Annotated in this window: 50 protein-coding genes, 1 tRNA gene and 1 pseudogene (2 of these 52 cut by a window edge); 6 read left to right on the forward strand and 46 right to left on the reverse strand. The window is 69.2% G+C overall.

The features are described 5' to 3' along the window. Positions 1 to 180 carry the start of a 3-hydroxyacyl-CoA dehydrogenase family protein gene (locus ACWCPW_RS10360; protein ID WP_449761150.1) on the reverse strand. 1,596 nt of this gene lie to the left of the window's left edge, so only the first 180 of its 1,776 coding nucleotides appear in the window; its start codon is at positions 178 to 180; its stop codon lies beyond the left edge, outside the window. A gap of 377 nt (positions 181 to 557) precedes the next feature. Here ACWCPW_RS10360 and ACWCPW_RS10365 point away from each other — a divergent pair, with 377 nt between their 5' ends. Next, positions 558 to 1,565 carry an LLM class flavin-dependent oxidoreductase gene (locus ACWCPW_RS10365; protein WP_449761151.1) on the forward strand — a complete coding sequence of 336 codons (1,008 nt, stop codon included), beginning with the start codon at positions 558 to 560 and terminating at the stop codon, positions 1,563 to 1,565. Between the two features lie 60 nt (positions 1,566 to 1,625). Here ACWCPW_RS10365 and ACWCPW_RS10370 read toward each other — a convergent pair whose 3' ends face one another. Then, complete coding sequence (locus ACWCPW_RS10370) at positions 1,626 to 4,016, reverse strand: hypothetical protein (protein ID WP_449761152.1); 2,391 nt, start codon at positions 4,014 to 4,016, stop codon at positions 1,626 to 1,628. Positions 4,017 to 4,578: 562 nt separating this feature from the next. On the opposite strand from ACWCPW_RS10370, the gene ACWCPW_RS10375 reads away from it, so the two are divergent. Then, positions 4,579 to 7,599, forward strand: a complete 3,021-nt coding sequence (locus ACWCPW_RS10375; protein ID WP_449761153.1) for a LamG-like jellyroll fold domain-containing protein — start codon at positions 4,579 to 4,581, stop codon at positions 7,597 to 7,599. Between the two features lie 309 nt (positions 7,600 to 7,908). Here ACWCPW_RS10375 and ACWCPW_RS10380 read toward each other — a convergent pair whose 3' ends face one another. From ACWCPW_RS10380 to murA, 4 genes are all read right to left on the reverse strand, one after another. Continuing rightward, entirely contained in the window at positions 7,909 to 9,894 is a 1,986-nt protein-coding gene (locus tag ACWCPW_RS10380) for a protein meaA (RefSeq protein ID WP_449761154.1), read from the reverse strand. A 351-nt stretch (positions 9,895 to 10,245) separates the two neighbouring features. After that, positions 10,246 to 10,551 carry an STAS domain-containing protein gene (locus ACWCPW_RS10385; protein WP_449761155.1) on the reverse strand — a complete coding sequence of 102 codons (306 nt, stop codon included), beginning with the start codon at positions 10,549 to 10,551 and terminating at the stop codon, positions 10,246 to 10,248. 342 nt (positions 10,552 to 10,893) lie between these two features. Further along, a complete protein-coding gene (locus tag ACWCPW_RS10390) occupies positions 10,894 to 11,742 on the reverse strand; it encodes a 3-hydroxyacyl-CoA dehydrogenase family protein (protein ID WP_449761156.1) in 849 nt (282 codons plus the stop codon). 112 nt (positions 11,743 to 11,854) lie between these two features. Further along, positions 11,855 to 13,135 carry a UDP-N-acetylglucosamine 1-carboxyvinyltransferase gene (gene murA / locus ACWCPW_RS10395; RefSeq protein WP_395865972.1) on the reverse strand — a complete coding sequence of 427 codons (1,281 nt, stop codon included), beginning with the start codon at positions 13,133 to 13,135 and terminating at the stop codon, positions 11,855 to 11,857. A gap of 114 nt (positions 13,136 to 13,249) precedes the next feature. Between murA and ACWCPW_RS10400 the strand changes: the two genes are divergently transcribed. Then, complete coding sequence (locus tag ACWCPW_RS10400) at positions 13,250 to 13,822, forward strand: cob(I)yrinic acid a,c-diamide adenosyltransferase (RefSeq protein ID WP_449761157.1); 573 nt, start codon at positions 13,250 to 13,252, stop codon at positions 13,820 to 13,822. A 111-nt stretch (positions 13,823 to 13,933) separates the two neighbouring features. Here the strand turns inward: ACWCPW_RS10400 and ACWCPW_RS10405 are convergent, their stop codons facing one another. From ACWCPW_RS10405 to ACWCPW_RS10525, 25 genes are all read right to left on the reverse strand, one after another. Beyond that, the gene (locus ACWCPW_RS10405; protein ID WP_449761158.1) at positions 13,934 to 14,509 is read right to left on the reverse strand and encodes a DUF2550 domain-containing protein; all 576 of its coding nucleotides are present in this window, start codon (positions 14,507 to 14,509) and stop codon (positions 13,934 to 13,936) included. Positions 14,510 to 14,592: 83 nt separating this feature from the next. Continuing rightward, positions 14,593 to 14,967: a F0F1 ATP synthase subunit epsilon gene (locus ACWCPW_RS10410; RefSeq protein ID WP_360318886.1), complete on the reverse strand. Its 375-nt coding sequence runs from the start codon at positions 14,965 to 14,967 to the stop codon at positions 14,593 to 14,595. Between the two features lie 206 nt (positions 14,968 to 15,173). Beyond that, positions 15,174 to 16,622, reverse strand: a complete 1,449-nt coding sequence (gene atpD, locus ACWCPW_RS10415; RefSeq protein WP_449761159.1) for a F0F1 ATP synthase subunit beta — start codon at positions 16,620 to 16,622, stop codon at positions 15,174 to 15,176. A gap of 5 nt (positions 16,623 to 16,627) precedes the next feature. Further along, a complete protein-coding gene (locus ACWCPW_RS10420; RefSeq protein WP_449761160.1) occupies positions 16,628 to 17,536 on the reverse strand; it encodes a F0F1 ATP synthase subunit gamma in 909 nt (302 codons plus the stop codon). Positions 17,537 to 17,556: 20 nt separating this feature from the next. After that, positions 17,557 to 19,200, reverse strand: coding sequence for a F0F1 ATP synthase subunit alpha (gene atpA, locus ACWCPW_RS10425; protein ID WP_449761161.1), 1,644 nt, complete (start codon positions 19,198 to 19,200; stop codon positions 17,557 to 17,559). Between the two features lie 147 nt (positions 19,201 to 19,347). Continuing rightward, positions 19,348 to 20,163: a F0F1 ATP synthase subunit delta gene (locus tag ACWCPW_RS10430; RefSeq protein WP_449761162.1), complete on the reverse strand. Its 816-nt coding sequence runs from the start codon at positions 20,161 to 20,163 to the stop codon at positions 19,348 to 19,350. After that, complete coding sequence (locus ACWCPW_RS10435; RefSeq protein ID WP_449761163.1) at positions 20,163 to 20,720, reverse strand: F0F1 ATP synthase subunit B; 558 nt, start codon at positions 20,718 to 20,720, stop codon at positions 20,163 to 20,165. Before ACWCPW_RS10435 ends, ACWCPW_RS10430 begins: the two co-directional genes overlap by 1 nt. 32 nt (positions 20,721 to 20,752) lie before the next feature. After that, positions 20,753 to 20,980, reverse strand: coding sequence for an ATP synthase F0 subunit C (gene atpE, locus ACWCPW_RS10440; RefSeq protein WP_395865988.1), 228 nt, complete (start codon positions 20,978 to 20,980; stop codon positions 20,753 to 20,755). Between the two features lie 78 nt (positions 20,981 to 21,058). Beyond that, positions 21,059 to 21,874, reverse strand: coding sequence for a F0F1 ATP synthase subunit A (gene atpB, locus ACWCPW_RS10445; protein WP_449761164.1), 816 nt, complete (start codon positions 21,872 to 21,874; stop codon positions 21,059 to 21,061). 87 nt (positions 21,875 to 21,961) lie between these two features. After that, a complete protein-coding gene (locus ACWCPW_RS10450) occupies positions 21,962 to 22,144 on the reverse strand; it encodes an AtpZ/AtpI family protein (RefSeq protein ID WP_449761165.1) in 183 nt (60 codons plus the stop codon). A gap of 133 nt (positions 22,145 to 22,277) precedes the next feature. Further along, a complete protein-coding gene (locus ACWCPW_RS10455; RefSeq protein WP_406298478.1) occupies positions 22,278 to 22,643 on the reverse strand; it encodes a hypothetical protein in 366 nt (121 codons plus the stop codon). 235 nt (positions 22,644 to 22,878) lie between these two features. Next, on the reverse strand, positions 22,879 to 24,234 hold the full coding sequence (locus ACWCPW_RS10460) for an MraY family glycosyltransferase (protein ID WP_449761166.1): 1,356 nt from the start codon (positions 24,232 to 24,234) through the stop codon (positions 22,879 to 22,881). A gap of 209 nt (positions 24,235 to 24,443) precedes the next feature. Continuing rightward, on the reverse strand, positions 24,444 to 25,727 hold the full coding sequence (locus tag ACWCPW_RS10465) for a serine hydroxymethyltransferase (protein ID WP_449761167.1): 1,284 nt from the start codon (positions 25,725 to 25,727) through the stop codon (positions 24,444 to 24,446). A 184-nt stretch (positions 25,728 to 25,911) separates the two neighbouring features. Continuing rightward, the gene (locus ACWCPW_RS10470; RefSeq protein ID WP_395866000.1) at positions 25,912 to 26,562 is read right to left on the reverse strand and encodes an arsenate reductase/protein-tyrosine-phosphatase family protein; all 651 of its coding nucleotides are present in this window, start codon (positions 26,560 to 26,562) and stop codon (positions 25,912 to 25,914) included. After that, positions 26,559 to 27,206 carry an L-threonylcarbamoyladenylate synthase gene (locus ACWCPW_RS10475; protein WP_449761168.1) on the reverse strand — a complete coding sequence of 216 codons (648 nt, stop codon included), beginning with the start codon at positions 27,204 to 27,206 and terminating at the stop codon, positions 26,559 to 26,561. The genes ACWCPW_RS10470 and ACWCPW_RS10475 overlap by 4 nt, the downstream gene beginning before the upstream one ends. Before the next feature lie 250 nt (positions 27,207 to 27,456). Beyond that, positions 27,457 to 28,302, reverse strand: a complete 846-nt coding sequence (gene prmC, locus ACWCPW_RS10480) for a peptide chain release factor N(5)-glutamine methyltransferase (protein ID WP_449761169.1) — start codon at positions 28,300 to 28,302, stop codon at positions 27,457 to 27,459. 10 nt (positions 28,303 to 28,312) lie between these two features. Continuing rightward, positions 28,313 to 29,368, reverse strand: a complete 1,056-nt coding sequence (prfA, locus tag ACWCPW_RS10485) for a peptide chain release factor 1 (protein ID WP_449761337.1) — start codon at positions 29,366 to 29,368, stop codon at positions 28,313 to 28,315. A gap of 168 nt (positions 29,369 to 29,536) precedes the next feature. Further along, positions 29,537 to 29,761 (reverse strand): 50S ribosomal protein L31, encoded by a 225-nt coding sequence (rpmE, locus tag ACWCPW_RS10490; protein WP_020549124.1) that lies wholly within the window; start codon positions 29,759 to 29,761, stop codon positions 29,537 to 29,539. Between the two features lie 219 nt (positions 29,762 to 29,980). Next, the gene (gene rho / locus ACWCPW_RS10495; RefSeq protein ID WP_449761170.1) at positions 29,981 to 32,068 is read right to left on the reverse strand and encodes a transcription termination factor Rho; all 2,088 of its coding nucleotides are present in this window, start codon (positions 32,066 to 32,068) and stop codon (positions 29,981 to 29,983) included. Positions 32,069 to 32,641: 573 nt separating this feature from the next. Beyond that, positions 32,642 to 33,556 carry a homoserine kinase gene (gene thrB / locus ACWCPW_RS10500; RefSeq protein ID WP_406298471.1) on the reverse strand — a complete coding sequence of 305 codons (915 nt, stop codon included), beginning with the start codon at positions 33,554 to 33,556 and terminating at the stop codon, positions 32,642 to 32,644. Between the two features lie 366 nt (positions 33,557 to 33,922). After that, positions 33,923 to 35,005, reverse strand: coding sequence for a threonine synthase (thrC, locus tag ACWCPW_RS10505; RefSeq protein WP_402230599.1), 1,083 nt, complete (start codon positions 35,003 to 35,005; stop codon positions 33,923 to 33,925). A 7-nt stretch (positions 35,006 to 35,012) separates the two neighbouring features. Continuing rightward, on the reverse strand, positions 35,013 to 36,305 hold the full coding sequence (locus ACWCPW_RS10510; RefSeq protein ID WP_449761171.1) for a homoserine dehydrogenase: 1,293 nt from the start codon (positions 36,303 to 36,305) through the stop codon (positions 35,013 to 35,015). 495 nt (positions 36,306 to 36,800) lie between these two features. Beyond that, positions 36,801 to 38,189: a diaminopimelate decarboxylase gene (gene lysA, locus ACWCPW_RS10515; protein WP_449761172.1), complete on the reverse strand. Its 1,389-nt coding sequence runs from the start codon at positions 38,187 to 38,189 to the stop codon at positions 36,801 to 36,803. 152 nt (positions 38,190 to 38,341) lie between these two features. After that, positions 38,342 to 39,994: an arginine--tRNA ligase gene (gene argS, locus ACWCPW_RS10520; protein ID WP_449761173.1), complete on the reverse strand. Its 1,653-nt coding sequence runs from the start codon at positions 39,992 to 39,994 to the stop codon at positions 38,342 to 38,344. A 52-nt stretch (positions 39,995 to 40,046) separates the two neighbouring features. Continuing rightward, a complete protein-coding gene (locus ACWCPW_RS10525) occupies positions 40,047 to 40,691 on the reverse strand; it encodes a response regulator transcription factor (RefSeq protein ID WP_449761174.1) in 645 nt (214 codons plus the stop codon). A gap of 131 nt (positions 40,692 to 40,822) precedes the next feature. Here ACWCPW_RS10525 and ACWCPW_RS10530 point away from each other — a divergent pair. Next, positions 40,823 to 40,894, forward strand: a tRNA-Arg gene (locus ACWCPW_RS10530). 256 nt (positions 40,895 to 41,150) lie between these two features. Here the strand turns inward: ACWCPW_RS10530 and ACWCPW_RS10535 are convergent. From ACWCPW_RS10535 to ACWCPW_RS10580, 10 genes are all read right to left on the reverse strand, one after another. Further along, positions 41,151 to 42,533: a tyrosine-type recombinase/integrase gene (locus tag ACWCPW_RS10535; protein WP_449761175.1), complete on the reverse strand. Its 1,383-nt coding sequence runs from the start codon at positions 42,531 to 42,533 to the stop codon at positions 41,151 to 41,153. Next, entirely contained in the window at positions 42,530 to 42,739 is a 210-nt protein-coding gene (locus ACWCPW_RS10540) for a helix-turn-helix transcriptional regulator (RefSeq protein ID WP_449761176.1), read from the reverse strand. Before ACWCPW_RS10540 ends, ACWCPW_RS10535 begins: the two co-directional genes overlap by 4 nt. Further along, positions 42,736 to 44,331, reverse strand: coding sequence for a replication initiator (locus tag ACWCPW_RS10545; RefSeq protein WP_449761177.1), 1,596 nt, complete (start codon positions 44,329 to 44,331; stop codon positions 42,736 to 42,738). The genes ACWCPW_RS10540 and ACWCPW_RS10545 overlap by 4 nt, the downstream gene beginning before the upstream one ends. Then, positions 44,328 to 44,591 (reverse strand): hypothetical protein, encoded by a 264-nt coding sequence (locus ACWCPW_RS10550; protein WP_449761178.1) that lies wholly within the window; start codon positions 44,589 to 44,591, stop codon positions 44,328 to 44,330. Before ACWCPW_RS10550 ends, ACWCPW_RS10545 begins: the two co-directional genes overlap by 4 nt. Before the next feature lie 7 nt (positions 44,592 to 44,598). Further along, positions 44,599 to 44,928, reverse strand: coding sequence for a hypothetical protein (locus tag ACWCPW_RS10555; RefSeq protein WP_449761179.1), 330 nt, complete (start codon positions 44,926 to 44,928; stop codon positions 44,599 to 44,601). A gap of 32 nt (positions 44,929 to 44,960) precedes the next feature. Beyond that, positions 44,961 to 46,328, reverse strand: coding sequence for an FtsK/SpoIIIE domain-containing protein (locus ACWCPW_RS10560; RefSeq protein WP_449761180.1), 1,368 nt, complete (start codon positions 46,326 to 46,328; stop codon positions 44,961 to 44,963). 119 nt (positions 46,329 to 46,447) lie between these two features. After that, a complete protein-coding gene (locus tag ACWCPW_RS10565; protein ID WP_449761181.1) occupies positions 46,448 to 46,849 on the reverse strand; it encodes a plasmid replication, integration and excision activator in 402 nt (133 codons plus the stop codon). A gap of 109 nt (positions 46,850 to 46,958) precedes the next feature. Next, entirely contained in the window at positions 46,959 to 47,690 is a 732-nt protein-coding gene (locus tag ACWCPW_RS10570; protein WP_449761338.1) for a GntR family transcriptional regulator, read from the reverse strand. A 133-nt stretch (positions 47,691 to 47,823) separates the two neighbouring features. After that, positions 47,824 to 48,252: an ATP-binding protein gene (locus tag ACWCPW_RS10575; protein ID WP_449761339.1), complete on the reverse strand. Its 429-nt coding sequence runs from the start codon at positions 48,250 to 48,252 to the stop codon at positions 47,824 to 47,826. Positions 48,253 to 48,541: 289 nt separating this feature from the next. After that, the gene (locus ACWCPW_RS10580; protein WP_449761182.1) at positions 48,542 to 49,285 is read right to left on the reverse strand and encodes a GntR family transcriptional regulator; all 744 of its coding nucleotides are present in this window, start codon (positions 49,283 to 49,285) and stop codon (positions 48,542 to 48,544) included. 89 nt (positions 49,286 to 49,374) lie between these two features. Between ACWCPW_RS10580 and ACWCPW_RS10585 the strand changes: the two genes are divergently transcribed. Next, complete coding sequence (locus ACWCPW_RS10585) at positions 49,375 to 50,451, forward strand: DUF1152 domain-containing protein (protein WP_449761340.1); 1,077 nt, start codon at positions 49,375 to 49,377, stop codon at positions 50,449 to 50,451. A gap of 48 nt (positions 50,452 to 50,499) precedes the next feature. Here the strand turns inward: ACWCPW_RS10585 and ACWCPW_RS10590 are convergent, their stop codons facing one another. Next, entirely contained in the window at positions 50,500 to 51,066 is a 567-nt protein-coding gene (locus ACWCPW_RS10590) for an NUDIX hydrolase (protein WP_449761183.1), read from the reverse strand. Between the two features lie 294 nt (positions 51,067 to 51,360). Here ACWCPW_RS10590 and ACWCPW_RS10595 point away from each other — a divergent pair, with 294 nt between their 5' ends. Then, entirely contained in the window at positions 51,361 to 53,112 is a 1,752-nt protein-coding gene (locus ACWCPW_RS10595; protein WP_449761184.1) for an AIPR family protein, read from the forward strand. A gap of 985 nt (positions 53,113 to 54,097) precedes the next feature. On the opposite strand, the gene ACWCPW_RS10600 is transcribed toward ACWCPW_RS10595, so the two are convergent. From ACWCPW_RS10600 to ACWCPW_RS10615, 4 genes and pseudogenes are all read right to left on the reverse strand, one after another. Next, positions 54,098 to 55,750 (reverse strand): SWIM zinc finger family protein, encoded by a 1,653-nt coding sequence (locus ACWCPW_RS10600; protein WP_449761185.1) that lies wholly within the window; start codon positions 55,748 to 55,750, stop codon positions 54,098 to 54,100. A gap of 296 nt (positions 55,751 to 56,046) precedes the next feature. Continuing rightward, positions 56,047 to 56,184, reverse strand: a pseudogene (locus ACWCPW_RS10605) (MarR family transcriptional regulator); the annotation flags it as partial. A 196-nt stretch (positions 56,185 to 56,380) separates the two neighbouring features. Then, on the reverse strand, positions 56,381 to 57,640 hold the full coding sequence (locus ACWCPW_RS10610) for a flavin monoamine oxidase family protein (RefSeq protein WP_449761186.1): 1,260 nt from the start codon (positions 57,638 to 57,640) through the stop codon (positions 56,381 to 56,383). Positions 57,641 to 57,656: 16 nt separating this feature from the next. Continuing rightward, positions 57,657 to 57,671, reverse strand: the 3' end of a protein-coding gene (locus tag ACWCPW_RS10615) for an amidohydrolase (protein WP_449761187.1). 1,644 nt of this gene lie beyond the right edge of the window; the window shows 15 of its 1,659 coding nt (coding positions 1,645-1,659); its start codon lies off the right edge, out of view; it ends in the stop codon at positions 57,657 to 57,659.

The following is a 57,671-nucleotide window of genomic DNA, read 5'->3' on the forward strand; positions in this document are numbered from 1 at the left end:
CTTCCCGCGCGCCGCGGCGCGGGCGGTCGACTCGGCGATCCGGGCCCGGCCACGCGCGATGGCCTCGTCGGAGACGTCCACGGCCACGACGGTGAGTCCCGCCCGGGCCAGGACCTCGACGATGCCGGCGCCCATGGTGCCCAGGCCGACCACGCCGACCGTGCTGATGTCACGGGTCATCTGCTGTGCTCCTCGCTGCTGAAATGGCGTCTCCCTACCGGGAGTACGCCTTGGTTACTGCGAAGTAGTACCGCGGGGTTTCAGGAGTATGGCAGCCCCTGTCGGACAGGCACAGACCGGTGGGATGTGCCGTTCGCCTCGATCCGTCCCGAATATCTGTTCGGGCGCGCGCCCGAGCGTCCCCGTCGACGGCCGCACGATGGCGCCGCTGGTCCCGATAACCGCCCGGTCGGGTGGAAAACCATCACAGGTGAAGGATTACCTCGGAAGGCCTTCGAGCGTTGTCTTGTCTGTGGGCGCCCTGTCCCCACGTCCCGCTCCGCCCCTCACCGGTCCCGCCCGGCTCGGGCCGACGGGGTCACGACGAGGAGGACGCGATGAAGTTGGGCATCTTCCTGCTGGCGGCACAGTTCGACGCGGGCGATCACGGTGGCGTGCTCACCGCTGCCATGGACGCGGGAATCGCCGCGGAGGAGGCCGGGTTCGACGAGGCGTGGATCGCCGAACACCATTTCGTGCCGTACGGGTTGTGCCCGTCGGCGGTCACGTTCGCCTCCATGCTACTGGGGCGTACACATCGAATCGGGGTGGGTACGGCGATCAGTGTGCTTTCCGACCAGCACCCGGTCGCCCTCGGCGAGCAGGCCGCCCTGCTGGACCAGCTCTCCGGGGGGCGCTTCACCCTCGGTGTCGGGCGCGGCGGCCCGTGGGTGGACCTGGAGGTCTTCGGCACCGGCCTGCGGCGGTACGACGAGGCCTTCCCGGAGTCGCTGGACCTGCTGATGCGCTGGCTCACCCACCCGAGGGTGGGCGCGGAGGGCGAACACTTCACGTTCCGCAAGGTGCCGGTGGTACCGCGTCCGCGCACCTACCCGCACCCGCCGGTGATCGTCGCCTGCACCTCGCCCGCGAGCGCCTCGCTCGCGGCCCGCCACGGCCTGCCGATGCTCCTGGGCATGCACGCCGACGACGAGGAGAAGGCCGCGATGGTCCGCGCCTACGAATGCGCCGCGTCCGCGTGCGGCCGCGACCCCAAGGCGGTCGAGCACGCCGCCGCGAGCGTCGCCTACGTCGCGGACACCCGCCGCGAGGCCACCGAGACCCTGCGCGGCGCGATGCCGAGGTGGCTGCGCCGGGGCCTGTCGGCGCACATGACGGTGGACGACCGCCAACGCCGCATGCGTGACCCGGCGGAGTACACCGACTTCCTGTGCCGCATCCACCCGGTCGGCTCCCCGACCGACTGCGTCCGCCGCCTCTCCCGCACCGCGGAGCGCACGGGCATCACCCGTTTCCTGCTGTTCACCGAGGGCGGGGGCGCGGCGTCGACGACGTTGGAGAACGTGAAGCGACTGGGGAAGGAAGTGCTGCCGGCGCTGCGGTGATGCCCCCGGGCACCGGGCCCCGATTCCCGGGACCCGGCGCCCGAGCCGCGTTCGTCGACCTCACGTGCCTTCCCCGGCCGCCGGGGGCAGGGCCGGGGCGGATGTGCTCGGCTGGGGTGGCGCGGTGGAGGCCGGCGGGGGTGCCGACGTTGTGGTCGGGGGCGAACTGTTGCCCTGGGACGGCGAGTTGGCCGGACTGGACGAGCGCGCCGTGGTGGCCGGGGCGGTGGTCGCCGGCGGCGACTCGCGGGTCGTCGTGGTGGTCGTCGAGGTCGCGCTGCCGGGACCCGGCTTGCGGCTGCCGGTCGGGGGCGGCGGCTTGTCCCGGTCGGCCTTGGGGTCCGCCTCCGGGCCCCGGGGCGTGTTCGGATCGAAGGCCGCCGAGCCGGTCGAGCCGACCGGGTTGCGGTGGTCGATCCTGTCCGGCGAATCCGAGCCCATCGCGACCACGGCGGCCAGGGTCAGCACCAGGACCGCCGCAGCGCCCGCCGTCATCAGCACGCCGCGCCGGCCGATCCCGCCGCGTGCCGCGCCGCCCGTTTCGTCCCCGCCCGCCGCCGCGACCGCGACCCGGTCGCCACCCGCCAGCGCCAGCACCCGGCGGTCCGCCGCGAGTCCGCGCTTGTCCGAGCCGACGTCGCGCATCCGGGTGGCCGCGACCGCCTCCTCGCGCGCGCCCCGGGTGTCGCCGGTGCACAGCGCCAGGACGGCCAGCTCGTGCCGGAACCACGCGTGGTCGGACGCCGCCGAGGCGCCCGCCTCGCGCGCCGAGGCCAGGCCCAGGTCGAGCAGCTCGCCCCACGTGTCCCAGCGCGCCGAGGCGCCGAACGCGGGCGCCGCGGCCCGGGCCAGCGCGCGTGCCGAGCCGGCCTTGCCGAGCCGCTCCGACTCGCGCAGGCAGGCCAGGATCGTGTCCGCCTCGCGCGCGATCTCCACGGGAGTGACCGAGGGGTGCGAGACCCACCAGGTGAAGTGCTGTATCGCCGCGACCGCCCACGAGGACGGCCCGCGCACGATCGTGGCGATCGCCTCGGCGGTGCCGCCGGTGAGCCGGTACCGGCCGAACTCGCGCACCGCGAGCCCGGCCGCGACCAGTTCGTCGGCCGCGCCCACCGCGTCCACCGCGCCGGTCAGGGCCGGCAGGTGTACCGGGTCCGGCAGTTCCCCGTCCAAGGCGGAGGCCAGCCGCAGCACCTGTTGCGCCGACGCGGACACCAGCGGCACCAGGCGCGGCACGAACTGCCTCGGCTCGCCGGGCGAGGGCAACTCGCCCGAGCTGTCCGCCGTGCCGTCGTCGAGCAGCCCGTAGCCGGACCGCCCGTGCTCGCGCCGCCCCAGCAGCGCGCCGGCCTGCACGAACCGACCCGGATGGCCGCCCACCTGGAACCACAGCGCGGAGGCCCAGGCGAGTTCCTCGTCGTCGAGCTCGCGCCCGGCGATCCGCCGCAGCAGGTCGAAGCACGCGTCCTGGGGGAGCCCGCCCAGGGTGATCTCGTGCAGCGGCGAGTCCCGGCGCACGATCGGATCCGCCACCTCCGGACCGGCCACCAGGAAAGCGCATTCCGGGGCGATCCGCAGGAGCTCGAGCACGTCCTCCCGGCCCAGCTCCAGATCGTCCACGACCACGAGCGCGGCCACACCGGCCAGGATGATGCCCAACTGCCGCCGGGTCGGCCGCTGCGCGGGACCGGTGAAGCACGCGTCGTGCAACTGCTGCAGCAGGTCGTCCAGACCGCGGCGCCGCCCGTCGAGCAGGACCACCCCGTCCGGCGCCTCCGCCGGGTCGAGCGCGGCCAGGTGCCGCAGCACGGTGGTGCGACCGCTCGACGAGGACCCGCCGATCCGCACCGACGTCCCGCGCTGCAACAGGCCGGTGAGCTCGGCGATCTCCGCGTCCCGGCCCAGCGGCGGCGGGTCGTTCGTGGGCACCGAACCGGGCAGCCTGGAGGTGAGCGGCGGCCGGGCTCCCGCGGGCATCGCACTCGCGTCGGTGCCGTCCGGTCCGCCGAAGGTCAACAGCAGGTCGCCCGCGATCAGTTGCAGCGCGCCCGAACCGGGTTCGTCGGCGCCGCCCCGGTCCACCCCCGGGACCGGGCCCGGCCGGTCGTCGTCGAGCCGGATCGGCTCGGCCCCACCGATGCGCGGCCCGGACGCGCGCTCGGGGCCGGACGCGCGCTCGGGCTCGGACGCGCGCTCGGACCCGGGCGTGCGCGCGGGCCCGGACGCGGACCCGGACGACTCGGCCGCCCGCGCCTCACGCTCCTCGGCCGCGCCCGGACGCGGCCCGAACAGCTCGTCCAGATAGGCGTCGTCGCCCCAGGAGTCGCTCGCCGACCCGCTTGCCGAATCGGCCGCGGAGCGCACCGAGGCGTCGGCGGGAAATTCGAGCGGGTCGTCCTCGAAGCGCTTTTCCCCGTCCTCTTCCGGCCGTTCCCTGCCGCCGCCGTTCATGCCACTCCCTGTGCTCCCCGTCGTGGTTTCTCGACGCACCGGTGCGGCCGGGGACAAGTCCGGGCCCCGGGGGGCGGAAACCGGTGATCAGTGTGCCGGGCGCGGCCGGCACACCGATACCCGGTGCCGGGTTCGTGACAAGATCGTTGAGCACCGACGCGTCGAGCGGCGGGGCGACCGGGCACGGGCTGCGCGTGTCCCCTCCGTACCGCATCCCACCTTGCCACCTCCCGCCGTCGAGTGGACCGGGTCCGGGCCGACCTTCGCTCCCTCTTCACAACAACGCGCGCGCCCCCCGAGTGGTCACGGGGACGATCGCGCCGAGCTGCGTCCCCGACCCCCCGGACCTGCCGAACGACCGGTACGAGCACGCCGAATCGCCGGCGCGCACCCCCACCGGGCGGCCGACGCGCGCCCACCGTGGCGGGCTTGGCGAAAAGTCGGTGCATGCCCGTCGAGTCGCCCTATGGTGCACAAGGGGCGCCACATCGGTCCGGCGCACAGGGGGAACAGGGGGACTCGCATGTCCGGTTCCATACGTACGCGACGCGTGGGACGGCGGGTGAGTCGGCGCGGGACCCGGCTCGCGTGCGCCGCCGCACTGCTCGCCTCGTTAGCACTGTCGATACCCTCGGCCGGCGCGTCGCCGGCCTCGTCCGCGGGTGTCTCGGACACCTCGTCCCGCCCACCCGGTCCAGAGCTGTTCAACTCGGCGCCCACCGCGCGCGCCGCGTCCGCGCAGGCGGCGGCGGTACCGCCGAAGTTCTCCGACGACGCGGTACTGACCGGCCTGACCCAACCCGTCGATGTGGCCTTCGCCCGGGACGGTCGGGTCTTCGTCGCCGAGAAGACCGGCGTCGTCAAGGTGTTCGACTCGATCACCGATCCCACGCCCACGGTGTTCACCGACCTGCGGGCCAAAGTGCACAACTTCTGGGACCGAGGGCTGCTCGGCTTGGCCCTGGCCCCGAACTTCCCGACCGATCCGTCGGTGTACGTGATGTACACGCACGACGCGCGCCCCGGCGGCTCGGCGCCCTACTGGGGCACCGCCGGCGCCCTGGACGACGGTTGCCCGGACCCGCCCGGCGCCCAGGCCAAGGGCTGCCTGGTCACCGGCCGGATCGCCAGGCTGACCGCGACGGGCAATACGGCAGGCCCCGAACAGGTGCTGGTCGAGGGCTGGTGCCAGCAGTTCCCGTCGCACGCCACCGGCAGCCTGGGCTTCGGCCCGGACGGCTACCTGTACGCCTCCGCCGGCGACGGTGCCAGCTTCGACTGGGCTGACTACGGCCAGACCACGGCCAGTGGCCCGATCCCGGGCAAGGACCCGATCCCGGCGAACCCGTGTGCCGACGGCACCAGTCCGGTGGGCACCGTGCTGACCGCGCCCACCGCCGAGGGCGGCGCCCTGCGCGCGCAGGACTTCCGCACGTCGGGCGACCCGTTCGCGCTCAACGGCAGCATCATCCGGATCGACCCGGCCACCGGCGCCGGCGCGCCGGGCAACCCGCTCGCGGGCAACGCCGACGCCAACGCCCGCCGACTGGTGGCGGCCGGCCTGCGCAACCCGTTCCGCTTCGGCTTCCGGCCGGGCACCAACGAGCTGTGGGTGGGCGACGTCGGCTGGAGCACGTGGGAGGAGATCGACCGACTCACCCCGTCGAGCACCGCCGTGGCCAACTTCGGCTGGCCCTGCTATGAGGGCTCGTCCCGCCAGGGCGGCTACGAGTCGATCGGCCTGAACCTGTGCGCCAACCTCTACGCCGAGGGTCCGGCGGCGGTGAAGACGCCCTACTACGCCTACCAGCACGGCGCCGTGGTGGCCCCGGGTGACGGTTGTCCGACCGGCAGCGGCTCGGCGATCTCCGGGGTGACCTTCTACTCCGGGCAGCGCTACCCGGCGGCGTACCGGGGCGCGATGTTCTTCGCCGACCACAGTCGGCGCTGCGTGTGGAGCATGCTGGCCGGCCCCGACGGACTCCCGGACCCGGCCACCCGCCAGGCGTTCGTGACCAACGCGAATCCGGTCCAGCTCACCACCGGCCCCGAGGGCGACGTGTACTACGTCGGCTTCGAGGACGGCGCGATCCACCGGGTCCGCTACACCGGCAGCGCGCCGACCGCGGTCGCCTCGGCGACCCCGACCACCGGCACGACCCCGCTGACCGTGGCGTTCACCGGCTCCGCGTCGACCGACCCGGACCCGGGCGAGACCCTCACGTACGCGTGGGACCTGGACGGCGACGGAGCGTTCGACGACTCGACCGCGGCGAACCCCTCGTACACCTACACCGCGTCCGGCACGTACACCGCCAGACTCCGGGTCACCGACCCGGTGGGCCTGACCGGCGTCTCCGCACCGATCACCATCTCGGCCGGCAACGCGCCGCCGACCCCGGTGATCGACACCCCGGCCGGGTCACTCACCTGGAAGGTGGGCGATCCGATCGCGTTCAGCGGACACGCGACCGACCCCCAGGACGGCACCATCCCCGGCAGCGGTCTGAACTGGCAGATCATCATGCACCACTGCACGACGCCCAGCACCTGCCACGAACACCAGATCACCGGGCAGGGCGGCGCCTCGGGCAGCTTCACGGCGGTCGACCACGAGTATCCGTCCTGGCTCGAACTGCGGCTGACCGCGACCGATTCCGGCGGCCTGACCGGGACCACCAGCGTGCGGCTGGACCCGAAGACCGTGAACATCACGCTCGCGTCCAACCCACCGGGCCTGACCCTGGGCCTGTTCTCCTCGCAACGCCCGGCACCGTTCACCAGCACGGTGATCGTCGGCGGCACGTCCTCGATCGCCGCGCCCTCGACCCAGGTCCTGAACGGCAAGAACTACGAGTTCGTGTCCTGGTCGGACGGCGGCGCCGCGGCACACAACATCACCGCGCCCGCGACGCCGGTCACGTTGACCGCCACCTATCGCGAGATCGACGGGCCGACGCCCGGACTGATGGCCCAGTACGGCTTCAACGCGACCGGCGGCACGATCGTCACGGACGACGCCGGCCAGGGCAACAACGGCACCGTCACGGGCGGCACCTGGGTGCCCGGTCATTCCGGCAACGCGCTCTCCTTCAACGGCACTTCGTCGATGGTGACGGTGCCGCACAGCGCCCGGCTCACGCTCACCACGGGGATGACCCTGGAGGCCTGGGTCAAACCCTCGGCGATCACGAACTGGCGCACCGTCCTGCTCAAGGAACGCGGCGGCGGCCTGTCCTACGCGCTGTACGCGAACGGCACCAACGCGCCCAACACGTCCATCAACACCACCGGCACCAACAACGACACCTACGCCGACGGCACCGCACCCCTGGCCACCGGCGCCTGGGCACACGTCGCGGCCACCTACGACGGCGCCACGCTGCGCCTGTACGTCAACGGCGTCCAGGTCCGGGCCACCGCGCACACCGGCCCGATCGTCGACGCCGGCGGCGCACTCCGCATCGGCGGCAACACCGTCTGGGGCGAATACTTCACCGGCCTCATCGACGACGTCCGCATCTACAACCGCCCCCTCACCCCCACCGAAATAACCACCGACATGACCCGCCCCATCCCCTGACCCCACCCGCCGGACGGGCCACCCACGGCCCGTCCGGCCCCACTCCCAGCCCAACTCCGGCTCGCCCGACACCCAATCCCGGCCCACCCGGCGCAACCCCGGCTCGACCGGCGCAACCCGGCTCGCCCGGCGCAAACCCCGCTCGACCGGCACCAATCCCAGCCCGCCCGGCACCACTCCAGCCCGTCCGGCGTTTGAGGACACCCGAAACCCGAGCACCCACCAACCGCCGCTCCCCCGGAACCGGACCAACCCCACTCCAGCCCGTCCGGCGTTTGAGGACAAGCCACGGCCGCAGGCCGGGCAACCTCACACCGAAACCGAAGGCACCGTCGCAAGGCCGTTCGCCTCGCGGATCACCTCCACGATCCGCCCCATGATGTCCGTGATCCCGAAGTCCTTCGGCGTGAACACCGCCGCCACCCCTTGCGAGCGCAGCGTGACCGCGTCGGCGGAAGGAATGATCCCGCCCACGATCACCGGCACATCCCCGATCCCCGCGGCGCGCATGCGCGAGAGCACATCCGGAATCAGCTCCAGGTGCGACCCGGACAGGATGGACAGCCCCACACAGTGCACGTCCTCCTCCACCGCCGCCGCGACGATCTGCGCCGGAGTCAGCCGAATCCCCTGGTACACCACCTCGAACCCGACATCGCGCGCCCGCACCGCAATCTGCTCGGCCCCGTTCGAGTGCCCGTCCAGCCCCGGCTTGCCGACCAGCAGCCGCAACCTGCCGCCCAGTTCCTCCCCGGCCCGCCGCACGGCGCCCCGCACCTCGGCCAGCCCCGCGCCGTCCTGCACGCCGACCACGCCGGACACCCCGGTCGGCGCCCGGTACTCGCCGAACTCCTCGCGCAGCGCCTGCGACCACTCGCCCGTGGTCACCCCCGCCCGGACACACGCGAGAGTGGCCGGCATCAGGTTGACCGCCGCGGCGGCCTTCCACGACCGCGCGTCCTCGCGCAGCCGCGCCATCGCCGCGTCCACCGCCTCCGGGTCGCGCGCCGTGCGCCACGCCTGGACCTTCTCGATCGCCGAGCGCTCGGCGTCCGGGTCGGCGCTCATGATCGCCGCGTCCAGGTCCGCGGTGAGCGGGTTCTCCTCGGTGGTCTCGAACCGGTTGACCCCGACGACCACCTCCTCGCCCGCCTCGATCCGGGCCCGCCGGGCCGCGTGCGAGCCGACCAGTTGCGACTTCATGTAGCCCGACTCGATCGCCGCGACCGCGCCGCCCATCGCCTGGACCCGGTCGATCTCCGCGCGCGCGCCCGCCACCAGGTCGGCGACCTTGGCCTCGATCACATGCGAGCCGTTGAAGATGTCGCCGTATTCGAGCAGGTCCGACTCGTACGCCAAGACCTGCTGGATCCGCAGCGACCACTGCTGGTCCCACGGCCGAGGCAGCCCCAACGCCTCGTTCCAGGCGGGCAGTTGCACCGCCCTCGCGCGGGCGTCCTTGGACAGCGTCACGGCCAGCATCTCCAGCACGATGCGCTGGACGTTGTTCTCCGGCTGCGCCTCGGTCAGGCCGAGCGAGTTGACCTGCACGCCGTAGCGGAACCGGCGCTGCTTGGCGTCCTGTACGCCGTAGCGCTCCAGGGTCAGCTCGTCCCAGAGCTGGACGAAGGCCCGCATCTTGCACATCTCCTCGACGAACCGCACGCCGGCGTTGACGAAGAAGGAGATCCGCTGGACCACGTCGCCCATCCGGTCCGCCGGCACCTGGCCCGAGTCGCGGACCGCGTCGAGCACGGCGATCGCGGTGCACATCGCGTACGCGATCTCCTGCACCGGCGTCGCGCCCGCCTCCTGGAGGTGGTAGCTGCAGATGTTGGTCGGGTTCCACTTGGGGATGTGCGAGACCGTGTACGCCACGGTGTCGGTGATCAGCTTCAGCGAGGGCCCGGGCGGGAAGACGTAGGTCCCGCGCGACAGGTACTCCTTGATGATGTCGTTCTGCGTGGTGCCGGTGAGCTTGGCGATGTCCGCGCCCTGCTCCTCGGCGACGACCTGGTAGAGCGCGAGCATCCACAGCGCGGTCGCGTTGATCGTCATCGAGGTGTTCATCTCCTCGACGGGGATCCCGGCGAGGAGCTGCCGCATGTCGCCGATGTGCGAGATCGGTACGCCGACCTTGCCCACCTCGCCGCGCGAGAGTTCGTGGTCGGGGTCGTAGCCGGTCTGGGTCGGCAGGTCGAAGGCCACCGACAGACCGGTCTGGCCCTTGGCGAGATTGCGCCGGTACAGCGCGTTGGACGCGGTGGCCGAGGAGTGGCCGGCGTACGTGCGCATCACCCAGGGGCGGTCGCGCGTGATCGGTGCGGTCTGCTCGGCCGAAGCGGCTCGCTCGGCCGAAGAGGAGGGCGGGGCCGCCGAAGAGGGCGCGGCCGGCTGCGAGGGCTGAGCTGAGGGCGTCTGGCTCGCCACGGAATACCTCCGGAGGGTTCCGGACCGACCGGTGTTCGGCGACTACCGGCCTGGGCTATCCCGCTGGTCCGCTGTCACCGCGCCTGGTGCGGCCCTGCTTACCACGGAGTGTACTGACGGGTAACCGTCCCGGACAGGGTGTGTTCGACCACAGCGCGCAAGCCGTTGCCCGCCCGGCCTGACACTGTGTCGGGTCGGACGACCTATCCGCCCAGGTCAGACGGCTGCCGGTTGGCGGAGCGTGAGGATACGGTGCAATCGGGTCAGCACCAGCACCCGGTGCACGTCCGGGTGGACGCCGGTCAGAACCAGCCGCCGCTCGCGCCGACCCGCGCGTCGATGCGCGCCGACGATCAGGCCCAGGCCGGTGGTGTCCAGGGCGGGTACCCGGGTGAGGTTGAGAATCAGGTCGCCTTCACCGTTGTCCAGCGCCTCGTGCAGCGCCAACCGGACATCGGCGGTGGCCCGCACGTCGAGCACGCCTTCCAAGTGCAACTCGCGCGGGTCGCCCCAAACGCGCATCGTCTCCTCCTGGGGTCCGTCCGTTCGATGACGGTTCGACTTCCCAGAAGAACACCCAAAACCCGATAATCCTCACCCATCACATCGGACTTCACTCATACAGGTGACGAATCATCAGATGATGCGCCGATTGCGCACGCGTCACCGAACCAACGGCCGCCCCGGGCCCCGGTGATCGGGCGGAATCGGGCCGAAGGGCCCTGGTGATCGGGCCGGAACCGGGCCCGGCCCGAAGCCCGGAATCGAGCCCGGGACCCGAGCCCCGGAGCGGCCGTCGCGCACCCTTCGACCACGCGTCGGGCACCCGTCGGCCACCCGGATCGACGGCGGCACCGAACCGCCTCAGTAGGCGTAGAAGCCCTTGCCGGTCTTGCGGCCCAGATCGCCCGCCGTGACCATGCGGTTGAGCAGCTCCGGCGGCGCGAACTTCTCGTCCTTGCTCTCGGCGTAGATGTTGCTCGTCGCGTTGCGCATGATGTCCACGCCGGTGAGGTCGGCGGTGGCCAGCGGCCCCATCGCGTGGCCGAAGCCGAGCTTGCAGGCGATGTCGATGTCCTCGGCGGTGGCCACGCCCGCCTCGTACAGCTTCACCGCCTCGACGGTGAGCGCGGTGATCAGCCGGGTGGTCACGAAGCCGGCCACGTCGCGGTTGACCACGATGCAGGTCTTGCCCATCGCCTCGGCCAGTTCGCGGGCGGTGGCCAGCGTCGCGTCCGAGGTCTTGAAGCCGCGAACCAACTCGCACAGGCTCATCAACGGCACCGGCGAGAAGAAGTGCATGCCCACGACCGACTCCGGCCGAGCGGTGACGGCGGCGATCTCGGTGATCGGGATCGCCGAGGTGTTGCTCGCGAGCACCGCGCCGGGCTTGCAGATCCGGTCCAGGTCGCGGAAGACGTCCTGCTTGACCTCGACCTTCTCGAACACCGCCTCCACCACGACGTCCGCGTCGGCGACGGCTTCGAGGTCGGTGGTGGTGGTGATCCGGGCGAGCGCCGCCGCGGCGTCCTCGGCGGTCATCCGCCCCTTGGCGGTGAACTTCTCGTACGAGGCCGCGATCCCGCTCAGCCCACGCTCCACGGCGGCGTCGGTGACATCGCGCAGCACGACGTCGTAGCCGGCCTGGGCGGCGACCTGGGCGATGCCCGACCCCATGAGCCCGGCCCCGATGACGGCGATCTTGTTGGTCACTGCGCTACCTCTCCTCTACACGATCCCGAGCCGACGTCCGCACGAACGTCCTTCGCCCGGGAGCGTAGCCGCAGCGGTCGCCGCCGCCGACGCACCCCTACCTGACGGCCCGTCAGAAACGCGAGGTACTCTCCGGCTCCGGCTCCCGGACGATCTTCGCACCCAGCGACTGGAGCTGTACCTCCAGGCCGGTGTAGCCGCGATCGATGTGGTGCACCCCGCTCACCGTGGTGTCCCCGTCGGCGACCAGACCGGCCAGCACCAGACCCGCCCCGGCCCGGATGTCCGCGGTCAACACCGGTGCGCCGGAGAGCTGTTCGACCCCGCGCACGATCGCGTGGTGCCCGTCGGTGCGAATCGAGGCGCCCAATCGGAGCAGTTCCTGCAGGAAGACGAACCGCGCCTCGAAGAGGTTCTCGGTGATCATCGCCGAGCCCTCCGCGATCGAGTTCATCGCGGCGAAGAACGGCTGCATGTCGGTCGCGAACCCGGGATACGGCAAGGTGACCACGTCCACGGCCTTGGGCCGTCGGTCCATCACCACCCGGAAGCCGTCCCGTACGTGCGACACCTCGGCGCCGGCCAGGGTCAGCTTGTCGAGCGCGATCTCCAGGTGCTCGGGATGCGCGTTGCGCACCGTCACGTCGCCGAGCGTCATCGCCGCGGCGACCGCGAACGTGCACGCCACGATCCGGTCCGGCACGGTGCGGTGGCGAACCGGCTTGAGCCCCTCGACACCCTCGATCTCGATCGTCGAGGAACCCGCTCCCTCGATCCGCGCGCCCATCTCGGTGAGCATCGCGCAGATGTCCACGATCTCCGGCTCGCGCGCCGCGTTGTCGATCACCGTCCGGCCCTGTGCGAGCACCGCGGCCATCAGGATGTTCTCGGTCGCGCCCACGCTCGGGAAGTCCAGCCAGACCGTGGTGCCCTTCAACCCGTTCGGCGCCTTGGCGATCAGCACGCCGTGCGAGTTCTCCACGGTCGCGCCGAGCTTGACCAGCCCCTCGATGTGCATGTCCAGGCCGCGCGAGCCGATCGCGTCCCCGCCCGGATAGGCCACGTGCACCTCGCCGCAGCGCGCGAGCAGCGGCCCGAGCACACAGATCGACGCGCGCATGCTGCGCACCAGGTCGTAGTCCGCCTCGAAGCGCGGCGCGGCCGGTACGTCGATCCGTACCGTCCCGGTGGTCTCCCCCTCGACCTCACAGCCCAGCCGCCTGAGCAGCTCGCTCATGATCTCCACGTCGAGGATCCGGGGCGCCTCCTCGAGCACCGTGGTGCCCTCCGCGAGCAACGCGGCAGCCATCAATTTGAGCGCGCTGTTCTTCGCGCCCGTGATCCGCACCTCGCCGAAGAGTCGCTGACCACCTGTCACCCGGAACCTGTCCATCGGAGAATCGTACTGATTCCCGAGCCCCTCCACGGACCGCGCCAAGCACGGACGAAGCGCGCGCCGGGAAGCCCTTTCGGACGATCCGCGGCGGACCGGCACTAGGGTTCGGTCATGGTCAACCTCACCCGGATCTACACCCGCACCGGCGACGACGGCACCACAGCGCTGGGCGACATGTCGCGCACGTCCAAGACCGACCCTCGGCTCGCGGCGTACGCCGACGTGGACGAGACCAACGCGGTGATCGGCGTCGCGCTGTCCCTCGGCAACCTGGACGCGGATGTCGTCGCGCTGCTGACCCGCGTCCAGAACGACCTGTTCGACCTGGGCGCCGACCTGTCCACCCCGGTCGTCGAGGATCCGAAGTACCCGCCCCTACGCGTGGAGCAGAGCTACATCGACGCGCTGGAGACGGCCTGCGACGAGTACAACGAGAACCTGGAGAAGCTGCGCAGCTTCATCCTCAACGGCGGCACGCCCGGCGCCGCGCTGCTGCACCAGGCCCGTACCGTCGCCCGCCGCGCCGAGCGCACCACGTGGGCCGCCCTTCAGGCGCACGGCGACTCGATGAACCCGCTGACGGTGAAGTACCTCAACCGCCTGTCCGACCTGCTGTTCATCCTGGCCCGGCACGCGAACCGCGAAGTGGGCGACGTGCTGTGGGTACCCGGCGCCAACCGCTGACGCGAACGCACGGCGGCGTGGGGTTCGGGGGCGCCCCGGAACAGGCACGGCCTGTGGGTGCCCGGCTCCACGCGCCGGCGAGCGCCGGACGAGAGCGAAGCTCCGCCGTCGCTAGGCGACGTTGACCCGTTGCCCCGGCGGCGCCGCTTCCAGCCAGGCCAGGAAACCGGTCAACGCGTCCTCGCTCAACGCGAGTTCGATCCGTGCGCCGTCGTGTTCGCAGACCAGGATCACCGCGCCGGCCAGCAGCGCCAGTTCCTCCTGGCCGGCCGGCTCCCGGCGGCCGATCACATTGATCCCGCCGCGCTGCAACACCCGGCGCGGACGGGGCGCGTAGCTGAACACGCGGAACCACTCGATCCGGTCGCCGCTGTACCGGGCGATCCCGAAGACCCAGCCCTTGCCGTGGTCGGGATCGGCCGACGGCGCCGACGGATCCTCCTCGGCACCGCTCCCGGCCGCCTCCGGGGACGACGACGCGGCGCCCCCCGGAGCCTGGTGCCCGGGTGACGCCGCGGAGGTCGAACCGGCCTCGCCGGATCGCGATACCGGTGGCCGCATGCGCAGGGAACAGTCGAAGGTGCCGCCGGGCCGCTGGATCAGCCGGCGACGCAGCGCGAACGCCGCGACGCCGACCACCAATACGACGACAACGCCCAGAATCACGCTCAGCACGACGAGGACCATCCGGATCGACCTCCTCGTTCGCGCGTTGAGCAGTGGTCCCGGCCGTGTGTCGGTCCGGGCTCTGGTGCTGCGACTGGCTGTGGCTAGTCCCGCCGCTGGGCGGCGAGCAGCCGCGTCTCCGCACGCCGCTCGGCGCTGGAGTCCTTCGCCGCGCCGGCGCGCTCGAGCGCCCGCTCCGCGCGGGCGACATCGATCTCGTCGGCCAGCTCGGTGATCTCGGCGAGCAGCGAGAGGTTGTTGTCCGCGAACGAGATGAACCCGCCGTGGACCGCCGCGATGACGACCGAACCGTCGGCCTGACGGATCGTCACCGGACCTGATTCGAGCACTCCGAGGACCGGCTGGTGACCGGCCTGAATGCCGATGTCGCCGTCCGCGGTGCGTGCGATGACGATGGTGGCCTCGCCGGACCACACCTTGCGGTCGGCCGCGACCAGCTCGACGTGCAGCTCAGCCAACGTGGCTCCTCATGTCGGGTCGAAGACACGCGGGTCTTCGCCTCCGTCCTCACGGGACGGGTGGTGTTCAAGGATAGTGGCCCGGACGGGCCTGGCTCCAACCGACTCAGCGCCGGCGGGTTTCCGGACGGGCCGGGCGGCCCGTGCCGGGAACCGACACGAGGGGCGGACCCGTTCGGGACCGCCCCTCGTCGATCAGGCGATCGTCAGCCCTTGTTGAGCTCGGCGATCTTCTTCTCGAGGTCGTCCAGCCCACCGAGCATGAAGAATGCCTGCTCGGGAGCGTGGTCGTACTTGCCGTCGGCGATCGCGTTGAACGCCTCGATGGTCTCGGACAGCGGAACGTCCGAACCGTCGAGCCCGGTGAACTGCTTCGCCACGTGGGTGTTCTGCGACAGGAACCGCTGGATGCGACGCGCGCGGTGCACGGTGAGCTTGTCCTCTTCGGACAGCTCGTCCATACCCAGAATCGCGATGATGTCCTGGAGGTCCTTGTACTTCTGCAGGATGCTCTTGACCCGCATCGCGCAGTCGTAGTGGTCCTGCGCGACGTAGCGCGGGTCCAGGATCCGGGACGTCGAGTCCAGCGGGTCCACGGCCGGGTAGATACCCAGCTCGGAGATCGGACGCGAGAGCACCGTCGTGGCGTCGAGGTGCGCGAACGTCGTGGCCGGAGCCGGGTCGGTCAGGTCGTCCGCGGGGACGTAGATCGCCTGCATCGAGGTGATCGAGTGACCGCGGGTCGAGGTGATGCGCTCCTGGAGGGTGCCCATCTCGTCGGCGAGCGTCGGCTGGTAACCCACCGCGGAGGGCATCCGACCGAGCAGCGTCGACACCTCGGAACCGGCCTGGGTGAACCGGAAGATGTTGTCGATGAACAGGAGCACGTCCTGCTTCTGCACATCGCGGAAGTACTCCGCCATGGTCAGACCGGACAGCGCCACGCGCAGACGGGTGCCCGGGGGCTCGTCCATCTGCCCGAAGACGAGCGCCGTCTGCTCGAAGACGCCCGCTTCCTTCATCTCCTCGATCAGGTCGTTGCCCTCACGAGTGCGCTCGCCGACGCCGGCGAACACCGACACACCCTCGTGCAGGCGGGCGACACGGACGATCATCTCCTGGATGAGCACCGTCTTGCCGACGCCCGCGCCGCCGAACAGGCCGATCTTGCCACCCTTGACGTACGGGGTGAGCAGGTCGATGACCTTGATGCCGGTCTCGAACATCTCGGTCTTCGAGTCGAGCTGGTCGAAGTCCGGCGCCTGCCGGTGGATCGGCCAGCGCTCGGTGACCTCGAAGGTCGCCGCGTCCACGTCGAGGACCTCACCGAGGGCGTTGAACACGTGACCCTTGGTGACGTCGCCCACGGGGACGGAGATCTGAGCACCCGTGTCGGTGACGATTGCGCCGCGGACGAGGCCGTCGGTCGGCTGCATGGAAATCGCGCGCACGATGCCGTCGGCAAGGTGCTGCTCGACCTCGAGGGTGAGCGTGGTCTTGCCCTCCCCCTCGCCCTGGCCCGTGAGGTCCAGGTCGACGTGCAGCGCGTTGTACATCTCCGGCATCGCGTCGACGGGGAACTCCACGTCGACGACCGGGCCGATGACGCGGGCGACGCGGCCCGTGGCAGCGGCCGTCTCAACAGTGGCAGTCATGATGTCTAATCACTCCCCGCGGTCGCGTCGGCCAAGGCGTTGGCGCCACCGACGATCTCGCTGATTTCCTGGGTGATCTCGGACTGGCGGGCGTTGTTCGCCAGACGAGAGAGGGTCCGGATGAGGTCTTCGGCGTTCTCGGTCGCCGACTTCATCGCCCGCCGGCGGGCCGCGTGCTCGGAAGCGGCGGACTGCAGCAGGGCGTTGAAGATACGGCTTTCGACGTACCGCGGCAGCAGCGCGTCGAGAACACCCTCGGCCGAGGGCTCGAAGTCGTAGAGCGGGAAGGGACCGCCGGCCGGCGGCTCGTCCGTCTCCTCGACCGCCAACGGGAGCACCCGTACCGCGACCGGGCTCTGCGTGAGCATGGAGACGAACTCGGTGCTGACGAGGTGAATCTCGTCGACACCGCCCTCGTCGGTGGGCGTCACGAACGCGTCGATCAGCTCACCTGCCACCTTCTTGGCATCGGTGTACTCGGGGCGGTCGGAGAATCCCTTCCACTGCCCGGCCAGGTCCACCTCGCGGAACTGGAAAAACCCGATGCCCTTGGACCCGATCACGTAGCGGCTGACCGTCTTGCCCTCGCCCTCGAGCAGCTTGGTGAGCTGCTCGGCGGCCTTGATGGCATTCGAGTTGTAGCCGCCCGCGAATCCGCGGTCACTGGTCACCAGCAGCACCGCGGCCCGAGTGGGCCGCTCCACCGAGGTGGTCAACGGGTGCTGCGTGCTGGAGAAGGTGGCGACCGCGGAAACGGCGCGCGTCAGCTCGTCGGCGTACGGCTTGGAGGCCGCGACGCGCTGCTGCGCCTTCACGATCCGCGACGCCGCGATGAGCTCCTGGGCGCGCGTGATCTTCTTGGTCGCCGACACGGAACGGATCCGACGCCGGTAGACCCGAAGTTGGGCTCCCATTGGTCAGGGTTCTCCGTTCTTTACTCGGACTTGGCCACGTGACGGGTGATCTTCTCCTGGCCGACGTCTTCCTTCGTCAGCCCGGCAGGCGTCACGTCCTGGATCAACGGCTCGCCGTCGAACTTGGTGAACGTCTGCTTGAAGGCTTCCACCGCGTCGGTGAGCGCCATCACGGTGTCGTCTTCCAGCTTGCCGGTCTCGACGATCCCGGTCAGCAGGGCCGCGTGCTTGTGCTGCACGTACTCGTGCAGCTCCTTCTCGAAGCGGCGGATGTCCTGCACCGGGACGTCGTCCAGCTTGCCGGTGGTGCCGGCCCAGATCGAGACGACCTGGAGCTCGATCGCGAACGGCTCGAACTGACCCTGCTTGAGCAGCTCGACCATCCGCGCACCGCGCTGGAGCGAGGCCTTCGAGGTGGCGTCCAGGTCGGAACCGAAGGACGCGAACGCCTCCAGCTCACGGTACTGGGCCAGGTCGACGCGAAGTCGACCCGCGACACTCTTCATCGCCTTGATCTGCGCGGAGCCACCGACTCGCGAGACCGAGATGCCGACGTTGACCGCGGGGCGCACGCCCTGCAGGAACAGGTCGGACTCCAGGAAGCACTGGCCGTCGGTGATCGAGATGACGTTGGTCGGAATGTACGCCGACACGTCGTTCGCCTTGGTCTCGATGATCGGGAGACCCGTCATCGAGCCGCCGCCGAGCTCGTCCGACAGCTTCGCGCAACGCTCGAGCAGCCGCGAGTGCAAGTAGAAGACGTCACCGGGGTACGCCTCGCGCCCCGGCGGACGACGCAGCAGCAGGGACACGGCGCGGTACGCCTCGGCCTGCTTCGACAGGTCGTCGAACACGATCAGGACGTGCTTGCCCTGGTACATCCAGTGCTGGCCGATGGCCGAGCCGGTGTACGGGGCCAGGTACTTGAAGCCGGCCGGGTCGGACGCCGGGGCGGCGACGATCGTGGTGTACTCCAGCGCGCCGGCCTCTTCGAGCGAGCGGCGCACGGACGCGATGGTCGTGCCCTTCTGGCCGATCGCGACGTAGATGCAGCGAACCTGCTTCTTCGGGTCGCCCGAGCGCCAGTTGTCGCGCTGGTTGATGATCGTGTCCAGGCAGACCGCGGTCTTGCCGGTCTGCCGGTCGCCGATGATCAGCTGACGCTGGCCACGGCCGATCGGGGTCATCGCGTCGATCGCCTTGATGCCGGTCTGCATCGGCTCGTGCACCGACTTGCGCATCATCACGCCGGGAGCCTGAAGCTCCAGCGCGCGACGGCCCTCGGCCGCGATCTCGCCCTGGCCGTCGATCGGCTGGCCCAGCGGGTCGACGACGCGACCCAGGTAGCCGTCACCGATCGGAACCGACAGAACCTCGCCCGTACGACGGACCTTCTGGCCCTCTTCGATACCGCTGAAGTCACCGAGGATGACGACACCGATCTCGCGGACGTCGAGGTTCTGCGCCAGACCGAGGGTGCCGTCCTCGAACTTGAGCAGCTCGTTCGTCATGACCGAGGGCAGGCCCTCGACCTTGGCGATGCCGTCGTACGCCTCGGTGACGGTACCGACCTCTTCGCGCGCGGCCGTCTCCGGCTCGTACGAGGCGACGAAGCGCTCCAGCGCGTCCCGGATCTCCTCCGGCCGGATCGTGAGCTCCGCCATCTGGTGTCCCTGCTCTCCTAGGTGGTGGGGTTAACGGTCCGCTGTCCGTCGCTTGTCGTACGGAACCGCGGTGCTGCTGTGGGAGTCGCTGTGCCGATCCGGGGGTTTTCCCCGGGCGGACGGCGACGCCCCGTCGTCCGGTGTCTCTCAGCCGGCGAGCCGTCGGCCCGCTTCTTCGAGACGTGTGGTCACGGTGCCGTCGATGACGTCGTCACCGATCTCCACGCGGACCCCGCCGATGACGTCGGCATCGATTTCCACGTTCAGGTGGACCTCGCGGCCGTACATCCGGCCCAGCGCCGCGGCCAAGCGGGTGCGCTGCTCCTCGGTGAGAGGCAGTGCGACCGTGACCAACGCGACCATGCGACGCCGGCGATCGGCGGCGAGGCGCGCGTACGACTCGAGCCCGTGTTCAAGGTTACGGCTACGGGGATGTGCGACGAGCCTGGTGATCAGCCGCCGGGTGACGGGCTGGGCCCGTCCGTCCAGCAGACCCGAAACCAGTTCCGCCTTGCGCTCGTTCGCGACGCCCGGGTCGGTCAGGGCGGAGCGCAGATCGCGCTCGCCCACCACGATCCGGCCGAAGCGGAACAATTCGTCCTCGAGCTCGTCGAGCTTCCCGTCGCGCTCGGCGGCGATCAGCTCGGCGGACACCGAGAGTTCGGCGACCGCGTCGACCAGGTCGGTCGGCCGCGACCAGCGCGTGCGGACGAGTCCGCCGAGCAGATCCGCCGTGGTACCGGAGATCTGGCCGGACAGGAGCTGCGTCAGGAAGGCCGCGCGGGCCTCCCCGGAGCGCGACGAGTCGGTGAGGACCCGACGCAGCGACACCGTCCGGTCGAGCAGGATGACCACGGAGTCGAGCTCCTGGGCCAACTGGACCATGTCGGTACCGGTCGCGGTCGCGAGCGCGTCCAGGCGCTCACGAGCCGCGGCGAGGGATTCCCTGCTGGCGCCCTGCATCAGCGCACCTTCTCCGAGGTCGCCGCCGCGGCGGCCTTGGTCTCCAACTCCTCGAGGAAGCGGTCGACGACCCGACGCTGACGCGCCTCGTCCTCGAGCGACTCCCCGACGATGCGCGACGCGAGGTCGACGGCCAGCCGGCCGACGTCCTGACGAAGCGCGTTCTGGGCCTGGTTGCGGTCGGCCTCGATCTGGGTGTGGCCGGCGGTGACGATCTCGTCCTTGATCCGCTGACCCTCGGCACGCATCTCGGCGATGGTGACCGCACCCTGTTCGCGGGCGTCCTCCGTAAGGCGACCGGCCTCACGACGGGCTTCGGCGAGCTGCTCGCGGTAACGCTCCAGCTCGGCCTGGGCCTCGGCCTGCGCCTCTTCGGCGCGCTTGAGGCCGCCCTCGATGGCGTCCGTACGGTCCGCCAGCGTCTTGGCGATCTTGGGAAGGAGCATCTTCCACAGGAAGCCGAAGACGATGAGGAACGCCACGCCACCGATGATGATCTCGTCGAGCGGCGGGAGAAGAGGGTTCATCTTCTCTTCGCTGTTGGCGAGGGAAATCACGGTGTGAGGACCTTCCGTCCGTAGCGGATGAATCAGGTGCCGTAGACGAACGGCATGACGACGCCGATGAGCGCGAGCGCCTCGGCGAGGGCGAAGCCCAGCAGCATGTTCTGGCGGACCAGACCGGCAGCCTCGGGCTGACGGGCCATGGCCTGGACACCGTTACCGAAGATGATGCCGATACCGATACCGGGGCCGATCGCGGCGAGGCCGTAGCCGATGGAACCGAGGCTGCCGGAAACTTCAGCGGCGAGGTTCATGAGAACTGATCCTTTTTTCGAGGCCGATGGACGATCCACCGGACGACGGTCGAGGAGAGGGAAGGTCTGCGGGGTCTCTCAGTGCTCGGATTCGAGCGAGCTGGAGATGTAGGAGGCCGCGAGCAGCGTGATGATGTACGCCTGCAGCGCCTGAATCATCAGCTCGAACGCGGTCAGAATGACGACCACGATGAACGAGGTCGCCGAGAAGAGCGCCCCGACGTGGAAGCCGAGCAGGTACCAGGCGCCGACGCTGAAGGTGACGATCAGCATGTGTCCGGCGAACATGTTCGCGAACAGTCGGACCGCCATGGTGAACGGCCGGGTGATCAGACCCTGGAGCAGTTCGATCGGCGCGAGGAGGAAGTAGATCGCCTTCGGCAGACCGGGCGGGAACATCATGTTCTTGAAGTAACCGACGAAGCCCTGGTGCTTGATGCCCAGGACCAGGTAGGTCACGTACACGACGCCGACGATCGATGCCGGGAAGGCGATGCGGGAGGTCGCGGGGAACTGGGCGAACGGGATGATCGCCATCACGTTCATGACCCACACGAAGAAGAAGATCGAGAACAGGAAGGGGACGTAGGGGTCGCCCTTCCTGCCCATCGTCTCCCGCGAGATGTTGTCGCGAACGAACAGGTAGCCCAACTCGCCGACGTTCTGCGCGCCGCGCGGCACCATCTTGGGCTTGGCGAACGCGCTCCAGAAGAAGCCGATCACCAGCAGCATCGAGATGAGCGCGAGCAACATCGGCTTCGTGAAGTCGAAGGCCCCGATGGAGAAGATCGGCTTGAACTCGAAGACGTTCAGCCCGGGCGAGGGGAAGCCGCACCCGGAGAACAGGTGACATCCGCTCTCGCTGGCGAGCGTCTGGACGTCAGCAGTCACCACCGACTCCTTCGTCGTGAAGCATGTTTTCGGCTACCTCGATGTGTCGGCGTGGCGAGGGGCCACGGAGCGGCACGCAACAGGGCCCGGTCAGGAGGACCTGCCGTGGCGGACAAAGACAAGAACAAGGGCCAGAGCGATTCCGACGACCAGGCCGATCGGCAGGAACAGTGCGGAGTGGCCGGTCCACTGGTCGATCAGCCAGCCGATTCCGCCGTAGACGAGCATCCCGCTCAGCAGATAACCGACACTCGACCATGCGGCACCGTCCATCGCCCGATTCTCTCGGTCCGGTGGACGGGGGCCTCTCTCGCTCATGACGCCCCGGACATTAGCAGTACCGGCGTCGCGTCTACATACCCGGCCCGCGAACCCCGTGTCGCTCGTGTCCGGCGTGGGTCGTATGTCATCGCTCTCCGTCCGGTTCGACGTAGGCGATCTTCAGTCGGGTGAAGATCCACACCTGCGAGGCGACCCAGACCAGCGTTGCCCCGAGGATGGTGAGTCCGAACACCTTCGTGTCGAACGCCTTGGTGTCCTTGAACAGGAACAAAACCAACCCCAACAGCAGGATCTGCACGATGTACGTGAAGAGCGCCATGTTCATCATCATGAGGGGGTTGTTGCGCGAGATACGCCCGATCGCCAACTGGCCGATCGCGAAGAAGACCAGGACGACGACAGTGGCGAGCACCGCGCCGAGCAAACCTTTGCCACCGGCCGCGAAGAAGGCCGCGATGGCCGCGATTACCCCGGCCCCGGTCGTGCACACGACCGAACCTCGGAGAAGGCGGACGTCATTGGCCTGCATGTCGGTGACTCCGGCATCAGTGGGGGGCAGAGGGCGAATCAGTCGCCCGAGCGCACGCTCGGTACGACGCAACGCTCGGGAATGGCCGTGGGGGATCAGAACCCTCGTTGCTGGGGGTTCATCGGCCGTTGATCCTGGTTCGTGAACGGTATCACAAACTATTTGAGCAGAGCTTTACCCGTTCGTGTGTACAAGCTCACAGCCTTCCACCACCCTTTCGCGCACCCCTGCCCGCAGGCAAATGCGCAGGTGGGGTGGGGTTTTGCGGATGACGTGTGGAGCCTGTGGCACCTGTGGCGGATGCTCCGTTGAGCCGTACGCCGTCTGATTCGCCGGGAACCATCCGCTCGACCGGAACGTTCGCGCCGCGCCGGCGTCGGCGCATCCGCCGGTAACGCGGCGGGACCACGTTGTACAGCTCGGTCGGCACGTGCGGCTTGAACCTCGGCAACATCAGGATCACCAGGCCGATGGCGATCAGACCAAGGCCCACATACACGATCGGACGCCGCTCCGGACGGACCGAGATCAGCACCGTGAACGACGCGATCAGGCCGGACCAGAAGTACATGATCAACACCGCGCGGCTGTGCGAGTGGCCGATCTCCAGGAGCCGGTGGTGCAGGTGGCCCTTGTCCGCCGCGAACGGCGAGCGCCCCGCCCAACCGCGCCGGCCGACCGCCATCACCAGGTCCATCAGCGGCACCACCAGCACCGCGAACGGCAACACCAGCGGAATGTAGACGGGCACCAGCTTGTGCGTGGTGAAGGACATCGAGCCGTCGCTCTGCGCCATGATCGCGTCCGGGTCGATCCGGCCGGTCACGGTGACCGCGGCCGCGGCCAGCATCAGGCCGATCAGCATCGAGCCGGAGTCGCCCATGAAGATCCGCGCCGGGTGCAGGTTGTGCGGCAGAAACCCCACGCACATCCCGATCAGCAGCGCGGTGAACAGCGTCGGCGCGGCGGCGCCCGAGACGCCGTAACCGAACCAGAGCCGGTACGAGTAGCCGAAGAAGGCCAGCGCGGCGATGCACACCATGCCGGCCGCGAGGCCGTCCAGGCCGTCCACGAAGTTCACCGCGTTGATCGTGATGACCACTATCCCGATGGTCAGCAACGTGCCCTGGGTCGGCGTCAGGCTCACCGTGCCGTAGCCGGGGATGGGCAGCCACAGGATCACGATGCCCTGCCAGACCATCACGCCCGCGGCGAGCGCCTGACCGAGCAGCTTGATGATCGCGTCGACGCCCCATTTGTCGTCGATCACCCCGAGCACCGAGATCAGCGCGCAGCCGGACAGCAGCGCCTGCACGTCGGTGGAGGCGGTGAACACGTCCTCCAGCACCGGAAGATGCCGGGCGACCAGCAGGCCCGCGCACAAACCGCCGAACATCGCCAACCCGCCCAGGCGCGGAGTCGGCTCCTTGTGCACATCGCGCGCGCGAATCTCGGGCATCGCGCCGGCGGCGATGGCGAACCGGCGGACCGCGCCCGTCAGCAGGTAGGTCACCGCGGCGGCGACGAACAGCGTGAGCAGGTATTCGCGCAAGACTCAACCGTCCCCGGCTTCGGCACATCCCAGCGGCAGCACGGGCTTCAGACTAGACGTGCCGCCGCTCCCCGGGAGAATCGCCGAACCTTCACCGGCGAGGACGATCGCACTGTGCTCGGTGGCGCCACCACCGGCCCGTCGCCCCACACGTAACCACAGTCCCCCTGGTCCCAGCCAGCCCGGGCCGGGATTGCCCCATGGGCGACTCAGCGACGCGGGTAGGCCGGATGGGTCGCCACGAGGTCGCCGACCGCCGCGCGCACCTCGCGCAGCACGCTCTCGTCGTCCTCGCGCGCCGCCCGACCGATCAGCAGGGCGATCTCCTTCATGTCCGTCTCGGTCATCCCCTGCGTGGTCACCGCGGCCGTGCCGACCCGGATCCCGGAGGCGATCATCGGCTTCACCGGATCGAACGGGACCGCGTTCTTGTTCAGCGTGATGCCCGCGCGCTCACAGCGTCGTTCCGCGTCGCTGCCGCTGACCCCGATCCCCCGCAGATCCAGCAGCGCCAGATGGGTGTCGGTGCCCCCGGAGACCGCCCGCATGCCCTCGGCCTGCAAACCCTGCGCCAACGCCTGCGCGTTGGCCACCACGCGGCGTGCGTACACCCGGTACGCCGCGCCGGCCGCCTCGCCCAGCGCGACCGCCTTGGCCGCCACCGCGTGCATGTGCGGCCCGCCCTGGCTGAACGGGAACACCGCGCGGTCGATCCGCTCGGCGAGTTCCTCGCGGCACAGGATCAGCCCGCCGCGCGGACCGCGCAGCACCTTGTGCGTGGTGCACGTGACGATGTCCGCGAACGGGATCGGCGAGGGCACCGCGTCGCCCGCGACCAGACCGATGAAGTGCGCCGCGTCCACCATCAGGTAGGCGTCCACCTCGTCGGCGATGCTCCTGAATGCCGCGAAATCGACAAGTCGTGGATATGCGGTGGCGCCGCACACGATCAGCCGCGGCCGATGCGCCCGGGCCAGATCCCGGACCCGGTCGTAGTCGATCCGCTCGTCGCTCTCGCGGACCCCGTAGGCGACCGCGTGGAACCAGCGGCCGGAGAAGTTCACCCGGGAGCCGTGGGTGAGGTGGCCGCCGTGCGGCAGCGACATGGCCAGGATCGTGTCACCCGGCACCAGGACCGCCGCGTAGGCCGCCAGATTCGCCGCGGTGCCCGAGTGCGGCTGCACGTTGGCGTGCTCGGCGCCGAACAGGGCCCGGGCCCGGCGCACCGCGAGCTCCTCGGCGCGGTCCACCTCGGCGCACCCGCCGTAGTAGCGCCGTCCGGGATAGCCCTCGGCGTATTTGTTGGCGAGCGTGCTGCCGAGTGCGGCCAGCACCGCCGAGGAGGTGAAGTTCTCGCCGGCGATCAGTTGCAGGCCGCCGCGTTGCCGGGCCAACTCGCCCAACAGCACCTCGGCGATCTCCGGGTCCGCCTGTCGCAGGGCGGCGAAGTCCGGTCCCCAGAAGGGAGTTGACGTGGAGTCGGGAGTGCCCATGGCACTGCTCCTCAAGGCCGCAGGGACCTCTCCACCATATGCCGGGGGTCGGGGCACGGACAGGCTCTCGAGGGGCGGATTCGGACCGATTCGGGCCGCTCGCCGCACGGATGGATTCGCACCGATTCGGGCCGGTCGCCGGCCGCGCCGCGCGGGTGCGCGCGACCCGCGCGCCGAGGTGTCGTCAGTGGCTGTGCGCGGGGTGCCCGGTGAGCGCGGTGAGCACCGGGTCCAGGGCCGAGCCGATGTCGGAGGCACACGCCCGGAACACGCTCAGCGGCGCGCCGTACGGGTCGGCCACCTCGTCCCACTCGGGATCGGGCGCGGCCAGCCGCCCGCGCAGCGCCGCGGCGGCCCGGACCAACGAGCGGCCGCGCTGGACCAGATCGCGCTCGGGATAGGGCGCGCGCTCCAGTACCGCGACCAGTCGGGTGAACTCCTTGAGGGTGAACGTGCGCAGGCCCGAGGCATGCCCCATGGACACCACGTGCGCGCGGTGGTCGAGCGTCGCGGTGAGCACCAGGTCGGCCTCGGCGACGTGCTCGTCCAGCAGCTCGCGGCCGTGGAAGTCGCCCGGGTCGGCGCCGTATTCGAGCAGCACCTCGGCCGCGTGCGGCTCCATCGGCGCGCCCTCGTGCCCCCAGGTCCCGGCGCTCTGCACGCTGAGGCGGACCGCGTCGTCGGCGGCGAGCCGGCGCTCCAGTCCCAGCCGCGCGAGCCGTTCGGCGATCGGCGAGCGGCAGATGCTCCCCGTACACACGAACAGGATCCGAAACGAGTCGGGCGCGGACCCGTACGGCCCGTAGGAGTGCCCCACGGGAGGTGGCGGGGTCAATTCACGCCCTCCAGGTCGGGTACGACCTCGCGCAACGTGTCCAACGACAGGGCACCCTCACGCAGCAGCCGGGGGCGGCCGGCGGTCAGGTCGACGATCGAGGACGGCGCGGTCGAGGGGCAGGTGCCGCCGTCCAGGTACACCGACACCGATTCGCCGAGCTGGGCCTCGGCCTCCTCGACCGTGGTCGCCGCCGGATTGCCGGACCGGTTCGCGCTGCTGACCGCCATCGGCCCGGTCTCGGTGAGCAGTTCGATCGCGACCGGGTGCAGCGGCATGCGCACCGCGACCGTGCCGCGCGTATCGCCCAGGTCCCACATCAGCGACGGCTGGTGGAAGGCGACGATGGTCAGCGCGCCCGGCCAGAACGCGTCGACCAGTTCCCAGCCCACCTCGGGGAAGCCGGTGACCAGCCCGTGCAGCGTGTTCGGCGAGCCCACCAGCACGGGCGAGGGCATGTTGCGGCCCCGGCCCTTGGCGTCCAGCAACGCGTGCACGGCGTGCGGGGTGAACGCGTCCGCGCCGATGCCGTACAGGGTGTCCGTCGGCAGCACGACCAGGTCGCCGCGCTTGATCGACCCGGTCGCCTCACGCAGCCCGAGCCCACGGTCCATCGCGTCGGAGCAGTCGTAGCGTCGGCTCATCGGGCACTTACCTCCTGAAGCGGTACGGGCGAAACGGGTGGTACGGGTGTTACGGGTGAGGCCAAGCGTGTGGGTGGTGCCAAGCGCGCGGCCGGCGCCGGTGGTGCCGGCGATGTCAAGCGTGCCGGTGGTGCGGGTGGTGCCAGTGGTGCGGGTGGTGCGAGATCCGAGGACGGTGCCGGTGCCGGTGCCGCGAGAGGTGTGGGCGGCGCGGGCGGCGTCGACCGCGCGGGAGTGCGGGGCGCGCGATTCACGCGCCTTCCTTGCGTGCGGTGGTGAAGCGCGGGCGATTGGTCAGGTCGCGGTGGTCGGCCGCGTCCACCCAACCGGCCTCCTCGTTGAAGATCCACGGCACCGCGCCGCCCTGGGTGTCCGCGTGCTCGACCACCACCAGACCGCCCGGGCGCAGCAGCCGGTAGGCGGTCTTGGACAGGATCCGGATGAAGTCCAGCCCGTCCGGCCCCGAGAACAGCGCCAGTTCGGGGTCGTGGTCGCGCGCCTCGGGGGCCATCTCGTCCCGCTCGTCCAGCGGCACGTAGGGCGGGTTGCTGATCACCAGGTCGACCGTGCCGTCCAGCTCCGGCAGCGCGGCGAGCGCGTCGCCCCGGTGCAGGATCACCCGCGAGCCGCTCGCGTTGCGCGCGGCGTAGCGGGCGGCGTCCGGGTCCAGCTCGACCGCGTGCACGACCGAGCGCGGCACCTCCTGGGCGACCGCGAGCGCGATCGCGCCGGAGCCGGTGCACAGGTCGACCACGAGCGGTTCGGCGACGTCCATCGCGCGCAGCGCGTCTATCGCCCAGCCGACCACCACCTCGGTCTCCGGCCGGGGCACGAACACGCCGGGGCCCACCTGGAGTTCGAGGTAACGGAAGAAGGCCCGCCCGGTGATGTGCTGCAACGGCTCACGGGCCTCCCGGCGCGCGATGGCCTCCCAGAACCGCGCGTCGAAGTCGCCGTCGGCGACGGTGTGCAGGGCGCCACGCTTGACGCCGTGCACGAACGCCGCGAGTTCCTCGGCATCGAAGCGCGGAGAGGGAACGCCCGCGTCGGCCAGTCGCAGGGTGGCCTGGGCCACCTCGGCGAGCAGCAGGTTCATCTCGTCTCCGTTATTGGTGGGCGAGCCGGGCGGCCATGTCGGCGTCCACACACGCCTGGATGACCGGATCGAGATCGCCGTCGAGCACCTGGTCCAGGTTGTACGCCTTGTAGCCCACGCGGTGGTCCGAAATCCGGTTTTCCGCGAAGTTGTACGTCCGGATGCGCTCGGAGCGGTCCACCGTGCGGACCTGGCTGCGGCGCACGTCGGAGGCCTCCTTGTCGGCCTCCTCCTGGGCCGCGGCGAGCATCCTGGCGCGCAGGATGCGCATCGCCGACTCCTTGTTCTGGAGCTGGCTCTTCTCGTTCTGGCAGGAGACCACGATGCCGGTGGGCAGGTGCGTGATGCGCACGGCCGAGTCGGTGGTGTTGACCGACTGGCCGCCGGGCCCGGACGAGCGGTACACGTCGATGCGCAGGTCGTTGGCGTTGATCTCGACCTCGACGTCCTCCGCCTCGGGCAGCACCAGGACGCCGGCCGCGGAGGTGTGGATGCGGCCCTGCGACTCGGTGGCGGGCACGCGCTGGACGCGGTGTACGCCGCCCTCGAACTTGAGCCGGGCGTAGACGCCCTCGCCGGGCGCGGGGTTGCCCTTGGTCTTGACCGCCACCTGGACGTCCTTGTAGCCGCCGAGATCGGACTCGTTGGATTCGAGGATCTCGGTCTTCCAGCCGGCCCGCTCGGCGTAGCGCAGGTACATCCGCAGCAGGTCGCCCGCGAACAGGGCCGACTCCTCGCCGCCCTCGCCCGCCTTGACCTCGAGGATCACGTCCTTGTCGTCGGCCGGGTCGCGCGGTACCAGCAGTCGGCGCAGCTTCTCCGCGCACTCCTCGCGGCGCTGCTCGGCCTCCTCCGCCTCGGCGGCGAAGTCCGGGTCCTCGGCGACCAGTTCGTGTGCGGCCTCGACGTCGTCGGCGGCGCCGGCCCACTGCCGGTAGGCGTCCACGATCGGCCCCAGTTCGGCGTAGCGCCGCCCGAGGTTGCGCGCGCGTGTCTGGTCCGCGTGCACGGCCGGATCGGCGAGCTGCCGCTCCAGGTCGGCGTGCTCGGCGAGCAGGTCGTCCATCGCCTCGAACACTGGGGGGCTCCTCTGGGGTATGGCCGCGAACTCGGCGGGATCGTGACGCGGTGGCGGGATCGGCGGGACGCCCGGACGGGCGGACAAACGAACGGCGCCGGAGGGGCGGTACGGACCTTGGACAAGGCCCACCGCTCCTCCGGCGCCGCGGGGTCGCTACTTGCTGCCGGCCACCGGCTGCTTGCCGAAGCGCTTCTCGAAGCGCGCCACACGACCACCCGTGTCGAGGATCTTCTGCTTGCCCGTGTAGAACGGGTGACACTGCGAACAGACCTCGACGCGGATCTGGCCGCTGGTCGCGGTGCTGTGCGTGGTGAACGTCGAGCCACAGCCACAGGTGACGGTGGTTTCCACGTACTCGGGGTGGATGTCGGGCTTCACAGGAGTCTCCTTGGGTTCGGGAGGGCGCCGGGTCGTACGCCCGAGTGGGCGTCACGTGAACCGGGGCCGACAGAGCAGTCTGCCAGGAGGGGGCGACCGGACCCAAATCAGGGTCTGTACCGCCCAACCACGACCGGGGTCGTGACATTCCCTCCTGGCCGACGCCGTGTCCGGTCTTGCGTCCGGAGGTGGTGCGTCCTACGACCGGTCGAGGTGCGACTAGTCGTTCGGCATCGGCGTGGTCTTCTGAATCTGCATCAGGAACTCGCCGTTGCTCTTGGTCTTCTTCATCTTGTCCAGCAGCAGCTCGATGGCCTGCTGCTGGTCGAGCGCGTGCAGCACCCGGCGCAGCTTCCAGACGACCGCGAGTTCGTCCGAGGCCATCAGGATCTCTTCCTTGCGGGTGCTGGACGCGTCCACGTCCACCGCCGGGAAGATCCGCTTGTCGGCGAGCTTGCGGTCGAGCTTGAGCTCCATGTTGCCGGTGCCCTTGAACTCCTCGAAGATCACCTCGTCCATCCGCGAGCCGGTCTCGACCAGCGCGGTGGCCAGGATGGTCAGCGAGCCGCCGTTCTCGATGTTGCGCGCCGCGCCGAAGAACTTCTTCGGCGGGTACAGCGCGGTCGAGTCGACACCACCGGACAGGATGCGGCCGGAGGCGGGCGCCGCGAGGTTGTACGCGCGGCCCAGGCGGGTGATCGAGTCGAGCAGCACGACCACGTCGTGGCCCAGTTCGACCAGGCGCTTGGCCCGCTCGATGGCCAGCTCGGCGACGATCGTGTGGTCCTCGGCGGGCCGGTCGAAGGTCGAGGAGATGACCTCGCCCTTGACCGAGCGCTGCATGTCGGTGACCTCTTCGGGGCGCTCGTCCACGAGCACGACCATCAGGTGGCACTCGGGGTTGTTCACGGTGATCGCGTTGGCGATCGCCTGGAGCACCATCGTCTTGCCCGCCTTGGGCGGCGCGACGATCAGGCCGCGCTGGCCCTTGCCGATCGGCGACACGAGGTCGATGATCCGCGTGGTCAGCGCGCCGGAGTCGGTCTCCAGACGGAGCCGGTCCTGCGGGTAGAGCGGGGTCAGCTTGTTGAAGTCGGAGCGCTGCCGCGCCTGTTCCGGCTCCATGCCGTTGACCGTGTCCAGGCGCACGAGGGCGTTGAACTTCTCCCGACGCTCGCCGTCGCGCGGCTGACGCACCGCGCCGACGATCGCGTCACCCTTGCGCAGGCCGTTCTTGCGGACCTGGGCGAGCGAGACGTACACGTCGTTGGAGCCGGGCAGGTAGCCCGAGGTCCGCACGAAGGCGTAGTTGTCGAGGATGTCCAGGATGCCCGCGACGGGGACCAGGACGTCGTCGTCGGCCAGCACGGGCTCGTTGGTCTCGAAGCCCTCGCGGCCGCCGCGGCGACGGTTGCGGTCGCGGTAGCGGCCACGACGCCGACGGCCGCCACCCTCGAAGTCGTCGTCCGGACCCATCGGGTCGTTGTCCTGCTGCTGTTGCTGCTGCTTGCCGCGCTCGCCGCCGCGGTCGGCCCGCTCGGCGCGGTCGCCGCCGCGCTCCCCGCGCTCGTTGTTGCCGCGGTCGCCGCGCTCGGCCCGCTCGCCGCGCTCCGGGCGCTCGGCGCGCTCGGTCCGCTCGCCGCCGCGCTCGCTGTTGCGGTCGCCGCGGTCGCGCCGGTTCTGGCCGCGCTCGCGACGCTCGCGGCGGCCCTCACGCTCGCCGCCCTCGCGTTGCTCGCCCGGCTCGTCGCCGGTGCGCTCGGTGCGCTCGCCACGACGGCGTGTCGGGGCCTCGGTGGCCTCGGCCACCGGCTCCTGCTCACGTCGGGTGCGCCCGTTGGCAGGCGCCTCGGCGGCGGCCTGCTCCGGAATCTCGATCTGCGGGGCCTCGACCGCGACCCGCGTCCGCGCGGCGCGGCGGGCCCTGGTGGGCGCCTCCGCGACGGGCGCCTCGGCGGGCGCCGCGGCAGCGGCCTCGGCCGGCGCCGCGCCGTTGTCCGCGGCTGCGGCGGCCTTGGCCTTGGTGGCCCGGGCCGGCTTCGTGGCTGCAGCGGGAGCGGCGTCCGAACCACCCTGCTTCGCCTGGATGGCCTCGATCAGCTGGCTCTTGCGCATGCGGCCGGTGCCGCTGATGCCGAGACCGGTGGCGACCTGCTGCAGCTCCGCCAGCACCATGCCGTTGAGGCCGGTGCCCGTCGAGCGGCGGCGCCGCGTGGCGGGAGCGGGGGCGTCCGCGGTGGCAGCCGCGTCACCCGAGGCGGACGCGGCCTGCGGCGTTGCGTCCATGAGTTCGGTGGTGTCGCTCACGAAGGGTCCTTCCCTGGAGCGGGCGTCGGCCTTGAGGGGGCTCGGCGACCGGTTGTGCTGTCCGTCCCGCTTCCAGTGCGGTCCGGTGCGGTGGTCCGCCGGATGGCGGGAATCGTCGAAAATGTGCCCAGTACTGCGAGGATCGGGCTCATGTATGCCTGTGGGGGCTCGTATTCCTGTAGGGGCTCGATTTCCTGTGAAGGAACGGCCCTCGGGTCCCCGGGATGAGCTCGACGCGGCGCGGTGGTTCCGCCGGTCTGTATCGGGGAGCCACGTTCGTCACGAAGGACAGGCAGGAGGGGGAACTCCCAAAGGATCGTGGCCACAGAGCACCGAACGCGCCCAACCTATGCGGGTGGGGGATCTGGTGCGGTGATGACGCTAACACTACCGGACCCAAGAGACATTCCCCCACCCCATCGCTCCCCCGGCGCAGCCCATTTTTCCTGCGGTAGTGCAGTGGAGTGAACGGATCCACCACCGCTCGCACCCGTCGCCCGGCCGCGCCGGGTGTGCCGTCGGGTCCGTCTCCCGCCTACCGGGCGTACTGCCAACGAACGGCGAGTACGCAGGTCACGCCAGTGGCATGACGCTTGCTCCGGCCCCGTCCACTCCCAATTGCCGAACCACCCAATCGGGCCCGGCCATACCGATCGCCTCGTCGACCCGGTCGTGTGTGACCAGGGCGAGCACGGTCGGCCCCGCGCCGGAGACGACCGCGGCCATCCCCTGTGCGCGCAGCTTGTCGATCAATTCGGCGCTCGCGGGCATCGCGGGCGCCCGGTAGGTCTGGTGCAGCCGATCCTCGGTCGCGGCGAACAGCAGGTCCGGACGCGAGGTCAGCGCGGTGACCAGCAGGCCCGCGCGTCCCGCGTTCGCCGCGGCGTCGCGATGCGTCACCTTGGCCGGCAGCAGACCGCGCGCGACCTCGGTGGACAGCGGTGAAGCGGGTACGAACACGACGGGAGATATACCCCGGTCGGGGGTCGATCGCACCGCCCGGGGGCCGTCCTCGTCGGTCCAGGCGATGGTGAAGCCGCCGAGCAGACACGCCGCGACGTTGTCCGGGTGGCCTTCCAGCTCGGTCGCCAGGGCGAGGGTGGCCTCGTCGTCGAGCCGTTCGGCGCCGCCTATGGTCAGCGCCCGGGCGGCGATCACGCCCGCGCAGATCGCCGCGGCGGACGAGCCCAGACCGCGTCCGTGCGGGATCCGGTTGGCACATACGACGTCCAGCCCGGGGGGTCGACCGCCCATCGCCTCGAACGCGGCGTAGGCCGCGCGCACGACCAGGTGGTTCTCGTCGCGGGACAGGTCGTCGGCGCCCTCGCCTGCGATGTCGATCGACAAGCCCTCGTCCGCGACCCGGACGGCGACGTCGTCGTACAGTCCGAGCGCGAGTCCGAACGCGTCGAACCCGGGACCCAGGTTGGCGCTCGTGGCCGGGATGCGAACCCGGACGGGGGCGGCACGGAATGCGGGGCCGGCCATACGCGTGGACACTCCTCCTCGTGGAGTTCCGGGCACCTTCGCGGGACGGTCCGAACCGGTGGCGCATTCGGGAAATCGCGGGTGCTGCGGAACGGCAGGAACAGACGCGAGACCCGGGCGGCATGCGCCGCGGAACGAGTGCAAGGCCGCGTCCGGTGATCAGCCTACCGAAGGTGCGTTCCCTCGCGGGACACCGTAACCACCGCGTCGTGGGATTGGTACCGGAAATGGGATCGAAAAGGACCGGGGGCGGTCGACGAGTGACCGTCGACCGCCCGGATTCGATTCCGAAACGATTTTCACACCGGCGAATGCGGCGAATGGCCGGCCTTCCACCGATGCATCGACCGATTGCGGCCGAACGGGTCAGCCCAGGCCGAGTTGGGCCGCCGCGGCGGACGCGTCGATCGGTACGACGACCGGCTTGGGCGCGCCGGCCACGGCCCAGTCCGGGTCCTTGAGGCCGTTGCCGGTGACCGTGCAGACGATCCGCTGGCCCGGATCGACCCGGCCCTGTTCGGCCGCCTGGAGCAATCCGGCCACACTCGCGGCCGACGCCGGCTCCACGAAGACGCCCTCCTGGGCGGCCAGCAGACGATACGCCGACAGGATCTGACGGTCGGTCACCGATTCGATGTGACCGCCGGAATCGTCCCGCGCGGCGATCGCGAAGTCCCACGACGCGGGGTTGCCGATCCGGATCGCGGTGGCGATCGTCTGCGGCGAGAGCACCGGCGCGCCGTTGACCAGCGGCGCCGAACCGGCCGCCTGGTAGCCCCACATGCGCGGGCGGCGGGCGGCCAGGCCGTCGGCCGCGTACTCGTTGTAGCCCTTCCAGTACGCGGTGATGTTGCCCGCGTTGCCGACCGGGAGCACGTGGATGTCGGGCGCGTCGCCGAGCATGTCCACGATCTCGAAGGCGGCCGTCTTCTGGCCCTCGATGCGCACCGGGTTGACCGAGTTCACCAGCGCGACCGGGTACTTTTCGGCCAGATCGCGGGCGAGCGTGAGGCAGTCGTCGAAGTTGCCGTCGACCTGGAGGATGCGCGCGCCGTGCACGAGGGCCTGGCCCATCTTGCCCAGCGCGATCTTGCCCTGCGGCACCAGCACGGCGCAGACCATCCCGGCGCGCACCGCGTACGCGGCGGCCGAGGCCGAGGTATTGCCGGTGGACGCGCAGATGACCGCCCGCGCGCCCTCCTCCTTGGCCTTGGAGATCGCCATCGTCATGCCGCGGTCCTTGAAGGACCCGGTCGGGTTGGCACCCTCGACCTTGAGGTGAACCTCACATCCGGTGCGCTCGGAGAGCACCTGGGCCGGAACCAGCGGCGTCCCACCCTCACGCAGAGTGACCACGGGTGTGTTCGCCGAGACCGGCAGACGGTCGCGGTATTCCTCGATGACCCCGCGCCACTGAGTGGTGCGGACGCCTTCCTTGAGCGCGCTCACGGTCCCTCTACTCCCCTTCGACCCGCATGATGCCGGCGATGTCACGGACGATGTCCATACCGCGCAGATCGGCGACGGTCGCCGCGAGCGCGGCGTCGGTGGCGGTATGGGTGACGATCACGAGTGTGGCATCCCCGTCCCGGCCCTGTTGACGGACGGTGTCGATGGACACGTCGTGCTGGGCGAACACCGCGGCCACCTGGGCCAGCACACCGGCTCGGTCGGCGACGTCCAGGCTCAGGTGGTAGCGGGTACGGGCGATGCCCACCGGCTGCGGGGTCAGTTGGGCGTACGCCGACTCGCCGGGCCCGGTCGCGCCGGAGAGCTTGTTGCGGCAGACCGCGACCAGGTCGCCGAGCACGGCGCTCGCGGTCGGCGCGCCACCGGCCCCGGGGCCGTAGAACATCAGTTGCCCGGCCGCCTCGGACTCGACGAAGACCGCGTTGTACGCCTCGCGCACCGACGCGAGCGGGTGCGAACGCGGGATCATCGCCGGGTGCACGCGGGCACTCACGCTCTGCCCGTCGGCGCCGCGCTCGCAGATCGCCAGCAGCTTGACCACGCAGTCCATCGCCTTGGCGCTGGCCACGTCGGCGGCGCTGACCTCGGTGATGCCCTCGCGGTACACGTCGGCGGCGGTCACCCGGGTGTGGAAGGCCAGGCCGGCCAGGATCGCGGCCTTGGCGGCGGCGTCGAAGCCCTCGATGTCGGCGGTGGGGTCGGCCTCGGCGTACCCGAGCGCGGTGGCCTCGTCGAGCGCCTCGGCGAAGCCCGCGCCGGTCGAGTCCATCCGGTCCAGGATGAAGTTGGTGGTGCCGTTGACGATGCCCAGGACCCGCTCCACCTTGTCCCCGGCGAGCGACTCGCGCAGCGGACGCAGGAGCGGAATCGCGCCGGCCACGGCGGCCTCGTAGTAGAGGTCCACACCGTGTTTGGCGGCAGCGGCGTGCAGCGTCGAGCCGTCCTCGGCGAGCAGCGCCTTGTTGGCGGAGACCACCGAGGCACCGTGCTCCATCGCGGACAGGATCAGGCCGCGGGCGGGCTCGATGCCGCCGATCACCTCGACCACGACGTCGATGTCGTCGCGTTTGACCAGTTCCACGGCGTCCGTGGTGACCAGCTCGGGGTCGATGCCCGCGCGCTCGCGCCCGGCCCGGCGCACCGCCACGCCGGCCAGCTCGACCGGGGCACCGATTCGGGCGGCGAGGTCGGTCGCGTGCGTCGTCATGATGCGGGCCACTTCGGAGCCGACCACACCACAACCGAGCAGCGCCACCTTCAGCGGCTGCGTACGCATCATCCGACCTCACTTCTCGAAGACAAAGGTTGTCCGAGTCCGCCGTCCGGGGGATTTCCGGAGTCGGGCAGTGCCGACAAGTGTCGCTCGGATCATTCTCCGAACCAGGGCTGGTCCAGGATCCGAGACGACAATTCTTGCGGCCTCGCATGCCGGCCACGGGATTTTCTCCCGAGCCCGGGGGCCGCCGCGTGGCGACCCCCGATCGTTCCGTCGTTCTTGTTCCGGTGTTCCTTTTGCGCCGGTGTTCTTTTTGTGCCGGTGCGCTTGGCCGGTGCGCTTCTCCGGTGCGCGTGTCCGGTGCTCTCGCTCCGGCGGGGTCTCGCTCCGGGGTCGTGCTCCGGGGTTCTCGCTCCGGTGGGTCCTGCTCCGGAAGCTTGCTCCGGTGGGGGTCCTGCTCCGGCGTTCGTGTGCGTGTGCGTGTGCGTTCTCGTGCCGTGCTGCCGTACTGCCGTTGCCGCCGTGCTGCTCTCGTACGGCCGTCCGGGGTGTGGTCGTTCAGCCGATGTCGAGGCGGAGCAGGTCCTCTTCGGTCTCGCGCCGCACGATGACGCGCGCGCCGCCGTCGTGGACCGCGATCACCGGCGGGCGGGCCACGTGGTTGTAGTTGCTCGCCATCGAGCGGCAGTAGGCGCCGGTGGCGGGTACCGCGAGCAGGTCGCCGGGAGCCAGGTCGGCGGGCAGGTACGCGTCCTTGACGATGATGTCGCCCGACTCGCAGTGCCGGCCCACCACGCGCGAGAGCATCGGCGCCGCGTCGCTCGCGCGTGAGACGAGCGTCACGGTGTACTCGGCGTCGTAGAGCGCGGTGCGGATGTTGTCCGACATGCCGCCGTCCACGCTGACGTAGGTGCGCAGGCCCTCCAGTGGCTTGATCGTGCCCACCTCGTAGAGCGTGAACGTGCCGGGCCCGGCGATCGCACGGCCGGGTTCGACCGACAACCGGGGCGCGGCCAGACCGGCGGCGGCACACTCGCGGCGCACGATGTCCAGCAGCGAGGCGGCGATGATCGCGGGCGACTGCGGGTCGTCGGCGGAGGTGTAGGCGATGCCCAGGCCGCCGCCGAGGTCGATCTCGGGGAGTTCGACGCCGTGCTCGTCGCGGACCGCGACCAGCAGGCCGACCACGCGGCGCGCGGCGACCTCGAACCCGGCGGTGTCGAAGATCTGCGAGCCGATGTGCGAGTGCAGGCCGATCAGTTCGAGCGAGTCGAGCTTGCGGATCCGGCGGACCGCCTCGGCGGCCTGGCCGTCGGCCAGCGAGAAGCCGAACTTCTGGTCCTCGTGCGCGGTCGCGATGAACTCGTGGGTGTGCGCCTCGACGCCGACGGTGATCCGGACCAGGACCTTCTGGGTGATGCCGCGCCGGTCGGCCAGGAACGCCAGCCGGCTGATCTCCTCGAACGAGTCGACCACGATCCGGCCGACGCCGACCTCCAGGGCGCGTTCCAGTTCGGCGCTCGACTTGTTGTTGCCGTGGAAGGCGATCCGGGCCGGGTCCATGCCCGCGGACAGCGCGACTGCCAGTTCGCCCGCGGTGCACACGTCCAGGTTCAGGCCCTCCTCGGCGATCCAGCGCACCAGCGCGCGACACAGGAAGGCCTTGCCCGCGTAGAACACGTCCGCGCCCTCGAACGCCTCGCGCCAGGCGCGGCAGCGGGCCCGGAAGTCCGCCTCGTCGAGGATGTACGCGGGAGTGCCGAATTCGCGGGCGAGCTCGCGCACGTCCAGGCCGGCGATGGTGACCACGCCGTCGGCGCCGCGCTCGGCGTTCGTGGGCCAGATCTTCGGATCGAGCAGGGTCAGGTCCTCGGGCGCGATCGGCGGCGCGCCGTCGGGCAGGACGTCCGCGTGGCGGGGACCGGCGGGGTGGGCGGAACGGCTCATGTCGTGGTGCTCCCCGGGGGGTGTGGGCGTCGGTGTGGGTCTTGTGGGGCGGGTGCGGCGGCCGGCGGGGCGAGTGTGCCGGCGGGCCGGGAAACGCCGAAGGCCGGGCATCCGCCCGGCCTTCGGCCTGTCGCCTGCGTTGTGACGATCCGTCACATGCGCTCGGGGGCGGACACCCCGAGCAGGGCGAGGCCGTTGGCCACCACGGTTTTCGCGGCTTCGGCCAGCCACATTCGGGCGTACGTCAGGTCGGTGACCTCTTCCTCGCCCTTGGGCAGGATCTGACAGTGGTCGTAGAAGCGGTGGTACGTGCCGGCCAACTGCTCCAGGTAACGCGCGACGTGGTGCGGCTCGCGCATCTCGGCGGCCTTGGCGACCACCCGCGGGAACTCGCCGAGCATGCCGAGCAGGTCGGACTCCCACTCGGTGGACAACAGCTCCGGCGTGAACTCGCCCTTGACGATTCCGCGTTCGGCCGCCTTGCGCTCGACCGAGGACATCCGCGCGTGCGCGTACTGAACGTAGAACACCGGGTTCTCGTTCTTGTGCGACGTGAGGATGTCGATGTCGAGGGTAATCGTGGAGTCGGTGGACGAGCGGGCCAGCGAGTAGCGCGCGGCGTCGACACCGATCCACTCGACGACGTCGTCGATGGTGATGATGTTGCCCGCGCGCTTGGACATCCGGACCTCTTCGCCGGCGCGCATCATCTTCACGAACTGGCCGACGATGATCTCGATGTTGTGCTCGGGGTCGTCGCCCGCGCAGGCCGCGATCGCCTTGAGCCGCCCGACGTACCCGTGGTGGTCGGCGCCGAGCATGTAGACGGCGACCTCGTTGCCCCGGTCGCGCTTGTTCAGGTAGTACGCGGCGTCGGAGGCGAAGTAGGTCTTCTCGCCGTCGGACTTGATCAGGACCCGGTCCTTGTCGTCCCCGTAGTCCGTGGTGCGCAGCCAGATCGCGCCGTTGTCGTCGTAGACGTGGCCCTGCTCGCGCAGCCGGTCGATCGCCTTCTCCACCGCGCCGGACCCGTGCAGCGTGGTCTCGGAGAACCACACGTCGAAGTGCGCGCCGAAGTTCTCCATCGAGCGCTGGATCTCGGCGACCATCAGCTTGAGCCCGGTGGCCCGGAACACCTTCTCCTGCTCGGCCTCGGCCAGGCTCAGCACGTCGGGACGCTCGGCGACGATGTCGGCGGCGATGTCGTTGATGTACGCGCCGACGTAGCCGTCCTCGGGCACGGGGCGGTCGTTCGCCGCCGCCATCAGCGACTTGCCGAACTTGTCGATCTGCACGCCGGCGTCGTTGATGTAGTACTCGGTGGTGACGTCGGCGCCGGACGCGCGCAGGATCCGCCCCAGCGAGTCGCCGACGGCGGCCCAGCGCACCCCGCCGATGTGGATCGGCCCGGTCGGGTTCGCCGAGACGAACTCCAGGTTGATCTTGAGCCCGTCGAACGCGTTGTTGCTGCCGTACGTGGCGCCGGCCTCGACGATGCTGCGGGCCAACTCGCCCTGGGTGGCCGTGTCGAGCGTGATGTTCAGGAACCCGGGGCCGGCGATGTCGACCTTGGCCACACCGGTCGCCCGCTCGATCCGCGCGGCCAGCAGTTGGGCGATCTCCCGCGGCGGCCGCTTGGCCGGCTTCGCGAGCTGCAACGCGATGTTCGTCGCGTAGTCCCCGTGCTCGCGGTTCTTGGGTCGCTCCACCGTCGTGCTCTCGGGCACGGCAACGGCGAGCTCGCCCGCCTCGACGGCGGCACGAACCGCGGACAACACTGACTGCGAAAGCTCTGCGGGGGTCACGGGGACAAGGGTAGGCGACCCGCCGACCAACCCGCCCGGCGGGCGGCGTCGGTCATTCGGGTGACACTTCCGAAGCCGGCCTCGGCTCGGCTTCCACTCCTGCGCGCGCTCCCGGCGGCGCTTGCGGTGCCGCTCCCGGTGTCGCTTGCGGTGCCGCTCCCGGTGCCGTTTGTGCATCCGCTCGTGCTTCCGCCGCCGCTTCGGCTTCGGCCGCCGCTTCGGCCACCGCTTGGGCTTCCGCGCCGGTCACCGCTTCCGCCGCCGCTTCGGGTTCCGCTCCCGTCACCGCTGCCGCTCCCGTCACCGCTTCCACTTCCGGTGACAACGCGCGCACCAACCGAATGAGCTGCTCGGGATGAAACGGCTTCGTCAAATACCCGTCCACCCCCACCGCCCGAGCCCGGGAGAAGTCCTCGTCCTGAGCACAGGCACTGATCATCAGGATCTTCAACCCACTGGTCCGAGGATCCGCCCGCAACCGAGCCGCCGTCCCGATCCCGTCCAAATGCGGCATCACCACATCGAGCGTGACCAGATCCGGCCGCACCTCATGCACGAGCCGCAAGCACTCCTCACCATCCCGAGCAGTGCTCACCACAAACCCCTCCAGCCGCAGATTGACCGCGATCAGCTGCCGAATCACCTCGTCGTCATCCACGACAAGCACCCGCGCCGCCTCACCACCAATCCCGCCCACGCCAGTGAGGTTAGGCCCCCCACACCCACCTCGGGGCCCGATCCGCACATCTCATCCCGCACCTCCCCGCCCCCTCCCCTCAACCCCTTCGCAACCCACTCCCCAGAGCTGGTAATGTTCACGTCACCCGAGCCCCTGTAGCTCAGGGGATAGAGCAACGGCCTCCGGAGCCGTGTGCGCAGGTTCGAATCCTGCCAGGGGCACACAGCGTGAACAGTCTCAGCAGCCACGATCACTCGTGAGCTGCTGTTTTTGTTTTGGGGCCTCTTTTCGCTCGTCACTCCGTGTGTCAGCCCGCGCAGGTGCGTGCAGGCGTAGGACGGCCCGCGCGTAATGGGCACGTAATGATCTTGGAGCCGTTTCCGCAGGTCACAGTGCGTATTTGGCGTATGCGCGGCGTGGCCCGGACACGACGAAAGCCCCGGAGTGATCCGGGGCTTCCTGCCGTCTGACGGCTGCTCAGCTCTCGTCACCGAGACCATCCGAGATGCGTTGGTTGATCAGGTCGCGCTGTCCGTCGATGCACTTGGCGTAGATCTTGAGCAGCACATCCACCGAGTGCCCGAGCCGTTCGGCGACCTCCGTGGCCGGCACTCCGGAGTTGAGCCAGAGCGACGCGCAGGCGTGCCGCAGGTCGTACGGCCGAGCTGCGAGAGGTGAGGTCACTTGTTCCTCGGTCAGCGCGAGCTTGCGTGCTTCCTTCCACACTCGGGAGTAGGTGGAGGAGGCAAGGACGCCACGGCGTTCGCTCGGGAAGAGTCGACCGTCCTTTGCCGTGCCGAACTCTTCGATGTGCGCGAGGAGGATCGCGACGAGTTGCGGAGGGATGGGCACGTGGCGCGTGTCCTTGTCCGCCCGCTGCTTCAGGCCCCGCTCGTCGTGCGCCTGGCCGTTGTCCGTCCAGGTCTTGCCCGCCGCCGGCCGAGTGGTGTGCAGGGTCAGCGAGCCCCATCCCGAGGTGGGCAGGACACTGTCGGCGCGCCGCAGGTTCACCGCTTCCGCCGGGCGCGTACCGGCGTAGTAGAGGACCGCGAAGAAGGCGCGGAGACGTCGGCCGCCGGCCCGCTTGTGTCCGCCGACGTAGGTCACCGCGGCGAGCAGTTCGCGAGCCTGGACCGGGTTGGCAACCGAGCGGCGGTCCACCGAGGACGCCACCAGGACGCGCTTGCGCTTGAGCTTGTCGATGGGGTTCACCGGAAGGTGTTCCAGCTCCACGGCGTAGTCGAGGAGGTTGTAGACGACCGACCGCTTACGGCGAAGCGTCTCGGCGCTTGCCGCGGATCCGTCGAGCTTGAGACCGAGCGCGTCCAAGACACCGTGAACAATCTTGGCGTCCGCGAGCCCCGTGATGGGCAGCGACCTCTTTTCGAGCCAGGCAACCGCTTTGGCGACGTCGCCGGGCCGAGGGAGCTTCCGTCGAGTCGGCGGCAGAACAAACAGCCGGAGAGCGCGGCGCAGGGTCACCACGTCGGGCCGACCGTCACTGTCCTTCACGAGCGCGGGCAGAGCCGTGGCCAGCGCGTCCGCCATGCTGTCCCGCGACTTCGCAGCCGCACCCGGCCACTTCATGTCCATGTAGGCGAGCGCGAAGGTGAGGGCTGACGTCGCCTTTTTGGCCTTCTGCATGGACTCGGGGAGACCGCTCTCAAGATCGAACGCTTCGCCGTCCTCGGTGGCACGGATCAGGCGTCCACGAAACCGGTCGGCCAACCCTTTCGTACCAAACGTCGCTGATTGCGGCTCGCCCGCGACAGTCCAACGCACCACGAAAGAGGGCTTCTTCTTACTGCTCTGGTTCCGGACCACGGCCCAGACCCGGACCTTGTACGTCTTGTCTGTCACGCCGCTTCCTCCGCCCGAGTGTCGAGCCACTCCGCGAACGCCTCACGCGTAATGCGCAGTTCGCCGTTGGGGAGCTTGTGGCAGGCCGGCGCCAAGCCGAGTTCACGCCAGCGGTAGAAAGTCCGGCGAGAGAGGCCACCCAGCGCTTCGAGGACTTCCGGGACGGTCAGGAGTTCGACGTCCGAAGTTTTGGCTCTTCTGGTCATGCCGCCCTCCCCCGGGCAGTTGCCGAATTGTCGAGCGGTCCGTCTGCGCGGGCTTTCGCTTCGTCCATCGCCTTGCGCCACCGCACCCGTTCGGCGACCGCGCGAAGGAGGCGATGGGACAGCGGTGCGACGTCAGGGTCATCACGGCCGACCGGAGCCCAGATGAACCGATTCGGATCCGGAATGTCGCCGGCACCGCCGACCAGGTCCAGCACCCATGCCCGGCGCTCCGCCTTGTGGTCGGCCATGGTCTTGCCGGACCACTTGCGCGAGACCAGGACGCGCCGCCCGCCGTAGCCGAGGTGGGTCCGCCGATGAGCTTTGGCCTTGCAGCAGCCAGGCCGCAGGCCCGCGCGGGCGTTCTTCGGCTGGACTCCGTAGAGGAGCCAGTTGGCGCAGGTGGGCGAGCAGGGCTCGTAACGGAGGGCTTCCACGAGTCGGTCCACGTGCGCGTTCTGGGCCCCGCTCTGGGCCTCGTGGGACTCGTGGGCGGACTTGTTGAGGTACTTGGTCAGGTAGCCGATGCAGCGGCGTGCGTCCGGCGAGCCGACCAGGACGCCCTTCGCGTCGACCTGCGTCCCGAACCGGGCGACGTGAATCGGCTCCGCATCGTCGCCCAGGCCGTCCAACGCCTCATCCCAGGTGGGCAGTTCGGCGCCGTTCGTCGGGTCGAGGTACGCGCCGGCCTTCGTGTCCCAGACCGGCGGAAGGTCGGTCGAGTAGACCGGCTCGTCGCACGCCGGCCACCACACCTGGTGATAGGTCGCCGCCGCCACCTGGCGAAGTTCGGCGCGCGAGACCGTGCCACGGATCGCGAGGTGGATGTGCGGTGCCAACCGCCGCTGATACTCGACCGCGGCGAAGTACTGCACGTCGAAGCCGACCAGGCGCCTCAGGTTCTGCACGAACCGATCGACCAGCTTCGAGAAGTGCAACGCATCCCGAGCAGCCGCCCGGTAGTCGTACGCCGAGGCATCCACGGGTGTCCCGTCCCGACGCACACGCCCGTACGACGGCAGCGTCAGCGTGACGAACAACGACGGCCGGAACACCTTGCCGTCAGGCGCGGTGTACGCCCTGCCGACCGTCCGCGCGTCGACCTCACGCCGGGGCAGATCCGGAGCATCCTGCCGCCGCCGAGTCGACCGCACCCGCCGCGAGACCGGATCCGGGTCGATGTTGCCCCGTACGCCGGAATCGGCCAATTCGGCGTCGACCGCGGCCAGGTCTTCGGCGCGTTCGTCTCGCTCGTCACCGCGCGCCAGGTCGTGCTTCTTGGTCCAGTCCGCCCGCAGTTCGGCCAGCAAGCGCTGTTCGTCGGTCGGCTCGTCTGCCTCCTGAATCGGTTCCTCGGTCAGATGCCACCCTTCCCGACACTGCGCCATCCGGAGCCGCCGCTTCCGCTCAGCGCAGGTCGGGCACACGCTCGCCAGCGTCGCCCCACACGGGACGTCGACCACCGTGGTCTCACCGGTCATGACGTCCGTGCGCCGCAAGGCAATCGGCCGGACACAGACCCCGTGTTCTTGAGCCACCGCCCGCACGACCTCACGCGCAAGTGGCATCCGCGCACGTTCCGCCCGGGTGGTCATCGATCACCAGCCGGGGGAAGCGGACCGTACTTCCGTTGGAGTTCAGCCATGAACGCGTCGTCACTCCGTCGCATCTGGCTGACCAGGTCTGCGCGCACCCGGTAGAGCACCGTCACGGCGGTGTCGATGCCCTGGATAGCGGAGTTTGCCGCCTCGCGTCGTTCCGCCGAGGTGGGCCCGTCCGTCTCCCCCGTCCAGGTAGCGACCGCTTTTCCCGCGAGTGCCAGCAGGTTGTACACCGCAGCCATGCGCTCGCTCATGCTCCGCTCAGCCATGGCGCGACCCTTCATCGGTCGCTTCACCGCTCAGACGTCCGCGCGACCACACGGTGATCGAGGCGCCCGCGATGCTTCCCACCGCCTGGTAGTGGACGTACGCCGCGCCCGACGTGGTCACCTTCGCCGACGTCGTCACGCCGTTGGCGATCTCTCCAGCCCACATCGCAACGGCTTCCGCGGGGAAGTCCGAGTCGCCGTCGACGAACACGCGCGCCGTCACGTTCCACTCGTCCGTCTCCGCGCTCCACACCGTGTGGACGGAGACCAGGTCGGGCAGCGCCGGGCGGGCTTCGATCAGCGCGACCAGGGCGGCGAGCACACCCCCGAGGTCTGCCAGGTTCGGAATGGACCTCATGCCGCCGCCTCCAATCCGCCACGTCGGCCGTAGTCGCGCACCATCGCGTCGATCGCGGGATCGGAGACGAACGCCGCTCGAACGCGCACCGGTTCCGGCTGGGTCTCGTGCTTGACATAGCCGACCCCCGCACCGATCTCGGGTTGAGGCGAGATCAGGTCCGCCGCGGCGCCGCGCTCCCGAGCGCCGTTGCCGAGGACCATGTCCACCTGGTTCGGCTCGTCCAGCCGCAGCGCGATCCGGTCCGGGAACAGGTTGCGGATGTTCATCACCTCTTTGCGCGGATCCTGCAAGGCCCCGATGACGCAGAACCCGACGGACCTTCCCTGGGACGTGAGCGTGGCTATCGCGGCATCCGCGCGCTTTCGTAGGTCGCGGTCCGGTTGATACGCCGTCAGGAACGCCAGCTCATCGACGATCAACACGACGAACGGGCATGCAGAGGAAGGCTCGTGCTTGCGGACCTTGCCCGCGAACGTCTGCGCCCGCGTATTCATCTCGCCCGCGGCGTCTTCCAGGAGTTCGACCATGGCTGCCGGCTCACAGGCGTAGCGGTGGAAGAGCGACCGGCCGTAGGACAACTCCATGCGCTTCGGGTCGCACGCCCAGAGCTGCACGATGCCCGAGCATGCAGCCGGCAGGAGCGCGCGGATGACGCCCCAGAGGACCGAGCCCTTTCCGGCACCGGTCACCCCGGCCACCAGGACGTGCGTTCCGTGAAGGCGCAGCCGCCATGGCGAGCCGTCATCACAGCGCCCGATCTCCGCCGACGTGAACTCCGGTGTCCACGGATCCTCGCGCTCCTCGGCCGGCCGCCCGAACCGGATGGACGCAAGGCCGGCAGCCCGTTTGGTGACGTCGCCCAGTCCGGGCATCGGAGGAGCTTCGAAGGATTCGGCCAGTGGGTCCACGAACCAGGCCCGCAGTACGACGACCCCGCGAGCAGGTGAAGACGCTTCGACCCGGAAGACCTTCCAGGTGTGTGCGATGCCTTCGACGTGGTCACCGAGGTTCTTGGGGATCTGCCCCGGCAGGAGGGACACAACGACGTCGAAGCCCAGTTGGTGGCGCCGGATTCGCAGGATCTTCGGGTACCGGTACTCGAAGGTCTCGTCGATCCGGGACACCGGTTCTTGCTGCCATGCGCCGAGCGCCTTGGACAACGCGGGCCAGCCCCTTCGGACTCGCGCAGCGAAGGAGAACAGCCACCACCAAACGCCGGCCACCGCCGACGTCAGGTAGATGGAGACGACCAGATACGAGGCAGTCAGGCCGGCTTTCGCGCGCACCGCCTCGTAGACGACGTACAGGGCCGCGAGTAGTAAGGCCCCGAGCTTCACCCAGGGCCGGTTGAGGACATGCATGATGGGAGACACCCCTTCGAAGATCACCAGGTCGTTCGGATGGGGGCGGCCCCGGTGTGTGAGACCCGCCAAAGTCAGTTCGCACCGGGGCCGCGTCGTACTCCGTGCACGACGAGCCGTCAGGCCGCCGTCTTGATCGCGCTCTTGAGCGGTCCGCCCGGCGCACGCAGGCCGGACGCGCGGTAGGAGAACGCCACGCGATTGTTGGACTGGTTGACGTACGCCGTCACCGTCAGGCCCTCGAACTCCACCGGCCGGAACGGCAGTCCGGGCAACGTGTCCGGAAGGACCGGCTCGGAGTCGGAGGCGACCTTGACCTTCACGGTCGCCTCGTTGGCGTCCGGGTCGCCGTCGACCACGGAGACGGCCCAGACCGGCAGCCCGGTCGTCTTGTCGCGTGCCTGAACCTTCACGCCGCCCTTGGACGCCTCGAAGTCGGCCATCGGCACCACCGACTTCGCGAACGCCCCGAACGGGAACACCGCCGCGAAGGACACCGGGATCGCACCCTTGATTGCCACGAACACACTCCTTGTCCAGTTGACTTATCAAGCACTTTCGAAGTTAGACATGACAGGTTGACTTGTCAAGTTGCTTTGTGGAGGAAACCCGCCACACACGGCGGGATCCTCACTGGACCGAGTAGACGTCTTCCAGCTCGTGGCGGTCGCCCGCCAACACCACGTCCGCGACGTACCAGCCCCGACCGGTCGAGTCATGGCCGATCACCAACAGACCAAGGACCGGCTCCCCCGCCGGCAGCTCCAGCAGTTCGGCTTCCTGGCCGTCGGCGAGCCGTGCGCAGATGCGCTCGGTGATGTGATCGATGCGGACCTTGCCGCGGCTCTCGAGATGCGCCCTCAGTCCGCCGGGCAGTGCCTGATCCGAGGCCAGGTCAGTGCGCTCCGCGAGTTCCAGCGGGAAGTAGGACGAGACCAGTTCCGAGGGTCCGTCCTCATCGCGCACCAGCCACCGCCGAAGCAGGGCCTTGGCGCCGGGAGGCAGGCCCAGCGCGGAAGCGGCTCGTCGAGGAAGGTCGACCGTCGTGACCGCGATCAACTCACCAGGGTTGGAGTCCTCGTCGCGCTCCATGACCTCCAGGCCGCGGCGAGCAGGCGTCGCGCGGGACGACTCGGGCCGTCCTCGGACGAAGGTGCCCCGGCCTTGCTGCGACTCGATCCAGCCGTCTTGCCTCAGGATCTGGAGCGCCCGCACCACGGTGGGCCGCGACATCCCGAACGCCTGCACGAGTTGGTGCTCGCTCGGCAGGAGCGAACCGGCCGGATAGGTGCCGTCTTCGATGCGCGACTGAAGCGTCTGCACCAGGCGCACGTACTTCGGTGGAGCCACCTCATACGCCATGCTGCACCCGGTTCTCACTTGACCTGTCAAACGGTTGACCCGTCTACATTCGCAGTAGATGTAGCCACTTTCAAGCTCATCCATGCAGCTCAGTCGACCGCGCAGGCCGCGCGTCACTGGCGAAAGTAGCTGGTCAGGCCAAACGAACGGCGAACCACACGACGGTCCCACCGTCTCGGCCGCGCTCACTTCCGCAATCCTCGGAGAACGCACCGACGAGGAAGAGACCTCGTCCGTCGCAGTCCTCCGGCCCGGGCGCGCGCGAGAAGGGAACTCCACACCCGGGGTCGTGCACTTCGATCCGCAACACGTCCCCGTCGAGCCAGCACAGCACGTTGATCAGCCACTCGTACGTGACCTTGACGTGCTCGACCGCGTTGGTGACCAGCTCCGAAAGCATCAACACGCAATCGGCGGAGTCGAATTCAGGGTCAATCATGTCCAGCAGCGACGCCAACTGGGCACGGCCGACGGCAACGGCTTCCGGGACCGGACGAAGGACGATTCCGCCCACGAGTTCGGCTGTCGGGCTTGGTGCGATGGGACCGGCGGGGATGGACATCGTCACGTGCGCTCCTTACCGCTGCCGTCACAGTCGAGGCAGCGCTGCTTCTGAGTGACCCTCTTTCGGCCGTTCGAGACGCTCAGCGCCGCGCTCGCCCGACCGCCCACGTGCTTCCAGCCGCGACCGCGGCAGCGTGGGCACTTCCGGGACGGCGAGTCCCCCGACTTCCCTGACGAGCCCATCCCGCCACCCCCTCTCCCCAAGTGGCCTTAGCCACTTACTGGATAGTGGCATTGGCCACTTCGGAGCGCAAGCGGTTCTGCACAGATCGTCTTCCGGCGTGCGATCAGCCCAGCGGGTACTCACGCTCGAAGGCCCACCGACCCTGCGGGTAGACCGCTTCCGCGAACTCCAACGGCCGATCGGCATCGTCGTACACCGTGTGCCGAACGACCATGACCGCCGCAGGTTCGCTCATCCCCAACTCAGCGGCCTCGTCACCGTGTGCGAGTCGTGCACAGACCCTGTCTTCGCCGTATCGGCCGTGCCGTCCGGTCACATCCTCGACATAGGCGAGAGTGCCTTGTCGGATGCGCTCCGGGATCAGCAACAGCGGCGCGACCTCGACAAGCGTCGGAGCAAACCACGACGTCGAGACTTCGACCGGCCCACCCTCGTTGTTCGTCACCCGCCGGCGGTGGATAGCTTGCGTCGTTCCGGCCGGAAGCCCGAGACCGCGTACGACGTAGTCAGGGGCATCGACCAGGCCGGTCGACTTGATCACCGCGTACTCGCCGGGCGCATAGATCTTGCCCAACTGACGGGCACGTCCGTACCGTTCGCGGGCCCGTCGGTGGATCTGGACTTCCTGAACGTACGTACCAGAGCCCTGCCGCTTCTCGACCAGGCCCTGTTGCCGAAGCGCGTCGAGCGCTCGGGCCGCGGTCGGCCGAGAGACGCCCCATTGCGTCACCAAGGCTCGCTCGGAAGACACCTCATCGCCGGGGCGGAGGTCGCCGCGCAGGATCTGATCCCGCAGAAAGTTGGCGATCTGAAGGTACTTCGGCAAGCTCTCCTCGATCTCGGGCACTGCTCCTCCTAAAGTGGCTATGACCACTGGCCACTATAGGGCTGGGCCCCTTGCCACCCGCATAGGGTGACCATGTGACGCGGCTCTTAGTGGCTGCTGGGGGAGGTGGCGACGCCGTAGCCGCCGCCATGATCCACGCAGCCGAACACGGCACCGACCAAGAAGCCCTGATCCTCACGTACTCGTGGGATCGGCTCCTCATCGACCCACGCCCAGGCCCACGCAGCGCGGCCGACTTCACCGGCCTGGAGACGTTGGCCCCGGGTGTTCTCACCATCCGCCCGACGTCAGCTCTCGTCGACTCGGCCGGCTCGTCGACCCTGCCCCGCCTCTCGGGTGAGATCAGGCCCGCGATCGCGCTCTTGGACCCGTACCGCGGCGCCGACGGCTTGACCGAGCAGATCACCGCAGCCATCAACCACACGGGTGCGGACAGCATCGAGATCATCGACGTCGGAGGCGACGTCATCGCCCGAGGCGACGAACCCGACCTCCGCAGCCCATTAGCCGACGCCCTGACATTGGCCGCATGCGCGAACGCCCACGTGCCCACGGTCGTCTCGGTCGCCGGCCCCGGCCTGGATGGCGAACTCCCCGAAGCCGAAGTCCTGTCCCGACTCGGCGATCCGGCCTTCACCCTCACCCCCGAGCAGACGACCGCCTTCCTCCCGGTCTTCACCTGGCACCCCTCGGAAGCCACATCCCTGTTGTCGGCAGCCGCCCGCGGCACCCGAGGAGTCTGCGAGATCCGCGACGCCGGCCTACCGGTCGTACTCACCGACGCCAGCGCCGGCGTCTACCGTCTCGACCTGGACGACGCCTTGGCCATCAACCTCTTGGCCCGCCGCCTCATCGCCACCACGTCCCTGGACCAGGCCGAACAAATCACCCGCGACGTCTGCGGCTTCAGCGAACTCGACCACGAACGCAACAAGGCAACCTGGCTCAGCACCAGGCCGCCGACGGACGGCAGCAAGGATGACCGCTCGGCCCGCCTGGCAGCCTTCCTCACAGAAGCAGCCAACCGCGGCAGCGACTACGTCACGTTCCGCCGCCTAGCCGAAGCCCTGGAAATCCCCCAGCCCGAGTTGCCAGCCTTCCGAGCCGCTTTGATCGCGACCACCCCTGACTCGGACACGCCACTCGTCTGGCGCACGAGGACGTAAGCCCGCGCCGTCCTCCGACCCAGCCCCAAGGCCCGGACCTATCGATCCCTACAGTCGGACGCCGCCGCCGCGAGACGCCAGGACATGCAAGAGTCCGACCAGACCCCCCGAACTCCAGATCAACCCCTTGGCGATCAGGTCCGGAACATCCGCAAGCGGCACCCACTCCATACGCGCCATCTCGCTTGTCTCGGTCGGCTCCGCAACCTGGATAGCTCCCTCCCCCACGAACACGTCATGCCATGAGTCGACCATCCCAACCATGGGCTGAAAGCGAGCCACGCGCCGGAAGGTGGCCGGTCGATAGCCGGTCTCCTCAAGCAACTCCCGAAGCGCCGTCTCCTCCGGGTCCTCCCCGGGTTCGACCAGCCCGCCGGGAATCTCCCACCCCCACCGGTCCGACACGAACCGATGCCGCCACATCATCAGAACCCTGTCCTGGTCATCGATCAGCACCGCCATGGCCGCAGCATGCAGCTTGATCACGTGATGCTCGAACCGCTCCCCATCAGGCAGTTCAACGTCTGCCAGCGAAACGCGCGTCCACTCGTTGTCGTAGACGATCCGCTCGCCACGAACGACCCATGCCGAGGAAGTGTCATCGTCGATAGCCACGCGGCGACGCTACTAGGCGGAGCAGGCACGCACGCAAATTCAGCTCCGCTGTCCCAACTCACTGCGAGCACTGCCGAATTGGGCTCTACTAGATCAAGGGGCCAGCGGGCGCGCCGCACTCGGTCGGGTGGGCCTCGCCGCGCGTGCGGCGTGGCCGCCGGTCACGGCGGGGCCCACCCGACCGAGCAGCCAGCATCGCGCAGACCACTCAGAAACCCAGGATTCAGAAAAGTGACTCATCCTGGGTAACCAGAAATGCTACATTGCATTGCCTAGCCCCAATGGAGTTTTCATATGCCACAGATGCCAAGCAACGCACAAACACTCATCATGCGGATCTTTGATGCATGGAAGAGCGAGAACCTCTCCACTGTTATTGAGAGCACCGCTTTCGAGATCTTCGCATCCGAATTGACCCTAAGATCGTTCGGCTTGGGGCTGGAAGAAATCCAAGCCGGGATTGCCGGAGGCGGCCAAGATGGAGCTATTGACGCAGTTTACGTCTTCTTTGATGACACTCTATTGGACGAAGACTCTGACGTAGTTTCGACGAGCAGCCGTCCCACTGAATTCAATCAAGACAGAAATCTAGAATTGTGGGTAATCCAAGCAAAGCGAACTCCAAGCTTCTCCGAAGAGGCAATCGACAAGCTGGAGAACAGCTTGCGCAGACTCTTGGATCTCTCACTATCAATGGAATCCCTGGAACGCCTCTACAATCCAATCCTCCTCAAACGCTTCGGGCTCTTTCGAGACGCTTGGGAGAAATTGCTGACTCGTAGACCGAGAATCAGCGTAAACGTCTTCTATGCCACACCAGGGGATATCCGAAATATCACTCCACAATTCGAGGCAAAGCAGTTCGCCCTCAAAGAAGTGATCCTTTCTGCCGTCCCAGACGCCAAGAAGGTGTCCGTTGAGCTTCTCGGCGCTAAAGAGCTGCTTGCTAGATATAATGAGCGTCCCCCTTACGCACTCTCAATGAAATATCAAGAAACCGCGACGAGCGGACGATCGCATGTCGCCCTGGTATTGCTGGAAGACTATTTTGACCTCATCACTGACGAAGAGGGTCGGCTTCGTCGACATCTATTCGAATGGAACGTTAGAGACTACCAAGGAAATGTTTCCGTCAATCAGGAGATTAGAAAATCGCTAGAATCTGATTCTAGCCCAGAATTCTGGTGGCTAAATAACGGGGTCACTCTTCTGTGTAGTGAGGCAACCAGTGCCGCCAAGACATACTCCTTGGCTAATATTCAGATCGTCAATGGGCTACAAACCAGTCACGAGATTTATGAAACCCTAAAGGCAGGTGGCTCTCAGGCCGGTGGTCGCATGCTCCTCGTGCGGATCATCGTTACCAGCGACGCTTCAACTCGCGACCTAGTAATTCGGGCGACCAACCGACAGACCGCAATCACTGATGCTTCGTTGCGCGCTACGGATGAAATTCAAAGGAACATCGAGGACTATTTCTTGACCCATGGGTGGTATTACGATAGAAGGAAGGGATACTACAAGAACGACGGCAAGGATCCCTCGAAAATCGTAAGCATCCAATTCTTGGGAGCCTCAATTACGGCAATGGGATTGTCGCGCCCCGATAAGTCAAGGGGGAAGCCGTCGTCACTCCTGAAGAATGACGACGATTACAAACTTGTTTTCAATCCTTCAATCAATCTGGAAATCTATCTCTGGGCAGCGCGACTGCAACGCCAAGTGGACGCTTTCATTCTTTCGGAAGCAGCCGAGGCGAACGTTTCACAGAAAAGCAATTTGAAGTTTCACCTCTCAATGTTGATCGTGGAGAAACTCAATGGAGGGCCGGTACGTCAACCGCACCAACTTCGTCGGCTTTCACAAAACGACGCGGGGATTAACGAGAATGAAATCAGAGAGCTCTTCGATAATCTCAAAAAATGGTCCGCAGAATATACTGCGAAGGAAAACGTAATCCTTGAGAGGGCAACTAAAGCACAGCGGTTCAGTGAACATTTGCTGCAACGCGCTAACACGGAACGGATCCGGCGAATTTCGACCTAAGCAGGCATACGACATCGAAATGTGCCCAGCGTCAGGGTCGAATCCGACAGGGATTCCAGCTGCCTGCTTATAGATCAAACACATGCGCAGGGATCCTCAAATTGTGCCCTGATTGTTTGGGCGCCTCGTGGGCCGTGCCAGAAGACTCGGGGTTGGACGACGACTGACCCGATGCGGGCAGGTCGCAGCTGCGCTGCGAGCCGGCTGGGGGCCGGCGACGCGACCTTTGGCCGCGACCGGGGCGCGCTCGTTGCGTAGGACCCCCGTTGGTGCTGGGCTTTGGGGGTCGGGCCGCGGTTGCCGAGCAGCCGGGTTGTTGGTCGGGTTGCGTGACCCGCGCGCATAAACCACGGCATGCCACCCGGTCCCCGGCATGCCGTGGACCGGGTGCCTCGGTTGGGTTTTGGGGGCAGCTGACTGGTTGTGCAGCATGCGTGTAATGATCTTGGGATTGGGCGGGTCACCGACGCGTTCCTGTGCTGGTCAGAGGCCGGTTTAGGGAATGGGCTCACACCCGCTCCGGAGCCGTGTGCGCAGGTTCGAATCCTGCCAGGGGCACATAGCGTTGTCAGGATCAGCAGCCACGGAGCCACGTGAGCTGCTGTTTTTGTTTTGGGGCTCTTTTTCGCCGTCACGATGTGTGTCACGGGGCGCAGGCGAAACAGCAAGGGCAGGACGGCCGCTGTGCGATGTACGTGCACTGAGCTTGAGGGTTCTTCCGCAGGTCACAGTTCGTATGCGGCGTACTCGCGGCGTGGCCCGGACACGACGAAAGCCCCGGGGGCTTCATGTTATGTGCCTGTTCGCGTGCTGCTTCGGGGCTGCTCATCGTGCGCGTCGCCGGTGTCGGTCCAGTCTTGCCGGTGGCCAGTCGGGTCGTGTGCGGGGGCAGCGGCCCAGCTCGATTCCGCTGGGGCGCAGTCGGCCCGACCGGTTGGCCGGCTCCGGAGGAACGTAGGGAGGGTTCCTCGGGCGTTGCGGGCGGTCAGATGAGGCCGCGGTGGGCGAGTTCGGTGGTCAGGTTGCGTTTGCGGTGGTGGGTGGTGCGTAGCGTGGTGAATTCGGCGTGCCACAGGGGTTCGCGGTTGGTGGCTCGGGCGGTGTCGCGGGCGCGGGCCAGGAGGTCTGCCGCTTGGGCGTAGGCGTGTTTGGTGGTTGTTTTGATGAGGGCGGTGGCTTCTCGCAGGTAGATCTCGAGGGCGGCTTCCGGGCGGGTGGTTCGGCCGGCGTCGGCGAGGTGGAGCCATTGGGTGCGGGTGGCGCCGAGGGTTTCGGCCGCGTGCCAGGCTTCGGTGAATCGGTTTTCGGTGAGGAGGATGTCGATCAGGGCTTGGGCCGCTCGGGCGCGGGTTTGTGGATGTTCAGCCGCGTCTCGTAGTGCCTGGAGGGCTTGGTCGCGGTAGTGGTCGGCTTCTCCGGCCGCCGCTGCGGCTTCGAGCAGTTGTCGGTGCGCCGGGACGCTGAGGCGGTGTCGGAATTGGTCCCACCGGACCTTCAGGGCGTCGGCGTAGCGGCCGGCGGTGGTGTAGCGGTGGGTCAGGTAGTCGGCGAGCCTGGGTTCTTCCGGGTGTTCGGCGTTGCCGCGTTCGGCCCAGGTGAGGGCCTCGTCTTCGCGGCCGGCGTCGGTGAGCGCGTCGGCGATGCGGAGGTAGGCATAACCGTGGGTGAGGTCGGTGGCGAGTGCTTCGACGAGTGCGTCGGTGTCCTCCCGGGCCTCGGCCAGGTCTTCCCGTAGGTGCCGGATCAACCATCCGTTTCGGTTCCCGGCGGACCCGGCTTCGCGCAAGCGGGCGGCGTAGTGCGCGATGCCGGCCTCCCCCAGCGGCTGCGTGTAGTCCTGGATCGCCAGTTCCGGCCAATTGTGGTTCGCGAGTTGGAAGGCGAGGAGCCAGTCGGCCAGTTCGACGGGATCGGGTGAGGCCGTCGCGCACGCTTGGGCGTGCAGTTCGACCAATGCCTCGCCCTCCTCGGTGATGCCACCGTCGGAGTCGTCGATCGACTCGATGGCGGCGCCGATCAGGGCCAGGGCTCGGCCGGCGAGGTCCATGACGGCGACATGGTGGCCGGCGGCGGACAACTCCCCCAGCGTCTCGGCGATATCGGCGACGGCCCCGGCGTAGGTGTGGGCGCCGTGCCGGTCCAGGTAGCCGTAGGTGCGCAGCGAGCGGCCCAGGTGCTCGCGAATCGCCGCGATGTCCGGGCCGGCACCGGCGTCGGTTCGGGCCGCGCGCAGGTGGAGGCGGCGGCGCAGGTCGGGATCGCTTCCGGCCGCCTCGTCGAGGAGGTCGACGAGTTCGCCGTGGTCGAGGGACGCCAGGTAGGCGCGCAGATCGATCGCGGCGCCCCGGGGTTCTCCGGCCGGACCGGCCTCGGCCGTACGCAGGAACACCAGGCCGACCGCGACGCAGTGCTTGCAGAAGTAGCCCTGGTCGCCGTACGGGCAATCGCACTCACCGGTGAGTTGGTCCGGCCCGAATTCGAGAACGACGTCGTAGGTGTCGTTTCCGTACACCACGGCGGTGATGACGCCCGGATCGTCCTCGGTCAGATTCGCGACCGCGTCGAGGTAGCCCTCGCCGCGCTCGAACGACTTCGATCCGGCGGCGTCGAGGAGGTCTTGCTCGGTGAATATCGACACGGCCTACATCAAACCGCATTCGGCCCGACTCTCGACCTCGTTCTACTCGCCGAGTGGGCCGGACAGCAGGCGCAGCGCCTTGAGCAGGTTCGCGAGGTCGGGAAGGTCCGCGAAGAAGGTCGCGTCCACCGCTTCCACCGCCCGCATCGCCTTGGCGGCCAAGTCGGTGCCAGAGGTGGTGATTTGGAGAAGCTTGGCTCTGGTGTCGGCCGGGTCGGCCCCTCGGGTCGGCCCCTCGGGTCGGCCCCTCGGGTCGGGTAGCCCTTGGCTTCCAGGCGGCGCGGGACTGGCGAGACGGTCTTGACGTCCATGCCGGCGTGGGCGGCCAGGGTGAGTTGGTGGGGCTTGGCGCCCCGGGTGTCGAGCCGGTACAGGCTTGTCAGCAGCACGAATTGAGGGTGGGTCAGGTCGAGCGGGCCGAGGGTGGCCGCCATCGTGCGCTGCCGGCGCGGTGTGGTGTGCCACCGGAGGAAGCCGGGGCTGTCTCGGGGGTCGGCGGCATGCCCGCCCTTCGACGTCGGCACCGAGGGTTATCTGTGCATCGACTATCTCTGTCATCGGTATCTTGACGTGGCGACGGGGCGGACATCGTCCCCTCCGCGGACGACGCCCACCCCGGTCGGGTGCCCGCTACGCGAGCAGGTTCCGCACCGCCTCCGCCGCGTCGTGGCCCGAGAGCACCGCACCGTCCATGTAGCCCTGGGACGCGCGTGCGATGTCGCCGCCCGCGAGGACCACCCGCCCGTGTGGCTCCCGCGCCGCCGCGAAGAGGGGCCACTGGCCCGGGCGAGGGGCCACCCACGTGCCCAGCGCCAGGGGGTCGGCGGTCCAGTCGTGGGTGAGCACCTCCAGGACGCGGGCGTCCGGGTACAACTGCCGCACCGCCGTCTCGATCGAGGCCCGGTCGGTCGGGTCGAAGCTCTCGGCGAGGCCGAAGACGACAAAGACGTCCTCCCCGGCGTTGTACACGGCGAGGACGCCGGGCGGCCAACAGCCCGCCTTGGTGTCGACGGGTATCCCGGTCGTCCGGGCCGCCACCTTCACCGAGCGACCGGCGTGCCCCTGCTCGGCCAGTGCCGCCACCGCCGCCGGCAGCGCGGGCTCGAAGGCGATCGCCGACCACGTGTTGAGCGGTGCCGCGACCACTGCCGCCGCGGCCGTCACGGCGCTGCCGTCGACCAGCCCGAGAACCACGCCCGATCTCTCCTGACGCACCGCCACCACCCGTGCCCCGTAGCGCAGTTCGGCGCCGAGCGAGGAAGCCATCGCCACCGCCAACGCGTCCGCGCCGCCCGCCGCCCGCTGATCCTCGGCGCCGAACGCCGCCGCCGGGTCGCCGCCCAGCGCGACGATGTCCTCGATCACGCCCGCCGCCGAGTACTCCTCGGGGCGCGCGCCCATCAGCGCGGCGCCGAGCACCGACAGGTACGCCACCGCCTGCGCCGGCAGGCCCTCAAGCAGCTCGCCGTACGCCACGTCCAACCCGTCCGGCGCCTGCGACGGCGTCAACTCGGCGGCCAACGCTGTGAGTTCCGTGACCAGCCGCTCGTACGCGGCCAGGTCCGCCCCGACCAGCGGCATCGCGCCCTCGGACGCCTCACCGTCCAGCAACCACACCTGCCGCGTCGCGCTCTCCCGTGCCGGGACCAGGTCCACGCCGTAGCGTTCGTACTCGGCCATCAGCGCCCGGTGGTACTCCGCCGAGATCCACTCCGCGCCGAGATCGACTCGAACTCCCGTACCAGGGAAGGCCTTCGACCAGGTCCGGCCGCCGACCCGATCGCCCGCCTCCAGGACCACCACGCGCAGCCCGGACGACGCGAGCTCCCGCGCCGTCACCAGACCGGCCAGGCCCGCGCCCACCACCGCCACGTCGTAGGCCGTGGTCATCGACCCTCCCCCGGGCTCACAGGCCCTCCCC

It is taken from the genome of Embleya sp. NPDC001921 (assembly GCF_053594475.1).

What these genes read in the sequence shown, in the direction of transcription:
- ACWCPW_RS10365 (WP_449761151.1), top strand. Translation starts at nt 558, where the DNA reads ATGAAGTTGGGCATCTTCCTGCTGGCGGCACAGTTCGACGCGGGCGAT.
- ACWCPW_RS10370 (WP_449761152.1), bottom strand. Translation starts at nt 4,016, where the DNA reads ATGAACGGCGGCGGCAGGGAACGGCCGGAAGAGGACGGGGAAAAGCGC.
- ACWCPW_RS10380 (WP_449761154.1), bottom strand. Translation starts at nt 9,894, where the DNA reads ATGCGCACGTACGCCGGCCACTCCTCGGCCACCGCGTCCAACGCGCTG.
- ACWCPW_RS10385 (WP_449761155.1), bottom strand. Translation starts at nt 10,551, where the DNA reads ATGCGCGTTTGGGGCGACCCGCGCGAGTTGCACTTGGAAGGCGTGCTC.
- murA (WP_395865972.1), bottom strand. Translation starts at nt 13,135, where the DNA reads ATGGACAGGTTCCGGGTGACAGGTGGTCAGCGACTCTTCGGCGAGGTG.
- ACWCPW_RS10400 (WP_449761157.1), top strand. Translation starts at nt 13,250, where the DNA reads ATGGTCAACCTCACCCGGATCTACACCCGCACCGGCGACGACGGCACC.
- ACWCPW_RS10405 (WP_449761158.1), bottom strand. Translation starts at nt 14,509, where the DNA reads ATGGTCCTCGTCGTGCTGAGCGTGATTCTGGGCGTTGTCGTCGTATTG.
- atpD (WP_449761159.1), bottom strand. Translation starts at nt 16,622, where the DNA reads ATGACTGCCACTGTTGAGACGGCCGCTGCCACGGGCCGCGTCGCCCGC.
- ACWCPW_RS10420 (WP_449761160.1), bottom strand. Translation starts at nt 17,536, where the DNA reads ATGGGAGCCCAACTTCGGGTCTACCGGCGTCGGATCCGTTCCGTGTCG.
- atpA (WP_449761161.1), bottom strand. Translation starts at nt 19,200, where the DNA reads ATGGCGGAGCTCACGATCCGGCCGGAGGAGATCCGGGACGCGCTGGAG.
- ACWCPW_RS10430 (WP_449761162.1), bottom strand. Translation starts at nt 20,163, where the DNA reads ATGCAGGGCGCCAGCAGGGAATCCCTCGCCGCGGCTCGTGAGCGCCTG.
- atpE (WP_395865988.1), bottom strand. Translation starts at nt 20,980, where the DNA reads ATGAACCTCGCCGCTGAAGTTTCCGGCAGCCTCGGTTCCATCGGCTAC.
- ACWCPW_RS10450 (WP_449761165.1), bottom strand. Translation starts at nt 22,144, where the DNA reads ATGGACGGTGCCGCATGGTCGAGTGTCGGTTATCTGCTGAGCGGGATG.
- ACWCPW_RS10465 (WP_449761167.1), bottom strand. Translation starts at nt 25,727, where the DNA reads ATGGGCACTCCCGACTCCACGTCAACTCCCTTCTGGGGACCGGACTTC.
- ACWCPW_RS10475 (WP_449761168.1), bottom strand. Translation starts at nt 27,206, where the DNA reads ATGAGCCGACGCTACGACTGCTCCGACGCGATGGACCGTGGGCTCGGG.
- prmC (WP_449761169.1), bottom strand. Translation starts at nt 28,302, where the DNA reads ATGAACCTGCTGCTCGCCGAGGTGGCCCAGGCCACCCTGCGACTGGCC.
- prfA (WP_449761337.1), bottom strand. Translation starts at nt 29,368, where the DNA reads ATGGACGACCTGCTCGCCGAGCACGCCGACCTGGAGCGGCAGCTCGCC.
- thrB (WP_406298471.1), bottom strand. Translation starts at nt 33,556, where the DNA reads ATGGCCGGCCCCGCATTCCGTGCCGCCCCCGTCCGGGTTCGCATCCCG.
- ACWCPW_RS10510 (WP_449761171.1), bottom strand. Translation starts at nt 36,305, where the DNA reads ATGATGCGTACGCAGCCGCTGAAGGTGGCGCTGCTCGGTTGTGGTGTG.
- lysA (WP_449761172.1), bottom strand. Translation starts at nt 38,189, where the DNA reads ATGAGCCGTTCCGCCCACCCCGCCGGTCCCCGCCACGCGGACGTCCTG.
- ACWCPW_RS10540 (WP_449761176.1), bottom strand. Translation starts at nt 42,739, where the DNA reads ATGACCAGAAGAGCCAAAACTTCGGACGTCGAACTCCTGACCGTCCCG.
- ACWCPW_RS10545 (WP_449761177.1), bottom strand. Translation starts at nt 44,331, where the DNA reads ATGACCACCCGGGCGGAACGTGCGCGGATGCCACTTGCGCGTGAGGTC.
- ACWCPW_RS10550 (WP_449761178.1), bottom strand. Translation starts at nt 44,591, where the DNA reads ATGAGCGAGCGCATGGCTGCGGTGTACAACCTGCTGGCACTCGCGGGA.
- ACWCPW_RS10560 (WP_449761180.1), bottom strand. Translation starts at nt 46,328, where the DNA reads ATGCATGTCCTCAACCGGCCCTGGGTGAAGCTCGGGGCCTTACTACTC.
- ACWCPW_RS10570 (WP_449761338.1), bottom strand. Translation starts at nt 47,690, where the DNA reads ATGGCGTATGAGGTGGCTCCACCGAAGTACGTGCGCCTGGTGCAGACG.
- ACWCPW_RS10575 (WP_449761339.1), bottom strand. Translation starts at nt 48,252, where the DNA reads ATGTCCATCCCCGCCGGTCCCATCGCACCAAGCCCGACAGCCGAACTC.
- ACWCPW_RS10595 (WP_449761184.1), top strand. Translation starts at nt 51,361, where the DNA reads ATGCCACAGATGCCAAGCAACGCACAAACACTCATCATGCGGATCTTT.
- ACWCPW_RS10610 (WP_449761186.1), bottom strand. Translation starts at nt 57,640, where the DNA reads ATGACCACGGCCTACGACGTGGCGGTGGTGGGCGCGGGCCTGGCCGGT.